The sequence below is a fragment of the Roseovarius salincola genome (genome assembly GCF_026891095.1).
GTDB lineage: Bacteria > Pseudomonadota > Alphaproteobacteria > Rhodobacterales > Rhodobacteraceae > Roseovarius > Roseovarius salincola.
Genome location: NZ_JAPTNL010000016.1, coordinates 1 through 56667, shown reverse-complemented (window position 1 = coordinate 56667; position 56667 = coordinate 1). Strand labels below are relative to the sequence as shown.

51 protein-coding genes and 1 pseudogene (1 of these 52 only partly in view) are annotated in these 56667 nt (G+C 63.6%); 29 read left to right on the top strand and 23 right to left on the bottom strand.

The genetic code is table 11. The features are described 5' to 3' along the window. A pseudogene (locus N5A93_RS15595) lies at positions 1–950 on the bottom strand (serine hydrolase domain-containing protein); it reaches 214 nt to the left of the window's first position. Positions 951–1029: 79 nt separating this feature from the next. Continuing rightward, positions 1030–1755, bottom strand: coding sequence for an aminoacyl-tRNA hydrolase (pth, locus tag N5A93_RS15590; RefSeq protein WP_268956025.1), 726 nt, complete (start codon positions 1753–1755; stop codon positions 1030–1032). A 73-nt stretch (positions 1756–1828) separates the two neighbouring features. Between pth and N5A93_RS15585 the strand changes: the two genes are divergently transcribed. Then, the gene (locus N5A93_RS15585; protein ID WP_268956024.1) at positions 1829–2509 is read left to right on the top strand and encodes an FkbM family methyltransferase; all 681 of its coding nucleotides are present in this window, start codon (positions 1829–1831) and stop codon (positions 2507–2509) included. A gap of 173 nt (positions 2510–2682) precedes the next feature. Here N5A93_RS15585 and N5A93_RS15580 read toward each other — a convergent pair whose 3' ends face one another. Further along, complete coding sequence (locus N5A93_RS15580) at positions 2683–3303, bottom strand: hypothetical protein (protein ID WP_268956023.1); 621 nt, start codon at positions 3301–3303, stop codon at positions 2683–2685. Between the two features lie 623 nt (positions 3304–3926). On the opposite strand from N5A93_RS15580, the gene N5A93_RS15575 reads away from it, so the two are divergent. Further along, entirely contained in the window at positions 3927–4547 is a 621-nt protein-coding gene (locus N5A93_RS15575; RefSeq protein ID WP_268956022.1) for a response regulator transcription factor, read from the top strand. A 204-nt stretch (positions 4548–4751) separates the two neighbouring features. Here the strand turns inward: N5A93_RS15575 and N5A93_RS15570 are convergent, their stop codons facing one another. After that, a complete protein-coding gene (locus N5A93_RS15570) occupies positions 4752–5417 on the bottom strand; it encodes a 50S ribosomal protein L25/general stress protein Ctc (RefSeq protein ID WP_268956021.1) in 666 nt (221 codons plus the stop codon). Between the two features lie 222 nt (positions 5418–5639). On the opposite strand from N5A93_RS15570, the gene N5A93_RS15565 reads away from it, so the two are divergent. After that, positions 5640–8102, top strand: a complete 2463-nt coding sequence (locus N5A93_RS15565) for a heavy metal translocating P-type ATPase (RefSeq protein ID WP_268956020.1) — start codon at positions 5640–5642, stop codon at positions 8100–8102. Beyond that, positions 8099–8485, top strand: a complete 387-nt coding sequence (gene cueR / locus N5A93_RS15560) for a Cu(I)-responsive transcriptional regulator (protein WP_268956019.1) — start codon at positions 8099–8101, stop codon at positions 8483–8485. Before N5A93_RS15565 ends, cueR begins: the two co-directional genes overlap by 4 nt. Positions 8486–8497: 12 nt before the next feature. Here cueR and N5A93_RS15555 read toward each other — a convergent pair whose 3' ends face one another. The 5 genes from N5A93_RS15555 to ectA all read right to left on the bottom strand — a co-directional run bounded on the left by N5A93_RS15555 (position 8498) and on the right by ectA (position 13559). Further along, complete coding sequence (locus tag N5A93_RS15555) at positions 8498–9691, bottom strand: cytochrome P450 (protein ID WP_268956018.1); 1194 nt, start codon at positions 9689–9691, stop codon at positions 8498–8500. 117 nt (positions 9692–9808) lie between these two features. Then, entirely contained in the window at positions 9809–11251 is a 1443-nt protein-coding gene (locus N5A93_RS15550; RefSeq protein ID WP_268956017.1) for an aspartate kinase, read from the bottom strand. A gap of 42 nt (positions 11252–11293) precedes the next feature. Next, positions 11294–11686, bottom strand: a complete 393-nt coding sequence (locus tag N5A93_RS15545; protein ID WP_268956016.1) for an ectoine synthase — start codon at positions 11684–11686, stop codon at positions 11294–11296. Positions 11687–11690: 4 nt separating this feature from the next. Then, positions 11691–12983, bottom strand: coding sequence for a diaminobutyrate--2-oxoglutarate transaminase (gene ectB / locus N5A93_RS15540; protein ID WP_268956015.1), 1293 nt, complete (start codon positions 12981–12983; stop codon positions 11691–11693). Positions 12984–13034: 51 nt separating this feature from the next. After that, positions 13035–13559, bottom strand: coding sequence for a diaminobutyrate acetyltransferase (gene ectA / locus N5A93_RS15535; RefSeq protein ID WP_268956014.1), 525 nt, complete (start codon positions 13557–13559; stop codon positions 13035–13037). Positions 13560–13792: 233 nt separating this feature from the next. On the opposite strand from ectA, the gene N5A93_RS15530 reads away from it, so the two are divergent. Further along, positions 13793–14269, top strand: coding sequence for a MarR family winged helix-turn-helix transcriptional regulator (locus N5A93_RS15530; protein ID WP_268956013.1), 477 nt, complete (start codon positions 13793–13795; stop codon positions 14267–14269). Positions 14270–14284: 15 nt separating this feature from the next. On the opposite strand, the gene N5A93_RS15525 is transcribed toward N5A93_RS15530, so the two are convergent. The 7 genes from N5A93_RS15525 to N5A93_RS15495 form a co-directional block, all read right to left on the bottom strand. After that, on the bottom strand, positions 14285–14875 hold the full coding sequence (locus N5A93_RS15525) for a hypothetical protein (RefSeq protein ID WP_268956012.1): 591 nt from the start codon (positions 14873–14875) through the stop codon (positions 14285–14287). Next, positions 14872–15717 carry a carbon-nitrogen hydrolase family protein gene (locus N5A93_RS15520; protein WP_268956011.1) on the bottom strand — a complete coding sequence of 282 codons (846 nt, stop codon included), beginning with the start codon at positions 15715–15717 and terminating at the stop codon, positions 14872–14874. The genes N5A93_RS15525 and N5A93_RS15520 overlap by 4 nt, the downstream gene beginning before the upstream one ends. A 5-nt stretch (positions 15718–15722) precedes the next feature. Then, entirely contained in the window at positions 15723–16136 is a 414-nt protein-coding gene (locus N5A93_RS15515) for a hypothetical protein (protein WP_268956010.1), read from the bottom strand. Positions 16137–16220: 84 nt separating this feature from the next. Next, complete coding sequence (locus tag N5A93_RS15510; RefSeq protein ID WP_268956009.1) at positions 16221–17585, bottom strand: FMN-binding glutamate synthase family protein; 1365 nt, start codon at positions 17583–17585, stop codon at positions 16221–16223. A gap of 48 nt (positions 17586–17633) precedes the next feature. After that, the gene (locus N5A93_RS15505; protein WP_268956008.1) at positions 17634–18503 is read right to left on the bottom strand and encodes a GltB/FmdC/FwdC-like GXGXG domain-containing protein; all 870 of its coding nucleotides are present in this window, start codon (positions 18501–18503) and stop codon (positions 17634–17636) included. Next, positions 18491–19426, bottom strand: a complete 936-nt coding sequence (locus tag N5A93_RS15500) for a class II glutamine amidotransferase domain-containing protein (RefSeq protein WP_268956007.1) — start codon at positions 19424–19426, stop codon at positions 18491–18493. The genes N5A93_RS15505 and N5A93_RS15500 overlap by 13 nt, the downstream gene beginning before the upstream one ends. A gap of 76 nt (positions 19427–19502) precedes the next feature. After that, the gene (locus N5A93_RS15495) at positions 19503–20981 is read right to left on the bottom strand and encodes a glutamine synthetase family protein (RefSeq protein WP_268956006.1); all 1479 of its coding nucleotides are present in this window, start codon (positions 20979–20981) and stop codon (positions 19503–19505) included. A gap of 460 nt (positions 20982–21441) precedes the next feature. Between N5A93_RS15495 and N5A93_RS15490 the strand changes: the two genes are divergently transcribed. From N5A93_RS15490 to N5A93_RS15465, 6 genes are all read left to right on the top strand, one after another. Further along, the gene (locus N5A93_RS15490; protein ID WP_268956005.1) at positions 21442–22131 is read left to right on the top strand and encodes a FadR/GntR family transcriptional regulator; all 690 of its coding nucleotides are present in this window, start codon (positions 21442–21444) and stop codon (positions 22129–22131) included. A 257-nt stretch (positions 22132–22388) separates the two neighbouring features. Continuing rightward, positions 22389–23048, top strand: coding sequence for an ABC transporter ATP-binding protein (locus N5A93_RS15485; protein WP_268956004.1), 660 nt, complete (start codon positions 22389–22391; stop codon positions 23046–23048). Further along, on the top strand, positions 23026–24669 hold the full coding sequence (locus tag N5A93_RS15480) for a KpsE/RkpR family capsule polysaccharide export protein (protein WP_268956003.1): 1644 nt from the start codon (positions 23026–23028) through the stop codon (positions 24667–24669). Before N5A93_RS15485 ends, N5A93_RS15480 begins: the two co-directional genes overlap by 23 nt. A gap of 2 nt (positions 24670–24671) precedes the next feature. Then, complete coding sequence (kdsA, locus tag N5A93_RS15475; RefSeq protein ID WP_268956002.1) at positions 24672–25505, top strand: 3-deoxy-8-phosphooctulonate synthase; 834 nt, start codon at positions 24672–24674, stop codon at positions 25503–25505. Positions 25506–25537: 32 nt separating this feature from the next. Continuing rightward, complete coding sequence (locus tag N5A93_RS15470) at positions 25538–27034, top strand: phosphomannomutase/phosphoglucomutase (protein WP_268956001.1); 1497 nt, start codon at positions 25538–25540, stop codon at positions 27032–27034. 103 nt (positions 27035–27137) lie between these two features. Further along, on the top strand, positions 27138–28652 hold the full coding sequence (locus N5A93_RS15465) for a YifB family Mg chelatase-like AAA ATPase (protein WP_268956000.1): 1515 nt from the start codon (positions 27138–27140) through the stop codon (positions 28650–28652). On the opposite strand, the gene N5A93_RS15460 is transcribed toward N5A93_RS15465, so the two are convergent. The 4 genes from N5A93_RS15460 to rsmI form a co-directional block, all read right to left on the bottom strand. Next, on the bottom strand, positions 28618–29529 hold the full coding sequence (locus tag N5A93_RS15460) for an alpha/beta hydrolase (RefSeq protein ID WP_268955999.1): 912 nt from the start codon (positions 29527–29529) through the stop codon (positions 28618–28620). The genes N5A93_RS15465 and N5A93_RS15460 overlap by 35 nt on opposite strands. Continuing rightward, the gene (gene gshB, locus N5A93_RS15455) at positions 29526–30461 is read right to left on the bottom strand and encodes a glutathione synthase (protein WP_268955998.1); all 936 of its coding nucleotides are present in this window, start codon (positions 30459–30461) and stop codon (positions 29526–29528) included. The genes N5A93_RS15460 and gshB overlap by 4 nt, the downstream gene beginning before the upstream one ends. 61 nt (positions 30462–30522) lie before the next feature. Next, a complete protein-coding gene (locus tag N5A93_RS15450; RefSeq protein ID WP_268955997.1) occupies positions 30523–30942 on the bottom strand; it encodes a YraN family protein in 420 nt (139 codons plus the stop codon). Next, a complete protein-coding gene (gene rsmI, locus N5A93_RS15445) occupies positions 30932–31816 on the bottom strand; it encodes a 16S rRNA (cytidine(1402)-2'-O)-methyltransferase (protein ID WP_440590578.1) in 885 nt (294 codons plus the stop codon). Before rsmI ends, N5A93_RS15450 begins: the two co-directional genes overlap by 11 nt. A gap of 90 nt (positions 31817–31906) precedes the next feature. On the opposite strand from rsmI, the gene N5A93_RS15440 reads away from it, so the two are divergent. Together N5A93_RS15440 and N5A93_RS15435 are read left to right on the top strand one after the other, a co-directional pair. After that, complete coding sequence (locus tag N5A93_RS15440) at positions 31907–33085, top strand: penicillin-binding protein activator (RefSeq protein WP_268955995.1); 1179 nt, start codon at positions 31907–31909, stop codon at positions 33083–33085. A 19-nt stretch (positions 33086–33104) separates the two neighbouring features. Then, entirely contained in the window at positions 33105–35873 is a 2769-nt protein-coding gene (locus N5A93_RS15435; RefSeq protein ID WP_268955994.1) for a [protein-PII] uridylyltransferase, read from the top strand. On the opposite strand, the gene N5A93_RS15430 is transcribed toward N5A93_RS15435, so the two are convergent. After that, positions 35874–36905: a LacI family DNA-binding transcriptional regulator gene (locus tag N5A93_RS15430; RefSeq protein WP_268955993.1), complete on the bottom strand. Its 1032-nt coding sequence runs from the start codon at positions 36903–36905 to the stop codon at positions 35874–35876. It abuts the gene before it with no gap. A 117-nt stretch (positions 36906–37022) separates the two neighbouring features. Here N5A93_RS15430 and N5A93_RS15425 point away from each other — a divergent pair, with 117 nt between their 5' ends. The 8 genes from N5A93_RS15425 (at position 37023) to murJ (ending at position 46836) form a co-directional block, all read left to right on the top strand. Then, on the top strand, positions 37023–38540 hold the full coding sequence (locus tag N5A93_RS15425; protein WP_268955992.1) for a tripartite tricarboxylate transporter permease: 1518 nt from the start codon (positions 37023–37025) through the stop codon (positions 38538–38540). Next, the gene (locus tag N5A93_RS15420) at positions 38537–38995 is read left to right on the top strand and encodes a tripartite tricarboxylate transporter TctB family protein (protein ID WP_268955991.1); all 459 of its coding nucleotides are present in this window, start codon (positions 38537–38539) and stop codon (positions 38993–38995) included. Before N5A93_RS15425 ends, N5A93_RS15420 begins: the two co-directional genes overlap by 4 nt. Positions 38996–39044: 49 nt before the next feature. Further along, complete coding sequence (locus N5A93_RS15415) at positions 39045–40001, top strand: Bug family tripartite tricarboxylate transporter substrate binding protein (RefSeq protein WP_268955990.1); 957 nt, start codon at positions 39045–39047, stop codon at positions 39999–40001. 72 nt (positions 40002–40073) lie between these two features. Beyond that, positions 40074–41483, top strand: a complete 1410-nt coding sequence (sauS, locus tag N5A93_RS15410; protein ID WP_268955989.1) for an acylating sulfoacetaldehyde dehydrogenase — start codon at positions 40074–40076, stop codon at positions 41481–41483. Continuing rightward, on the top strand, positions 41480–42976 hold the full coding sequence (locus N5A93_RS15405) for an AMP-binding protein (protein ID WP_268955988.1): 1497 nt from the start codon (positions 41480–41482) through the stop codon (positions 42974–42976). The genes sauS and N5A93_RS15405 overlap by 4 nt, the downstream gene beginning before the upstream one ends. Next, entirely contained in the window at positions 42934–44043 is a 1110-nt protein-coding gene (locus N5A93_RS15400; RefSeq protein WP_328406941.1) for a bifunctional enoyl-CoA hydratase/phosphate acetyltransferase, read from the top strand. Before N5A93_RS15405 ends, N5A93_RS15400 begins: the two co-directional genes overlap by 43 nt. Beyond that, positions 44040–45158 (top strand): acetate/propionate family kinase, encoded by a 1119-nt coding sequence (locus N5A93_RS15395; RefSeq protein ID WP_268955987.1) that lies wholly within the window; start codon positions 44040–44042, stop codon positions 45156–45158. Before N5A93_RS15400 ends, N5A93_RS15395 begins: the two co-directional genes overlap by 4 nt. Before the next feature lie 139 nt (positions 45159–45297). Next, positions 45298–46836 (top strand): murein biosynthesis integral membrane protein MurJ, encoded by a 1539-nt coding sequence (gene murJ / locus N5A93_RS15390; protein ID WP_268955986.1) that lies wholly within the window; start codon positions 45298–45300, stop codon positions 46834–46836. A gap of 15 nt (positions 46837–46851) precedes the next feature. Here the strand turns inward: murJ and N5A93_RS15385 are convergent, their stop codons facing one another. Beyond that, a complete protein-coding gene (locus N5A93_RS15385; RefSeq protein WP_268955985.1) occupies positions 46852–47541 on the bottom strand; it encodes a rhomboid family intramembrane serine protease in 690 nt (229 codons plus the stop codon). Positions 47542–47616: 75 nt separating this feature from the next. Here N5A93_RS15385 and trpS point away from each other — a divergent pair, with 75 nt between their 5' ends. After that, entirely contained in the window at positions 47617–48642 is a 1026-nt protein-coding gene (trpS, locus tag N5A93_RS15380; RefSeq protein WP_268955984.1) for a tryptophan--tRNA ligase, read from the top strand. Between the two features lie 28 nt (positions 48643–48670). Here the strand turns inward: trpS and N5A93_RS15375 are convergent, their stop codons facing one another. Next, a complete protein-coding gene (locus tag N5A93_RS15375; RefSeq protein WP_268955983.1) occupies positions 48671–49228 on the bottom strand; it encodes a L,D-transpeptidase in 558 nt (185 codons plus the stop codon). A 164-nt stretch (positions 49229–49392) separates the two neighbouring features. Between N5A93_RS15375 and N5A93_RS15370 the strand changes: the two genes are divergently transcribed. The 7 genes from N5A93_RS15370 (at position 49393) to N5A93_RS15340 (ending at position 56403) form a co-directional block, all read left to right on the top strand. Then, positions 49393–49974 (top strand): VOC family protein, encoded by a 582-nt coding sequence (locus N5A93_RS15370; RefSeq protein WP_268955982.1) that lies wholly within the window; start codon positions 49393–49395, stop codon positions 49972–49974. 113 nt (positions 49975–50087) lie between these two features. After that, complete coding sequence (locus N5A93_RS15365) at positions 50088–50573, top strand: VOC family protein (protein ID WP_268955981.1); 486 nt, start codon at positions 50088–50090, stop codon at positions 50571–50573. Between the two features lie 150 nt (positions 50574–50723). Further along, on the top strand, positions 50724–51590 hold the full coding sequence (locus N5A93_RS15360; RefSeq protein WP_268955980.1) for a branched-chain amino acid aminotransferase: 867 nt from the start codon (positions 50724–50726) through the stop codon (positions 51588–51590). A 177-nt stretch (positions 51591–51767) separates the two neighbouring features. Next, on the top strand, positions 51768–53795 hold the full coding sequence (locus N5A93_RS15355; RefSeq protein WP_268955979.1) for an NADPH-dependent 2,4-dienoyl-CoA reductase: 2028 nt from the start codon (positions 51768–51770) through the stop codon (positions 53793–53795). A 149-nt stretch (positions 53796–53944) separates the two neighbouring features. Then, the gene (locus N5A93_RS15350) at positions 53945–54850 is read left to right on the top strand and encodes a LysR family transcriptional regulator (protein ID WP_268955978.1); all 906 of its coding nucleotides are present in this window, start codon (positions 53945–53947) and stop codon (positions 54848–54850) included. Positions 54851–55011: 161 nt separating this feature from the next. Beyond that, positions 55012–55551 (top strand): NADPH-dependent FMN reductase, encoded by a 540-nt coding sequence (locus N5A93_RS15345; protein ID WP_268955977.1) that lies wholly within the window; start codon positions 55012–55014, stop codon positions 55549–55551. Positions 55552–55608: 57 nt separating this feature from the next. Beyond that, positions 55609–56403 (top strand): HTD2 family dehydratase, encoded by a 795-nt coding sequence (locus N5A93_RS15340; RefSeq protein ID WP_268955976.1) that lies wholly within the window; start codon positions 55609–55611, stop codon positions 56401–56403. Positions 56404–56667: the final 264 nt, after the last annotated feature.

Sequence of the window (56667 nt, the reverse complement as noted above, 5' to 3'; positions counted from 1 at the left end):
CGTGTCGGTGCGCTGGCGCGTGTCGATGCGGCGGCCTAGTCGCGCGGCACGACCTGTTGGCCCTGATATTCGCCCATCTGTTCGAACATGAGGCCAAAGCGCGCGTAATCGCGGCTGCGCATGTTGAGCCCGCCCAGCACGAAAGCGACGCCCTCGCCATCGCTCAGATAATATGGCGATGCCTCGAGCCCCAGCGGCGCGATCACCTTTTCCGACAAGAGCGCGGGAATATCGCGCCCGGTGGCGCCGCGCAGCACCATCCCCAGAACATGGGTGTCGATCGACACATATTTCCAGCGCGCGCCCGGTTCTGCTTCGCGTGCGCTCAGCCCGGCGGCGAAACCGTCCATCGAACCGCCCAGCGCCAGCACCCGGCCCATGCGGTTGATGTCGGAATGGTAGTCAAGATAATCCTCGTCGAAGGTCACGCCGCTGGTCATCTGCAAGACGTTGCGGATGCTGGCCCCGTCATATGCGCTGCCCGCGAGGGCGGGCGCGTACTCGGTCACCGGATCTTCCAGTGAGGCAATCGCGCCTTCCTCGACCAGAATGCCGAAAAGCGCGGAAAGATAGCTTTTCGCCATCGACCAGCTGATCCGCAGATCCTCGGGCTTGGTGCCCTGATGATAGCTTTTATGCACCACGCGCCCGTCATGCAGGACGAGAAGCGAGGTCACACTGCGCGCCTCGATCCATGCCGCCACCTCTTCGGGCAGGGTCATGGCCGCGCCTTGAGGCAGCGTCGAGACAGGCGCATCACCCCGCGCGAGGGGCACGGTCAGGAAAGCGCGGTCCATATGCGAGAAATTGGCGACGATGCGGGATTCATCGAACAGAGTGTTCACGGCCCAGAGGCGGGCGATCTCCTCGCGTTTCCAGAGTGCCAGCACCAGCGCCGCCAGAAGCGCCATCAGCCCGATGCGGATCGCCCATCCCAGGATTGTCTTCATCTGTACTTCATCCCCAGCCCTTCGCTCAGCAAAGCATCCCGCCTTCGAAACGTCCAGCGTGACGCTGCGTGGGGCTGGATCAGCGAAACCTGTCGACCAGCTTTTGCAGCGGGCTGCGCGAGTCTTCCTCGGGCGCCTTGTCGGGCGCTTTTGCCGGGGTCGCGTCGGTGGCTTTGCCGGGTTGATCAGCGGGTGGAGCTGCTCGTTCACGCGGCTTTTGCGGGGCGGCGGAACTGGCGGACGCCATGCGCTGCGCGATGGCGTTCAGAAACCGGTCCTTGCGGTCATCCGCCAGATCACCCGCACCATCGGAAATGCCGCGCATCAGGTCATCCAGCCAATCGGCGTCGGCCTTGGCGAAATCCTGCAAAACGTACTGCGACACCATCTCCTTGCGGCCCGGATGCCCGATGCCCAGGCGCACGCGGCGGTAGGTCTCGCCGATATGCTGATGAAGCGATCGCAACCCGTTGTGACCGGCATGGCCGCCGCCGGTCTTGACCCGCACCTTGCCGGGGGCAAGGTCGAGTTCGTCGTGAAATACCGTCACGTCCTCAGGCGCGAGCTTGTAGAAACGCATCGCCTCGCCCACCGACTGGCCGCTGAGGTTCATGAAGGTCATGGGCTTGAGCAGCAGCACACGTTCGCCGCCCAGCCGCCCTTCGCAGAATGCGCCCTGGAATTTTGCCTTCCAGGGGCCAAAGCCGTGATCCCCGGCGATCCGGTCCAGCGCCATGAAGCCGATATTATGCCGGTTTCCGGCGTATTTGGCGCCGGGATTCCCCAGGCCCACAAACAGTAGCATTGCCGCGGCTCCCATCTTTGGTGATGCTGGTCTAAGCCGCATGGGCGGCGGAATCAACGATCGAGGGCAGTGAATGGCCGAGTATGAGGTGAATGGGGTTCGTCTGGTGGTGCCTGAGGCCAAGCTGACCGAAAGGATCGCCGACAAACTATCGTCGGGCGCCTATGAGGCGCATGAGGCGCGCGCGGCGTTGATGCGGTTGCGGCCCCGCCACCGGGTGCTGGAACTGGGATCGGGGCTTGGCTATATCGCCACGCTTTGCGCAAACGTCACGGGGGCCGGGAACGTCGTCACCGTCGAGGCCAATCCCGACATGCTGCCGGTGATCCGCACCAATCTCGAGTTGAACGGCCAGGGCGGGGTCACTCTGTTGCATGGTGCGGTGACGCGCGCGGCGAAACCCGGCGAGACCATCGGATTCGCCCATGACAAGGCGTTCTGGGGCGCGCATATAGCGACCGAGACTTCGAAACCCGGCAATGTGGCCGAGGTGCCATGCCTGGGGATCGGCGATCTGTTGCAGGACCACCGCCCGCATCTGGTGATCATGGATATCGAAGGCGCAGAAGAACACCTGTTCGACGCGCCCTGGCCCGATTATGTGCGCATGGTGATGATGGAGCTGCATCCCGGGCGCTACCCCGACACGGTGATCAAGCGGATTGTCGACTGCCTGTCCGCATCGGGCATGACTTACGACCCCGGCCCCTCGCGCGGGCGTATTCTGGCGATGCGCAGACTGCGCGGGACATGACGGGACCAATGGCACGATCTGACCGCGGCCAGATACCGGGAGGTTATGGCCCGAAGTTGCTTTTCCGGGGTGTCCCGGAATTTCTGTATCTGGGCTGAGCCGTGCAGCTTTAAGCCGTGGTCAAGCGGCGAAGTTCTTATGCCTCATGATGGCAGGGCGGTTGCGGGTTGCAACTATCTTGAGCGTCCGTTGACTATGATGTCAGCGGCGACCTTCACGCCACGGCACAAGTCATCCAGCGTGACTGGCGACGCAAGCGATATGTCGCAATTGACCGATATGCCATCTTTGTCGCCGTTTTTTTCAATCCCCTCTCCGATTGCCAGCACGGGCACCTCTTCGTTGACCTCGCGAACGATTGTCAGGAACCTCGAGAGAACATTCTTGTCCGAGAAACTGCCGACATCGAGGAGGATCAAGTCGGTAACGCCAGCATAGCGATAGAGCCACTCGTAGTAGAAGGTCGGCTCATGGACCTGCAAGACACCTAACCCGAAGAAATCTTCGAGCATGTCGGCAAGCTTACCCGCCTCGCCGTGCGACGACGAAAAGATGATCGCGAGCTTGTTGTCAAAGAACTCTAACGAAGCCTTTGCCTGCATGGCAGTCGCATAGCGCCGGTCATACTCGTCAAAGAGGCGATCTGCCAATTGGGGTTGCCTCGATAGCTCGGCGTCGTCCTGCTCGTTGTCGAACTCGGTGTACATATCCTCGATATCAAAGTCCTCGATATCAAAAGGGTCAGACGAGCGGGAAGGAATCACACGGGACAGACTGGGAAAATTCAATGGCATTCTATGGACTCCAGGCAGGTACGAACGGCTTCATCGGAGGGCCAATGTTAACCATGGGGGCAAAGTCATGAACGGCGCATCCGACCATATGGTGGCGCGTTGGGTTCTTGGCTTGTGAAAAGGAGCGTTGCGATGAACTATTGCATATGCGGTATACTAAAGTTTCAGCGCATAGTTTTTTTACAGGCAGTTGAATCACATCCGGACCATGCGAACCGCCTGCCTGACCCTGGCGCTTCGATCGACGTGCTGCGGGGGTTCCCCTTCGGACGATCTCGCAAAGGTATCTTGATCCGTCACGAGGCCATCCACGCCACCGAACCACGCATTCATTCGGCGCTTCGTCGACAGACACCCAAGGCATCAGCCAAACATTTCAACCCCAAGCTCCGCGCTGCTTCAACCCCAAGCTCCGCGCTGCGCGCTGCGCAGATTCGACATGATCCAGATCAAGAATCGCCCTTTGAGGCGCCTTACCTCCAAAGAGCATTCTGAATACCCGAAAGATACTTGAAAAACTCCAAGCGGCACCTTGCCGCTGCAATCGTAAGGTCCATAACCTCCAAGCGCGTCACGAGTATCTTCAGAGTGAAATTGGTATCCAACTACGTCAGGAGAATACGATGAGTGAAGCTATTTCGGTTCTGGTCGTTGATGATCACCAACTGGTGTGCGATGCGGTGGTCACTGTGCTGTCAACGATTGACGGGTTTTCCGTCACCGGCTGCCACTCTCTCAAAGAAGCCGAAGAAATACTGGCTGCTTCCGGCTCATTCGATGTTGTCATGTTGGACCTTTTCATGTCGGATATGCAAGGCATGTTAAGCGTGGAACGCGTCGTCAAGTTGAACAAGGGCGGCAACGTCGTGATTTTCTCCGGGAGGTCAAGGCAGGTGGAACTGCAGGCTGCCCTCGACATCGGATGCAAAGGGATGGTTCCAAAGGACCTTCCGCTTGTCTCGCTGGAAAGCACGATACGGCTTGTCGCGTCAGGTGAGGTTTTTGTCCGCTTTGACCGTCAAGAGGCCTCGAATGGGCATACCACGAAGTGCGCAGCGCTCGATGATGTCGAACTCATCATCATCCAAATGGTCGCTGATGGCAGAACCAACAAGGAAATCGCACGGTTTCTGAAGCGTTCGGAAGTTACGGTGAAATCATACATGCGCAAGATCTGTGTGGAACTGGACGCGCGCAACAGGGCGAACGCAGTCACGCGGGCAAAAGAGTTGAATCTGATTTAAGATCCCCGCTTCCATCGCATTTCGCCAAGGCGGCGCTCTTGATTCACCGGGCCGTTCATTCGCCAGGGCGCAGGAAATGCACAGGCCGGCTTCACGCCCGCCATTGTCACGCGTCGCGCAAAGGTTCCAACTTCTGTCACGACAAAAAAAGCGAGGCGCGCATGCGGCCCCGCTTTTCTGATTTTCGATCCGGTGAGGAAGGCTTCAGCTTTCGCCGTCTTCGGAGGCTTCGTCCTCGCCGACGGTCGGAACCTCGGCTGACTCTTCGCCGTCCTCGTCCTCGTCTTCAGCAGATTTGAGGGCGGACGGGGCCGACACGTTGCAAATCATGAAATCGCGGTCGATGGTCGGCTTGGCACCCGAGGGCAGTTCCACCTGGCTGATCGTGATCGTGTCGCCGATATCGAGCCCCGACAGATCGACAGTGATCTTCTCGGGGATGTCACCGGCGGTGACGATCAGTTCGATCTCGTTGCGCACGACGGTCACGACGCCACCCTTCTTGATGCCGGGGGCCTCTTCCTCGCCGACGAACTCGACGGGGATGAAAAGATTGATCTTCGTCGTCCGGCGCAGGCGCATCAGGTCCAGATGCGTCGGCAGGTCCTTGACCACGTCGCGCTGCACGTCGCGGCAGATCACGCGCACATCGTCATGACCATCGACCTTGAGATTGAACAGGGTCGATTTGAACCGCCCGTCCTTCAGGCGCTTGATCAGGACGTTATAGGGGATCTGGATCGGAAGCGGATCGACGTCGCCGCCAAAAACGATGCCCGGAACCATATGCGCGCGACGCACTGCACGAGCGGCGCCCTTGCCTGTCCCCGTGCGTTCCTGGGCGTGAAGATCAGGAATTTCTCCAGCCATGTTGTTCTCCATAGGTTAGGGCGGGGTGCCTCCAAGGCTGTCACCCCGCGTGAAGCCGCGCGTATAGACCGTATCGGGCCTGTTGAAAAGGGCGAATCGGCATGGCGGGCAGGTGCAAAAGGCTCCCGGCGGCGACCGGGTGCGGCATGGGCAGAAATTTCGCGCCACCCCTTGACCTTCCCGTGACTGGAACCCCTATGTGAGATGCGAAAGGGGATCACCATGACATCTCGCTCACTCAACATCGAAATCGAGAACCTCTCTTGCGCGGGCTGCGCCGGGCGGGCCGAACGCGCGCTTGACCAGTTGCCCGGCGTCAGCGGGGTCTCGGTCAATTTCGCCAATGGCCAGGCGCAGATGACCGTCAATGGCACCGAGGCCGCCGAAATCGCGGCGGCCCTCAAGGCCGCGAACTACCCCGCGCGCGAGGCCAGCGCGACCCTGGAGATTTCCGGCATGAGCTGTGCCTCCTGCACCGGGCGGGTCGAGGACGCGTTGCGCGCCCAGCCCGGCGTGCTGGAGGCATCCGTCAACCTGGCGAGCCAGACTGCGCTGATCCGCTACCTGAGCGGCGCGAATGATGCGGCCGATCTGGCGCGCGCGGTCACGGATATCGGATATCCGGCGCGGCCCGCAGGGGAAACCGGCCAGGACACGCAATCGGACCGCAACGCCGCCGAGACCGACCATGCCCGCCGCCTGACGCTGATCGCGGGGGCGCTGACCCTGCCGGTTTTCATCATGGAGATGGGCGGCCATGTCATTCCGGGCTTCGGCGATCTGGTTCATGGCAGCATCGGGCGCGAGACCGCCTGGATGATCCAGTTCGCACTGACTTCACTGGTGCTGGCCTGGCCCGGGCGCGGCTTCTTCAGCCGTGGCTTTCCGGCGCTGCTGCGCGGCGCGCCCGACATGAACAGCCTTGTGGCGCTTGGCACCTCGGCGGCCTGGGTGTTTTCGACGGTCGCGCTGTTCGCCCCTGCGCTCCTGCCCGAGGGCACCCGCGCCGTCTATTACGAGGCGGCGGCGGTGATCGTGACGCTGATCCTGCTGGGCCGTTGGCTCGAGGCGCGCGCCAAGGGGCGCACCGGCGCGGCAATCCAGAAGCTGGTCGGCTTGCAGCCGCAAAGCGCACGGGTCGAGCGTAACGGCGAGATCACCGAGATATCCATCGACGCGCTTGGGGTCGGCGATGTCGTGCATGTGCGCCCCGGCGAAAAGATCGCCGTCGATGGCGAGGTGATAAGCGGCGACTCCTATGTCGATGAGAGCATGGTCTCGGGCGAGCCCGTACCGGTCGCGAAAAAGCCCGGCGATGTGGTGATCGGCGGTACGATCAACGGTGACGGCGCGCTGTCGTTCCGCGCCACCAAGGTGGGGCGCGACACGATGCTGTCGCAGATCATCGCGATGGTGGAACAGGCGCAGGGCGCCAAGCTGCCGATCCAGTCGCTGGCGGATCGTGTGGTGCGCATCTTCGTGCCCGCCGTGATCGCCACGGCGCTGGCGACCATCGCCGCCTGGCTCGTGTTCGGGCCGGACCCGGCGCTGAGCTTCGCGCTTGTGGCCGGGGTGTCGGTGCTGATCGTCGCCTGCCCTTGCGCCATGGGGCTTGCCACGCCCACCTCGATCATGGTGGGCACCGGACGCGGCGCCGAAATGGGCGTGCTGCTGCGCAAGGGCGATGCGCTGCAACGGCTGGACGAGGCGCGCGTCGTCGCCTTCGACAAGACCGGCACGCTCACCGAAGGTCGCCCGCGCCTGACCGGCGTGACCCTTGCGGGGGATTGGGACGAGGATGACATGCTGCGCCTTGTCGCCGCCGTCGAAGGACAGTCCGAACACCCCATCGCCCGCGCCATCGAGGCCGCCGCCCATGAGCGCGGCCTCGCCCTGCCCCAACCCGAAGGCTTTCGCGCGATCAGCGGCTTTGGCCTTGGCGCGCGCACTGATGGCCATGACCTTCTGATCGGCGCCAGGCGCCTGATGGAGCGCGAAGGCATCGACACCGGGGCGCTCGCCGGGCGCGCCGCCGAGATGGGCGCACGCGGCGAGACCCCGGTTTTCGCCGCCATCGACGGGCAGCTTGCGGCAATCCTCGCGGTGGCCGACCCGATCAAGAAGACCAGCCGCAAGGTGATCGACGCGCTTCACGCGCAGGGCATCGAGACCGCGATGATCACCGGCGACAGCCACGCCACCGCCAAGGCCATCGCCGGGCAACTTGGCATCGACCATGTCGAGTCCGAAGTCCTCCCCGATGGCAAGGTCGCGGCCCTTGGCGCGCTGCGTGAACGCCATGGCACCGTCGCTTTCGTGGGTGACGGCATCAACGACGCCCCTGCGCTGGCCGAGGCCGATATCGGCATTGCCGTGGGCAGCGGCACCGATGTGGCGATCGAGGCGGCGGATATCGTGCTGATCTCGGGCGACCTTGCGGGGGTGGTGAACGCGCGAGGCCTGTCACGCGCGACCATGCGCAACATCCGCCAGAACCTGTTCTGGGCCTTCGCATACAACACCGCGCTCATTCCGGTGGCCGCCGGGGTGATTTATCCGCTGACCGGCATGCTCTTGTCGCCGATGCTGGCGGCGGGGGCGATGGCGCTCAGTTCGGTCTTCGTGCTGAGCAACGCGCTGCGGCTGCGCCGGATCAAGCCGGTCATGGAAAGGGGCACGGCATGAACATTTCCGAAGTGGCGCGGCGCACCGACCTGCCGCCCAAGACGATCCGCTATTACGAAGAGATCGGCTTGATCCGCCCTGCGCGCGACGCCAATGGCTATCGCGCCTTTGCGGACAGCGACGTGCACAAGCTGGCCTTTCTGGGACGGGCGCGCGCGCTTGGCTTCTCGATCGAGGATTGCCGCACCCTTCTGGCGCTCTATGAGGATGATGCGCGCGCCAGCGCCGATGTGAAACGTGTCGCGCAAGACCATCTGGACCGGATCGAAGAAAAGCTGGCGCAGCTGCGCTCGATGCGCGACACGCTGACCCATCTGGTGCATGAATGCGCGGGCGACAACCGGCCCGATTGCCCGATCCTTCAGGATCTCGCGCGCGACTGAACGCCGGGATATTCAGCCCTTGGCTGCACGATATCGGATCGGCAGGCTGAGCGCGCCGGTATTGCCGCTATCGGGCATCCATTCGGGCGTGCCGTCATAGGCGACACGTTCAAAGGTCCGGCGCAAGGCGCGCAGCGCTGCGGCAATATCGGTGCGCGCCACGTAATGGCCGATGCAATGATGCGCCCCGCCGCCAAAGCCGAAATGCCGCCGCCGTCGCGCCGTGATGTCAAAGGCGGGATCGTCACAGACCGCCGGATCGCGCGCCGAGGCATGCACCAGCAGATGCAGCACGGTGCCCGCCTCGATAGTCATCCCGTCGATCTCGACATCCTCGACAGCCTGTCTTGTGGCCCATGTGGTCGTGGGGCGGGTGCGGATGATCTCTTCTATCGCCGCCGGGACCAGGGCGGCATCAGCGCGTAACGCCTGCCACTGCGCCGGGTTCTCGATGAACAGCGACAGCCCGAGCCCCAGCAATGCGCGGGTCGTGTCGACCCCGCCGAAGATCGAAATCACGATGGTGTTGAGCAATTCCTCATGGCTGCAATCCCCATTGGCATCGAAGGCGGCGACCATCCGCGCGACATAGCTTTCGCGGTCCTGCCCGCGCCGCACGCGCATCACAAGATCACCCGCCAGATCGAAGAGCCGCCCGCAGGCGGCATTGAACCGCGCCTCGTAGGTCTTGGCGGTGATGCCCATCGCCAGCCCCAGTTCCGAGGCGTCATGCGCCACCTGCGGCCAGTCAGCGCGCGCCATCCCCAGTAGCGTGGTGATCGCCTGTCCGGCAAAGGGTGTGCTGAAGGTCTGCTGAAACTCGCAATGGTCGCTTTCGCGAAGCTGCGCGCAAAGATCGGCGGCGATGGCATCGAAGGCGGGGATCAGGCTTTCGACATGGGTCTGGGATAAGGCGGGCACCGCCAGCGCGCGCAACCGCTTATGTGCCGCGCCCTCCTGCCCGATCATCGACTGGCGCCAGAAATCGGCGAAACGCCCTTCGATCCCCAGGGTGGCGGGCCAGTTATGACTGCCCTGTCGGAAGCGCCGGTCGCGCAGGATATGCCCCACCGCATGATAGCGCAGCACCGCCAGCCCGTAAGGGGTGGCAGCGCACCAATGCGCGGCGCGCGCGGCGCGCATTTCGGGGCCGCGCGTCGATAGTGCCGGGTCGCTCAGATCAAGATATGGCAGCGCGTCGTGCATCACCCGGTCATGATGCCAATTCCCCCCGGAAATGTCCGCGCCCAAAAAGAAACCCCGCCGGGCCAAGGGAGGGCCAGACGGGGCAAGTCACTGGTATTTCTTGATTTCAGGTCGCTCTCAGGCGGCCTTCTTTTTCGGCTTCAACTCTGCCACATCCGTGGCAGGCAGGAGTGCGCCGTGCAGCGCTCCGATTGAAGCCGCCAGCGATTCGCGTGGAATCACGAACTGAACGTCGACCGAGCGGGTCGTCTGTTGCGCGGCCAGTACCTCGACATCCGCCTCGGCCAGCGCCTTGAGCCCACGGCCCAGGGTGTTCAACCCCTTCAGATCGCGCCCGATAACCGATGCGATGGCCAGCGGCTGGATCGTCAGCTCGGCGCTTGGATAGACCTTGTTGAGGTCCGTCTCGACCTTGCGCAGCTCGCGCAGGGGGGCGTCGACGTAATGCGTGATCGTATTGGCGTTCGAGGTCTTCGACACGATCCTGATCCCGTGCCGCGTCAGCAGTTCGAGGATGCGCGCGTCGTAGCCCTTCACGCCGACCATGTCCTGCTCGAACAGCTCGAGCGCATGCACATCGAGACCGGTGACGATCTCGGCCGCCGGGGATTCGGCGGGCTGATCGTCAATCAGGGTGCCGGGGTCGTGCGGCTCGAAGGCGTTGGTGACGCGCAGGGCCACATCGGCCTGACGCAGGGTCTTGGCCGCCTTGGGGTGGATCGCCTCCATCCCCATGTTCGACAGTTGGTCGGCCACGTCGTAATTGGTGTGACCCAGCTTGCGCACCTCGCCCTTGACCAGCTTGGGATCGGCCGAGGACAGGTGGAACTCCTTGTGGATGATCGCCTCGCGCGCATGCGTCAGGGCGGCGATCCGGCTGAAGGTCACCTCGGAATACCCGCGGTCGAATTCTGCCATCAGCCCTTCGGCGCATTGCGCATAGCCGGTGACGATGGGCAGTTCCTCGGACAGGTCCACATCGTCCAGCCCGTCGCGGATACGTTCGTCAAGGGTCATCTCGCGCTCGTCGCGCCAGCCCGACAGATCCACGAAACGGGCATTGATGCCCACCCGGCGCAGCGCCAGCGTGGTCACATAGGCCGAATGGGATTCACCCAGGCCCGACAGCAATTCGCGTGTCAGCATCATATGCTGGCTCAGGCGGAAATGCCCGTAGGAACACAGCCGCTGCAAGTCGATCAGGCAGTTGCGCACACCGTCGATCCGGTCGCGCACGAAATCGTCCGCATCGCTCAGATCGGCGGCATGCTCCAAGACCCCGCGGTGCGCTTCGCGCATGCGGTCGGCGACCTTGGACAGCGCGTCCATCCAGCCGTGATCGTCCTCGTCATTGGCAAAGCAGGCATAGACGCCGGCTTCGCCGGACTTCTTGTGCTCGAGCAGCAGGTTGGTAATGCCGCCGAAAGCCGAGACAACGAAGATCCGGTCATAGATCCGCGCCTCGTCGCCGCGCTTGAACAGGGTATCCACCAGTTCGTCGAGCCGCGACATCGAGGTTCCGCCAATCTTTTCGACGGTATGGTTAGCGTGATGGGTCATCAATGTTCACTCCCGGGCTTGCGCCGAGGAGCGCCTCTGGTTTCAGGCCACGTCTTCGGGCGCCGCATAAGATCCGTCTTCCTGGTGAACTTCCCGGCCGGTGACGGGCGGGTTGAACACGCAGGCCATGACCAGTTCTTCTTCGGCGCGCAGCGTGTGGCGGTCATGTTCGTTCAGGGCATACATGGTGCCCGGCTTGATCGGGTGGGTCTCACCCGTCTTGAGATCGGTAATCGAGCCCTTGCCCTGAATGCAGTAGACGCTTTCGAAATGGTTCTTGTATTCGAACGTGTGCTCACTGCCTGCTTCAAGGAAGGTGATGTGGAACGAAAACCCCATCCCGTCATCGGCCAGGAGCATCCGCACGGATGTCCAGTTCGCGTCCGAGACCGAGTTGCCGTCCTTCACCACATTGTCGAAATCTCTTACAATCATCGTGTTACTCCGCTGCCACTTTGGTCTGCACCGTCACGTCGCGGGCGGCATCCAGCAGGATGTTCAGGCCCTTGCGCAACGTCTCTTCGGGGATTGTCAGCGGTGCAAGCACCTTGACCACCTCGTCATCCGCACCCGAGGTCTCGATGATGAGGCCCTTCTCAAAGGCGCGGGCACAGATCGCGCTGGCGGTCTCGCCGGCGCCCACATCGACACCCTGCATCATGCCGCGGCCCTTGAGGCGCGCACCCGGCACGATCTCGGCGATGGCCTGCAATCCGCTGGTGAGGATAGCAGACTTGTGCTGCACGTCGTTCTGAAAACCGTCATCGGCCCAGAACTTCTCAAGTGCGACGCGGCCCGTGACGAATGCATGGGTATTGCCGCGGAAGGTGCCGTTATGTTCGGCGGGCTTCCAGATGTCATGCTCGCGCTTGATAAGCAGCGCCGCAAAGGGCAGGCCGAAGCCAGACAGCGATTTCGCCTGGGTGATCATGTCGGGCACGATGCCCGCCGACTCGAAAGAAAAATATGTGCCGGTGCGTCCGCAGCCCGACTGGATGTCGTCGACGATCAGCAGCGCGCCATGCTTCTTGGCGATGCGGGCAACGCCGCGCATCCACTCATCCGACGCGGCATTCAGGCCACCCTCGCCCTGCACGGGTTCAAAGATGAACGCGGCAGGAGCGTCGATGCCGGACGATGAATTGTCGAGCATCATCTCGAGATAGGCCAGCGTATCGGTATCGTCGCCAAAGGCGCCCTCGAACGGCATATGGGTCACGTCCGACAGCGAACCGCCGCCAGCGCCGCCACGCTTGCCGGTATTGCCGGTCAGCGACAGCGCGCCCATGGTCATGCCATGAAAGCCGTTGGTGAAGGCCACGATATTGCGGCGGCCCGTGACCTTGCGGGCCAGCTTCATCGCCGCCTCGACGGCGTTGGTGCCGGTGGGTCCGGTCATCATGACCTTGTGGTCCATCCCGCGCGGCTTGAGGATATTGTCCTCATAGGCCTTCAGAAAGCGGACCTTTTCTTGCGTATACATATCAAGACCGTGGGCAATGCCGTCATCGGCGATATGCGCGATCAGAGCCTCTTTCATGTCGGGGTCGTTGTGTCCGTAGTTGAGCGACGAACACCCGGCCAGGAAGTCGATATAGGTCTTGCCGTCGGCGCCGGTCATTTCCGCGCCGCTGGCTTTGGTGAACACCGTCTCGAAGCTGCGGCAATAGCTGCGCGCTTCCGATTCACGGCGATTGAAGATTTCAAGTTCGGCTGACATGTCAGTCGACATACTGTTTCCTTTGTCTGGGAGAGTTGAAGGCTGGCGCGCTTTCGCAGGCGATCAGGCGGCGCGCCTCAGCACTTCGGCGAATTCGATGGTGACCATGTGCTCGGTCGCGTGGCGGCCGTCGAAATGGTCGTCCCGCTTGAAATAGGGCTGGCTTTTCAGCTTGCCGCCGATCGCCTTCGAGAACCGTCCGAACAGCGCCCAGGATGCATCATTGTCGATGGTGATCGTGGTCTGCAGGCGGCGCACGCCCTCGCATTCCTCGCGCTTGGCCAGTTCCTTGAGCATCTTCGAACCAAGTCCGCGCCCGCGGGCCTTTTCAGATACGGCGACCTGCCAGACGAAAAGCGTCTCTTCGTCATCGGGCAGAACATAGGCCGAAATCCAGCCCACCGTCTCTCCGTCGATCTCGGCGAGAATGCAGGTATCGCGGAAGTGATCGCACTGGATCAGGTTGCAATACATCGAGTTCTCGTCAAGCGGGTGACAGGACGAAATCAGGTCCCAAATCGCAGAGCCATCTTCGCGAGCGGGCTTGCGAAAGGTGATCTTCGGTTTTGATCCTTCAATAGAGTGCACGGCTTCTGGTCCCTTGTTGTTTGATGAACTAAGTATATTCGTTCGCGCGTCGATTTCAACTACCTAAGCACTATTTCGCGCTATATGCGTCATTTCGCGCCTATTTTAATTTTTTTCCTTAGCATTATATAAGGATCATGAAACAGATAGTTAGTAAAGACAAGCAAACTACTTCACGGATTGCGGATTTCCACAAAACCGCTAGATTGGATCGGTCTGGAACGGAGTTCGATGTGGACCGCACGGATATCAGCCTGATTGCCCTGCGCCGTATCCTGCGCGCGACGGAAATGTATTCGCGCAACCTGGCGCGCGAGGCGGGACTGACGGCGGTGCAGCTGCGGGTGCTTCAGATCGTGGCCGAAAAGGGCCATGCCACCCCGACCGAGCTTTCACAGCGCATGGGCGTCACCCAGGCGACCATTTCGGCGCTGATAAAGAAGCTCGAGGCCAAGGGCCTTCTGACCCGCCGCCAGTCCCAGCAGGACCGCCGCCAGACCCGGCTTGAGATCACGCCCGAGGGCGTTGCCAAGGTTCACGCCGCCCCCGACGCGCTGCAACAGCGCTACGTCAAGCAGTTCGAATCGCTCGATGACTGGGAACAGGCGATGATCGTCGCGGTGCTGGAGCGGGTCTCGACCATGCTTGACGCCGAGGAGATCGACGCCTCCCCAGTGCTGGCCGTGGGCGAGATCGACCGCTCGCACTGATCGCGTGATCCGCGCCTAGCGGATTTCGGGGTCGGCGCGGCTCCGGTCCCAGTCCGGCTCGAATCCCAGAACCACCGTATCGGGCGGCATCTGCGGATTGAACAGCCCGTTATGGGCCATCGTGGCCTGATGCAGCAGGTTATGCGGCGCCAGTCGCCAGACCTTGCAGGTCAGATCGAAGCGCTGCGCATAGGCCTCGAACAGCAGGCGGCATTCGCCGCTGTCGTGAATCTGCGCGGCACCGGGCGAGGCGGGCGGAAAAGTGGCGGTCAGGATGTCGGAAAATTCCTCGGCCTTCTGGTAATAGGCCGATGAAAGAAACCGGATCGCCTGATCGCGGATCTGCGCAGGGTCGTTGGTCTTGGCCGCCATGTGCTGCAATTCGGGCGTGACCGAATAGCCCGGCGCCTTGTTCATCACCGTGATGACATGGCCCAGCGGGTCCGCCTGCCCCGGCAGCAGGACCGCCGGCATGATCGCATCGTCGGGCCGCCCCTCGTTCTCGCGCATCGCCATCTGGCGCACGCGGCACTGCCATTTCATGAACGCCTTGCGCAGCGGATGATCCGAGAAGCTCTGCCCGAACTGGGTCGCCAATGAACTCATGCGACGCTCCTTTTCGGTTGGGTCAGGGTAAATGGGCGGTCGGCCCGCAGGCTGGGCACCCGCGCTTGGGCGCGCGTGACGTCGTCAAGCTCGATGCGGGCCTGCACCAGCCCCGGCAGGGTGCCGCCATCGCTGATCACCTCGCCCCATGGGCTGACGACAAGCGAATGACCATAGGTCTCGCCACCCCCCGGCACCGGCCCGATGGCACAGGCCGAAACCATGAAACGTGTGCACTCGATCGCGCGGGCGCGGTTCAGCACATGCCAATGCGCCTCCCCGGTGCGTTTGGTGAAGGCGGCAGGGCAAAGCAGGATTTCCGCGCCGCCCTGAGCCAGGCTGCGGAAGAGGTCAGGAAACCGCAGGTCGTAACAGATCGTATGGCCGATCCGGCAGAATGGCGTATCATGGATGACCGCACGGTTGCCGGGCGAGACATGGGCGCTTTCGCGATAGGTTTCGGTCGGGGAAAGCTGGATGTCGAACAGGTGGATCTTGTCATAGCGCCCCCTGATCCTGCCGCGATCATCCAGCATCAGGCCCCGGTTGATGATGCGCCCGTCCGGGCCGTCGACCGCGATCGAGCCGATATTGACCCATATCTTTCTCTGCGCCGCAAAATCCCGCATCCGCATCAGGAACGGATGGCTCGCCTCGGGGGCCGAGGGCGGCACCAGCGCGCCGTTGTCGCTGCGCAGCCCGCCGCAATATTCCGGCAAGAACAGGATATCCGCGCCCGCCTTGACCGCCGCTTCGGCCAGGGGCAACGCCTCGTCCAGGGCCGATGCGAAATCGGGCATCGGCCGTGTCTGGAGGCAAGCGATATCAAGCGGGCGCGCCATGTCGTTCAGAATTTCATATAGGCCTTGCGCAATGCAACCAGCGGGTGGCGGTCCGACATCTGAAACTTGATCAGAAGCTCGCGCGCGATCATGTCCCGGTCCTGCTGGTTGTCGGGCAACTCGATACTGTCGGGCACCCGCACCCAGCCGTTGTTGTTGCGGTCGAACACCGCCGGGGAGCCCTCTTCATAGCCCATATGCACGTCTTCCAGCCAATTCAGGTCGTCCCAGCCCATGACCTCCATATATTGCTTGAGGAACGGCGTGATCCGCTCGTAGTCGGGCACCAGGTTCACATCGTAGCGATAGCCGATATGCTGCCCGATCTCCTTTTCGCGCTCGGATTCCAGCCCTGCGGAATCCTTCAGAAACTGGTCGACATCCTTGATTTCGGAGCCGCGATATTGTGTTCCAGCCATTGTCTTTCTCCTGTCCTCATGCCGTGCCGTGGCCCGGCCTGCGGGGTTGGTCATCGGCAGGGCGGGGTTGCCCCCGCCGCGCCATTAGAAGTGGTGGTAATCCTCGACGCCGACGGTGTGGTTGGTGCCCGCCAGCGGCACACCCGCCATGGCCGAGGCTTCCATCGTCAGCGCGGCCAGATCCTCGGGTTCCAGTGAGTGGATATAGGTCTTGCCGCAGGCGCGTGCGAAAAGCTGCGCCTCGATGGTCAGCGTGTGCAGGAAGTTGTAGACACGCTCGGCGGCCGCATCCGGGTCCAGGCGTTCGCGCAGCTTGGGGTCCTGCGTCGCCACGCCCACCGGGCAGCGGCCCGTATGGCAATGGTAGCAATAACCCGGCTCGACGCCCATTTCCTCCTGGTAATTGGCCTCGGGGATGTCCTTGTTGCAGTTGAGCGCCATCATCGCCGAATGGCCGATGGCGATGGCATCCGCGCCCAGTGCGATCGCCTTGGCCACGTCGGCGCCATTGCGGATACCCCCGGCATAGACCAGGCTGATCTCGCCGCGCTTGCCCAGGTCGTCGATCGCCTTGCGGGCCTGCCGGATCGCGGCCATCCCCGGCACGCCGGTATCTTCGGTGGCAAGGTGCGGACCCGCACCGGTGCCGCCTTCCATGCCGTCGATATAGATCGTGTCGGGGTCGCATTTCACCGCCATGCGCACATCGTCATAGACCCGCGCCGCGCCCAGTTTCAGCTGGATCGGGATCTGCCAGTCGGTCGCCTCGCGGATCTCCTGGATCTTCAGCGCCAGGTCGTCCGGCCCAAGCCAGTCGGGGTGACGCGCCGGCGAGCGCTGGTCGATGCCCGCAGGCAGGCTGCGCATCTCGGCCACCTGGTCAGTGACCTTCTGGCCCATCAGGTGCCCGCCAAGACCGACCTTGCAGCCCTGGCCGATGAAGAACTCGCAGCCATCCGCCAGCACCAGGTGATGCGGGTTGAAGCCATAGCGCGACTGGATGCACTGGTAGAACCATTTGGAACTGTAGCGCCGCTCGTCCGGGATCATGCCGCCCTCGCCCGAGCAGGTCGCGGTGCCCGCCATCGTGGCGCCGCGCGCCAGTGCCGTCTTGGCCTCGTAACTCAGCGCGCCAAAGCTCATGCCGGTGATATAGACCGGGATATCCAGCTCCAGCGGGCGCTTGGCACGCGGGCCCAGGATCGTCTTGGTCTCGCATTTCTCGCGGTAGCCTTCGATCACGAACCGTGTCAGCGTGCCGGGCAGGAAGGTCAGGTCATCCCAATGCGGGATCTTCTTGAACAGCGAGAACCCCCGCATCCGGTAGCGGCCAAGCTCGGCCTTGATATGGATGTCGTCCATGACGCGCGGCGGGAAGATGAATGAATCACCCAGCCGGTAGGTGTCGCGCTCAAGGGGCTTTTTCTTGGGCAGGTCGCCATCAGCCATGTGTCTGTTCCTTTTTCCTTGCAAGGGAAGGCGCGGTGCGCCGTTCCGCTACAGAATGAGTTTCTTTTCGGACGGTTCGAGGTTGTCGTAGTTCCACAGCTGCTTGCCTGCGACGACCTTGGTGAAATGATCCACGCCCTTGTCGGGCATCAGCCCGTATTGGGTCAGCTTGCGGGTCAGCCACTGCCGGTCCAGATCGGTCAGTTCGGCTTCGATCGCATCGACCCCGAGCGAGCGGATCTCGCCGCCTACGAAGATCGTGCCGTCATACATCGAGTCGCCGAGGTTCTTGCCGGCATTGCCGCAGACGACCATGCGCCCGCGCTGCATCATGAACCCGCTCAGCGCGCCGGTGTCGCCACCGACGATGATCGTGCCGCCCTTCTGGTCGATGCCGGTGCGCGACCCGACCGAGCCGCGGCAGACAAGATCGCCGCCGCGCATCGCCGCGCCGAAGGTCGAACCCGCGTTCTTTTCGATGACGACGGTGCCCGCCATCATGTTCTCGCCGCAGGACCAGCCCACGCGCCCGGTGATACGCACGTTCGGCCCGTCGATCAGCCCGACGCCGAAATACCCGCAGGACCCTTCGACGATGAGGTTCAGCTTGTTCAGGATTCCCACGCCAAGGCTGTGCTTGCCGCGCGGATTCTTCAGAACGATGGTGCCATAGCCCTCTTTCATCCTGTCCCGGATCGCGCTGTTCATCTCGGTCGTGCTCAATGTGTCGGTGTCGATCTCGGTGCGCTTGTTGAAATCGACATCATGGGACCAGGGATAGGTATAGCGCTCGCTCGCCTCTGGGTCGAACTCGATATAGAGCGACTTGCCCGTCAGTTGTTCGGTGGTCATTCCAAGCGCCTTGGCGCGCTCGTCCTGGCTCATCTGTTTCAGGTCGTCGTCGGTCATGCTTGCCATACCCGAACCTCCTCGTCGTAAGGGTCAGTGGTGTCGATCTCTTCGGGAAGAATGGCGCGGATCGCCACCTCTTCCGAGGCCATCGCGATCAGGTCGTCGGATTCGTAAAGAACCAGCGGTTTCGCGGCCATCGTGTCCTTGGCCATGCCCAGCTGGTCCTTGGTGGCGACCAGATAGGTGAACACGCCGTCGATCTCGTCGATGGATTGCCGCAGGCTGTCCTCGAGCGAGATGCCGTTGGACAGGTTATGCGCCGTGTAGACCGCCAGCAGCTCGCTGTCGCAATTCGACATGAAGCGATGACCCTTGCGCTCCATCTCGCGGCGCATGATCCAGTAATTGGTGATCTGGCCGTTATGGACGACGCTGACGTCATTATAGGGGAAGGCCCAGTAAGGGTGCGCCGACTTGATATCGACATCGGATTCCGTGGCCATCCGGGTATGGCCGATGCCATGGGTGCCCTTGAAATCCATGAGCCCGTACATTTCCGAGACGACCGTCGCGTCGCCCAGATCCTTGATCAGTTCCAGCCCGTTGCCCATCGACAGGATCTCGACGCCGTCGACCTCCTCGATGGATTTGGCCATGTCGCCGGTGTTGCCCTCGTGGGTCAGCACATAGCGCAGGGCGTATTCGGTGACCGCCTCGCGCGACTTCACCTTGGCGCCGGCCTCTTCCATAATCTCCTCGACATCCGCGATGCGGGTCTCGATCAGCTTGTGGACACCGCGGCCCCTGCCCATATCCTCGGCCTCGGCCACCTTCAGGCGCATCACGTAATCGCCTTCGGTGGGTTCGCCGTAAACGGCATAACCGGTGCTGTCAGGCCCCCGGTGTTTCAGGGCCTGGAGCATCGCGGTCATCTCGGACCCGACATTCGCGCTCTTGCCCTTGTGGATCAATCCAGCAATTCCGCACATCTTGAATGCGCCTCCTCAGTTTAACGGTCTAGGGAGGCGGCAGGCATGATGCGCCTGCCGCCAGGACAGGAATGCCTCAGGGCAGGCATTCCATGTACATTTCGTTGTCCCATTCGGTGACGGTGGACATGAACCGCGCGAACTCGTCACGCTTGTATTCCTCGTAAAGGCGATACATCTCGCCGGGCATGCCACGCTTGACGACCTCATCCTCGGCAAGCTTGTCCAGCGCCTCGCCCAGCGACATCGGCAGTTTCTTCACGTCCTTGCCGTCGGCCATCGCCTCGTAGATGTTGCGCTCTTCGGGCTTGCCGGGGTCGAGGCTGTTCTCCAGCCCGTCATCCATCGCCGCCAGCAGGGTCGCGCCCATCAGATAGGGGTTCACCATCGAGTCGACCGAGCGGTATTCGAACCGCCCCGGCGCCGAGACGCGCAGGCCCGTCGTGCGGTTCTGGAAACCCCAGTCGCTGAAGACCGGCGCCCAGAAACCCGTATCCCACAACCGGCGATAGGAATTCACCGTCGAGCAGCCGATCGCGGTCAGCGCCTGAAGGTGATGCACCACGCCGCCGATCGCCTTCAGCCCCTCCTTGCCGGGCATCTGCGGATCGTCCGTGTCGGGCATGAACGTGTTCTCGCCGCCCTTCACATACATGTAATTGTCGGCCATGCCCGGCAGGTTGTCGGGATCGTTGCCGCATTTGACGAATTCGTCCTCGCCGCCATGCCACAGGCTCATGTTGTGGTGACAGCCCGATGCCGACACCCCCATGAAGGGCTTGGTCATGAAACAGGCGAAGATGCCTTGCTCGCGCGCCACCTGCGCACAGATCTGGCGATAGGTGGTCAGACGGTCGGCATTGCGCAGCACGTCGTCGAACATCCAGTTCAGCTCAAGCTGACCCGGCGCGTCCTCGTGATCGCCCTGGATCATGTCCAGACCCATCTTGCGGGCGTAGCGGATCACCTGCAGCGACACCGGGCGCAGGCTTTCGAACTGGTCGATATGATAGCAATAGGGCTTTGAGAAGCCGTCCTTGGGCTTGCCGTTCTCGTCGAATTTCAGCCACATCATTTCGGGCTCGGTGCCGATGCGCAGCTTGGTGCCGTGCTTCTTGGTGAATTCCTCATGCAGGCGGCGCAGGTTCCCGCGGCTGTCGGCGGTCAGGTAACCACCGGGGTTTTCCTTTTCCTCGCGGTTGCGGAACAGCGTGCAATAGAAGCGGCCGATCTCGGGGGCCCAGGGCAGTTGCATGAAGGTCTCGGGCTCGGGAATGCCGATCAGTTCGGCGGCCTCGGGGCCATAGCCCAGGTAATCCCCCGCCCGGTTCAGGAACAGGTTCATCGTCGCGCCATAGACCAGCTGAAAGCCCTTCTTGGCGACTTGCTCCCAATGGTCGGCGGGAATGCCCTTGCCCATGATCTTGCCGGTCACCGACACGAACTGAAGATACAGATACTCGATCCCCAGCTCGTCGATCTTCTTGCGGACTTCCTTGATCTTCTCGTCGCGCCCAGGCGCTTCCACGAATTTCTCGAGATCTGTCTCAGCCACTTTTAACTCTCCCTGATGATTGTGCCGCCCGCCGGGTCTTGTGCCCGTCTTTGCGGCTGAATGGCGTTCAGCTCCACACAGTCGGGCAGTCCGGCGCGGGGTGGAGCGCCCCCGTTCCGATCCCGTCAAAACACGCCGGCCACGGCGGGGCGGTGTTTTCACCCGGTGCAAATTTGGGTCTTTCACGCTCTTGGGACGCGCGCGCCGGGCAGCGCCCGCCAATCCGGGCCGTCAGGGCCGTGAACTGTTGTTTTCCTGCATCATGAAACGTCATGTCGCATCTGTCCCAGTCTTTGCCTGCCGCCGGGAACACACTATGTGTCACGCCGGTTGGTGGAGCGCTGTTGACCCGAGTTTCCGATGATCGGCCCAAAAGTCAACCACTTTTGATCCAATGCTGCGTAATTTGGTGGATTAAGGCATCAAATGGTATATAATTGGTCCATAAAAGAGGTGAATGATGAACGTTTCCGCAGACCAGAAGCTCGGTGCGGCTGACATCGCAGCGTTGATCCGGCGCGAGATTTCCAAGGGAGGTCTGCAATTGCATGATCGCCTCCCGCCGGAACGGGTGTTGTCCGACAGTTACGGTGCGGCCCGCGGAACCGTGCGCAAGGCCCTGATGCGCCTTGAAAAAGAGGGGTTTGTAGAAACCCGGCCCGGCAGTGGCACATATGTGGTTCACCAACCTGACGACAATTCGGCCAGCGCCATCGAACACGCCACCCCGCTGGAGCTGATGGATGCGCGATTCGCGCTCGAGCCCCATATCTGCCGGCTTGCGGTACTGCATGGCCGCCAGGCCGATTTCGACCGGATGGAGGAACTCTGCAACCGTATGGAAGAGTGCACAGACGATCCGGTCGCCTTTTCCGATGCCGATACCGATTTCCACCGCGCGCTGGTGGAATGCACGCGCAACGGGCTGCTGATCTGGATCATCGACCAGATCGCCACGGTGCGCAGCGAAGACGACTGGACGCGGATGCGCCACCTGACGCTGGATCGGCGCACCATCGCCACCTACAACACCCAGCACCGCCAGATCCTCAACGCGATCCGCACCCGCGAACCCGAACGCGCCGCCAATATCATGAAGGAACATCTGGAAACCGCACGCCTGTCGCTGACCCGCGCCTCGGATACGTGATCCCGCGCAGTCCCTGCCTGCACGGAGCTCACGATGAGTGGCGCGCCTCTTGCAGGTGCCTTCGGCAGGTGGTCGCCTGAACTGCCTCATGACCCGCACGATTTGGCTCGAAAATATTCCGGATCCGGCTTAAAAAAGCCCTGTTTCGCTGTAACAAGACAGCACGATCCGGCATAATGCCATGAACGTATTGAGTGACGCCTCGCAAAGGTCCCCATATAAGAGGATGAGGCCAGAGCAGCATCGGAGCGACCTGGATGCTCGAATTCGACAATGTGAGCAAGTCCTTCTGGACGGGCACGCAGCGGAAGGTGATCCTTGACCGCGTGTCGTTTCGTGTCGAACTGGGCAAGTCGCTTGGCATCCTCGCCCCCAACGGCACCGGCAAGACGACCCTGGTCAACATGATGGCGGGGCTCGAGAAACCCGACGAGGGTGAAATCCGCCGCCATTGCCGCATCAGCTTTCCGCTGGGTTTCATGGGCGGCGTCATCTCGAAGATATCGGCGATGGAAAACGCCCGCTACATCGCGCGGCTCTACGGTCTCGACCCCGACTATATCGAGGCCTATTGCCGCTGGATGTGCAACCTGGGCGAATATTTCGACCAGCCGCTTGGCACCTATTCATCCGGGATGCGCGCGCGCTTCACATTCGCGCTCATGCTGGCGCTCGATTTCGACATCTACCTGATCGACGAGGGCATGCCCAGTTCGACCGATGTCGAGTTCAACCGCAAGGCCGGCGAAATCCTGCGCGAAAGGCTGCGCACTACCACCGTCGTGATCGTTTCGCACAAACCCGAAGTACTTGAGAAGTTCGCGCAATCCGCGGCTGTCCTGATGGGCGGAAAGCTGTATATGTTTGATACCTTGGAAGAGGCAAAGCAACTCTATGACTACGAAACCCAAGGCTAGGAAGTTCCGTATCCGCCGCAACCCGAATGCGCCGCAGGATCCCGCACCCACCCAGGCCGGCAATACCGTTGCCGCGCCCGAAACCGTTGCCACGCCAGAACCCTTGCGCGAAGGCCAGGTCAGTTCGGCGCGCGAAACCGCCGCATCGCAGAGTATCGAGGACATCCGCAAGGAAGGTCTGACCGGGCGCGAGCTGCGCATGGCGCGGCGCATGGCGCAAAAGCACGGGCTGGCGCCGACCTCGGATTTCGACGCGGTCCGCCTTTTGCGCGCCAAGGGTATTGATCCGTTCCAGCGTGGCAGCATGCTGGAGCTTGTAGCGGGCGAAGGCGGTCGGGGCGGGTCGGGCGGATCGGGCGACAACGCCCTGACGACGACGTCCCAGCCCGACGAGCCGAAACGCGTGCAACTTCCCCAGACCGTGCCGACCGGCCAGCAGACCCTGCCATCGACCGACCTCAGCCCGGCCGACCGGCGCGCCGATGAAATCACCCGCATCCAGCGCGACATCGCCAAGCGGCGGCGGCGCAAGCTGATCCTGCTGTTCTCGCGCCTGACGGCTTTCGTGTTCCTGCCGACGCTGATCGCGGGTTACTATTATTACGCCATCGCGACGCCGATGTATTCCACCAAGTCCGAATTCCTGATCCTGACCGCCGATGGCTCAGGCGGCTCGGCGGGCGGGCTTGGCGGGCTGCTTCCCAGCCAGTTCGCCACCGGGCAGGATTCCATCGCGACGCAATCCTACCTGCAATCCAAGGACGCGATGCTGCGCCTTGATCAAGACGTCGGATTTCGTGAACATTTCAGTCAGGACTGGATCGATCCGATCCAGCGGCTCTCGCCCGATGCCTCGAACGAGGATGCCTACAAGCTCTACAAGAAATACGTGAAGCTGGGCTATGATCCCACCGAGGGCGTCATCAGGATGGAACTCTCCACCGCCGATCCGGCGGTCGCGGCGCAATTCTCGGAAAAGCTTATCGACTATGCCGAAGAACGCGTCGATGAACTCAGCTCCGAAAAGCGCAGCGATGCAGTCCGCACAGCGGCGCAAAGCCTTGAACAGGCCAAGGCCGAACGCAGTGACGCCCAGCGCCAGCTTGTCGAACTGCAGGAAGGATCGATTCTCGATCCCGAAGGCGAGGTCGCCAATATCCGCTCGCTGATCGGCTCGGCCGAACTTCAGCTTCAGGAAAAGCAATTGGCCCTGAACACGCAGCTCAGCAATTCGCGCCCCAACCAGGCGCGGGTGGAAGCCCTGCGCGGCGAGGTCGCGGGGCTCGAGGCCGAACTGCGCAAGCAGAATGCGCGCCTGACCGAGGCGAGCGAGGGAACCTCCTCGCTGGCCGCTCAGGCCGCGGCGATCCAGATCGCACAGGCCGACCTGGCGACTGCCGACATGGTGCTGCAATCCGCGCTGGAGGCCAAACGGCAATCCGAAATCGAAGCCAACAAGCAGGTCCGATACCTGACCGTCAGCGTGAAACCGGTACCTTCGCAGGATGCCTCCTATCCGCGGTCCTTTGAAAACACTGTGCTTGCGTTCCTGATCTTCGCCGGTATCTACATGATGATATCGCTTACCGCGTCCATCCTTCGTGAACAGGTCTCGTCTTGACCATGACCCATGTCGATCTTTCGGGGCTCAGCGTCGGCAACGACCAGCCCCTGACCCTTATCGCCGGTCCCTGCCAGCTTGAATCGGCGGATCACGCGCAGATGATCGCGGGCAGCCTCAAGGAAAGCTGCGCGGCACTTGGGATCGGGCTGATCTTCAAGGGCAGCTTCGACAAGGCCAACCGCACTTCGCTTTCCGGCAAGCGCGGGCTGGGCATGGATGAGGGGCTCAAGGTGCTGCAATCGGTCAAGGACAGCCTCGGGCTGCCGGTGCTGACCGACATCCACCTGCCCGATCAATGCGCCCCCGTGGCCGAAGTGGCCGACGTGCTGCAAATACCGGCGTTTCTTTGCCGTCAGACCGATCTGCTGATCGCCGCCGGTGAAACCGGCGCGGCGATCAACGTCAAGAAAGGGCAGTTCCTGGCGCCTTGGGACATGCCCAACGTGATCTCCAAGATCGAAAGCACCGGCAATCGCCGCGTGCTTCTGACCGAACGCGGCACATCCTTCGGCTACAACACCCTTGTCGCCGACATGCGCGCCCTGCCGCAGATGGCCGCCACCGGCTATCCCGTGGTGATGGATGCCACCCACAGCGTGCAACAACCGGGCGGCCAGGGCGGCAGCACCGGCGGCCAGCGTGAATTCGCCCCGGTCATGGCCCGTGCCGCCGTGGCGCTCGGCGTGGCGGCCGTGTTCATCGAAACCCACGAAACCCCCGACACTGCGCCCTCTGACGGGCCCAACATGATCCCGCTCAATGAGATGCGCGCGCTGCTCGGTGTGCTCAAGGCGCTTGACGATGTCGCCAAGGCCCATCCGGTCGCCCTCTGACCCTTCCCCATTCCCGATAACGAGCCTTCATTATGACCAAACCCCTGCCCACCTGCACGCCCAATACCTGGGAATTCCTGCGCGATGCGATGATCGCGTCCACGGGCTTTCGCGAATATGACGCGCGCTGGAAATACCCTGACGAGATCAACCTGCCCGGCATGACCGCCCTTGGCCTTGGCCTCGGCACGCAGATGCAGCGCCGTGGCATCCGCCCCGAGATCGCCGTCGGCAACGATTACCGCGACTATTCGCTGGCGATCAAACACGCGCTCATCATCGGGTTGATGCAGGCTGGCATCCGGGTGCGCGATATCGGCCCGGCCCTGTCGCCCATGGCCTATTTCGCCCAGTTCCATCTTGATGCCCCCGCCGTGGCGATGGTCACCGCCAGCCATAATCCCAATGGCTGGACCGGGGTCAAGATGGGCTTTGAACGCCCGCTGACTCATGGCCCCGACGAAATGGCCGAACTGCGTGACATCGTGCTGAACGGCGACGGAGAGCCGCGCGCAGGTGGCTCTTATGAATTCGTGCCCGGCGTGCGCGAGGCTTACCTTGACGATCTCGTCGGTGATTTCAAAATGTCGCGCAAGTTGCGCGTCGTCTGCGCCACCGGCAATGGCACCGCCGCAGCCTTCGCGCCTGAACTGTTCGAACGTATCGGCGTCGAGGTGATCCCCTCGCATAACGAGCTCGATTACACCTTTCCCCACTACAATCCCAACCCCGAAGCCATGGAAATGCTGCATGACATGGCCGATTCCGTGCGCGCCACGGGGGCGGATTTCGCACTTGGCTTCGATGGCGACGGCGACCGCTGCGGGGTGGTCGATGACGAGGGCGAGGAAATCTTCGCCGACAAGGTCGGTGTGATCATGGCCCGCGACCTTTCCAAGATCTACCCGAATTCCACATTCGTCGCGGATGTGAAATCGACCGGCCTTTTCGCCTCGGACCCTGAATTGATAAAGAACGGCGTGACTGCCGATTACTGGAAAACCGGCCACTCCCACATGAAACGCCGGGTCAAGGAAATCGGCGCGCTGGCGGGGTTCGAGAAATCGGGCCACTACTTCCTGGCTGAACCGGTTGGCCGTGGCTATGATTGCGGGATGCGCGTAGCGGTGGAAATCTGCAAGCTGATGGATCGCAATCCCGATGCGTCGATGTCCGACCTGCGCCGCGCCCTGCCGCAGACCTGGTCCACCCCCACCATGTCGCCCTGGTGCGCCGATACCGAAAAATACGACGTGCTCGACCGCATCGTCGCGCGGCTGGTCGCCAAGGCCGAGGCCGGCGAATTGGTCGCGGGCCGCCCGGTGAAAGAGGTGGTCACCGTCAACGGCGCCCGCGTGATCCTCGATAACGGCTCATGGGGGCTGGTGCGTGCCAGCTCGAACACCCCCAACCTGGTGGTGGTCTGCGAAAGCAGCGAGAGCGAGGCCGAGATGCGTGCAATCTTCGCCGATCTTGATGCGGTGATCCGCACCGAGCCCTCGGTGGGCGATTACGACCAGCAGATCTGAGTCCGGGCGGTACGGCGACGAAATCACAGTCGCGTTAACCCTTCTTAAACCGCCGGCGCGTAAGCCTTGGTTAACCGACCTTAACCAGACAGGGAACATGCCGATGGTCGCGCGCGCCTACACGGTGGCCTTCGAGGGAATCCGCGCAAGGCAGGTCGAAGTGCAATGCGCGATCAGCCCCGGCCTGCCCGCCTTTTCGCTTGTCGGCCTGCCCGACAAGGCCGTTTCCGAGGCGCGCGACCGGGTGCGCTCCGCGCTCAGTTCCATGGCCATCGCCCTGCCCTCCAAACGGATCACCATCAATCTCAGCCCCGCCGACCTTCCCAAGGAAGGCAGCCGTTTCGACCTGCCCATCGCGCTGGCGCTTCTGTCCGCGCTTGAAATCATTCCCGCCGACGCGGCCGAGGGCACCTGTTCGCTGGGGGAACTCTCGCTCGATGGCACGCTGATCCCGGTGATCGGCGCCCTGCCCGCCGCGATGGCCGCCGCCGAGGACGAACGCACCCTGCTTTGCCCAAGGGCCTCGGGTGCCGAGGCGGCATGGGTCGGCGCCGCCGAAGTGATCGGCGCCGCCAGCCTTGCCGACGTGGTGCGCCACTACACCGGCCAGTCGCCGCTTGCCCCCGCCGAACCCGGCGAGGTCACAACCGATGCCAGCGGGCGCGATCTTCTGGATGTGAAGGGCCAGGAGCGCGCCAAGCGGGCGCTGGAAATCGCCGCCGCCGGACGCCATCACCTGATGATGGTGGGCACACCGGGGTCCGGCAAATCCATGTTGGCCGCCCGCCTGCCGGGCATCCTGCCGCCCCTGACCGCACCCGAGGCGCTGGAAACCTCGATGATCCATTCGCTGGCGGGGCTTCTGGATGAAGGCGGGATCAATCGCACGCGACCTTTTCGGGAACCGCATCACACCGCCTCGATGGCCGCCATCGTCGGCGGCGGGCGTCGTGCCGGGCCGGGGGAAATCAGCCTCGCCCATAATGGCGTTCTGTTCATGGACGAGTTCCCCGAATTCGCCCGCACCGTGCTGGAAACCCTGCGCCAGCCGATCGAGACCGGAGAGGTCATGGTCGCACGCGCCAATGCGCATGTGAAATACCCCTGCCGCTTCATGCTGGTCGCCGCCGCCAATCCCTGCAAATGCGGCTACCTGCCGGACCCGGCGCGCGCCTGCAGCCGTGCGCCTCAATGCGGCGAGGATTACATGGGCCGCATTTCCGGGCCGCTGATGGACCGTTTCGATCTGCGCGTCGAGGTCCCGCCCGTGGCCTTCACCGATCTCGATCTGCCCGCCTCGGGCGACAGCTCCTCGACCGTTGCCGGTTGCGTTGCCGAGGCGCGCGCGCTTCAGGCCCGCCGCTTTGCCGATGCGGGGCGCACATGGCTCAATGCCGATGCCGAGGGCGAGATGCTGGAACAGGTGGCCACGCCGGACACCGAGGGGCGCGACCTGATCAACCGCGTGGCGGAACGTTTCGGCCTGTCGGCGCGCGGCTATCACCGGGTGTTGCGCGTGGCGCGCACCATCGCCGATCTCGACCATTCCGACAGCGTCCGCCGCCCCCATATCGCCGAAGCCGTCAGCTATCGCCTTGCGGCCGCGAAAGAGAGCTGATCCACTTCGCCACATCTTCGAGCGTGCGGCACGCCTCGGGCAGCAGCGGCCCGAAGATCGGCCAGACATGGGGCAGGTCGTGCGCGATTACCTCCGTGACCCGCACCCTGTCCGCACGCAACCGCGCCGCCATCCGGCGCGTGTCATCCAGCAGGATCTCTGTATCGCCCGCGGTGATCCAGACCGGCGGCGCGCCGCGAAGCGAGGCGAGAAGCGGCGACGCGCGCGGATCGCGCGCGCTGCTGCCCTGCAAATACATTTCCGCCAGTTCGCCCGCGCGGGCCACCGGCAACAGCACGTCCGCATCCGCGTTCGACGCCATGCTGTCGCCCGAAAAGGTCATGTCGGTCAGCGGCGAAAAGCAGAACACACCGCGCGGGGGGCGCAGCCCGTGCCGCAGAATCTCGCCCAGCAGCGCCAGCGCGAGGCCACCCCCTGCACTGTCACCGCCGATGATCACCTCGCGCTCGGCACTCAGCTCGATATAGACTGCAAGCGCATCCTCCAGCGCTGCCGGAAAGGCATGCTCGGGGGCAAGGCGGTAATCCGGCAGGCAGGCGGCAACCCCGCTCAGCCCTGACAGGCGCGCCAGCATCGCGCGATGGGTGCGCGACGAACCGAACACGTAGCCGCCCCCGTGCAGATACAGGATCACAGCAGCGGCCTTGCGCGCAGGCACATCCTTGCCCAGCGCCCAGCAGACAGGCACCCCGTCGATCACCTCGCTTGAAAAATGACTGCCGCGCGGCGGGCGAAACCAGAACCGCGCCTTTCGTTCGAACATCGCGCGCAGCGCCACCGGATCACCGGCCCGCGCCAGAAGCGGCTTCTCCACCAGCCGCAGGCTGTGATTCAGGATATGTCTGCGCAGGCTCACACGCGTTTCGCCTCGATCGCCTCCCAGATCATCGCGGCCACATTGATCCCGTCGAATCGTTCCAGTTCCTGGATGCCGGTGGGCGAGGTCACGTTGATCTCGGTCAGGTAGTCGCCGATCACGTCGATGCCGACGAAAACCTGCCCCTTGTCACGCAAAAGCGGCCCGATCGCGGCGCAGATTTCGCGGTCGCGGTCATTGAGCGCGACCTTTTCGGGACGCCCGCCGACATGCATGTTGGAGCGGGTTTCACCCTGTGCCGGAATGCGGTTGATCGCGCCCACGGCTTCGCCATCGACAAGGATCACGCGCTTGTCGCCATTCTTGATCTCGGGAAGGTATTTCTGCACGATCAGCGGCTCGCGGCTGAAGCCGGTGAAAAGTTCGTGAAGCGAGCTGAGATTGCGGTCCGATTCCGACAGGTGAAAGACCCCGGCGCCGCCATTGCCGTAAAGCGGCTTCAGGATCACATCCCCATGACGATCCTTGAAGGCGCGGATCGTCGCCAGGTCGCGCGCGATGGCGGTCGGCGGCATCAACTGGGGGAAATCCAGCACCAGCAGCTTTTCGGGGAAATTGCGCACCCAGAACGGATCGTTCACCACCAGCGTGCCGGGCATGACGCGCTGCAACAGATGCGTCGTGGTGATATAATGCATGTCGAAGGGCGGATCCTGGCGCAGCCAGACCACGTCGAATTCGCCCAGATCCGCCACGCGCGCGTCGCCAAGGGTGAAATGGTCGCCTTTCACCCGCCGCACCTCCAGCGGGTAACCCCGCGCCGTCACCCGCCCTTCGACATAGGCCAGCGCATCGGGCGTGTAATAGAATAGCTCGTGGCCGCGCGCCTGCGCCTCTTCGGCGATGCGAAAGGTGCTGTCGGCGTCGATATCGACCGGCGCGATCGGGTCCATCTGAAAGGCGATCTTCATGGGGCTCCCCCGGCGTGTTTGCTTCCCGCCCTAAATGGGCCAAGCCGCCGTCAATCGCAAATCAGAAATGACCGAAAGCATTCTCGATGATCTGCGCGGCGCCGGACTGGTCCACCACCGCAAGGTCGAATCGCACCTCGGCCAACTGGCCCGCAGGCACGTGGCCCAGATATTCCGCCGCCGCCGCATGAATCCGCCGCACCTGCGCCGGGCGCAGTCGCGCGATCGCCGCATCGAAACTGCGCGCCGCCTTGACTTCGCAGAACACGATCACCGCGCCCTCGCGCAGGATCAGGTCGATCTCGCCGCCTTCTCCGCGCCAGCGGGTTTCCATGAGATCCGCGCCGCGACGGTCATAGCTTGTCGCCACGCGGCGTTCCGCCGCCATCCCGGCCTGCCAGGCCCGCAGCCCGCGATCGGCGCGCTGCGCGCGGCACGACGATCCGGCATCCGCCTGCTGTAGATTCCCGTCAATCGTCATGATCATGATCTCCTGTCGATTCCTGCGAAAGCTGCAAAGCGCGCTGATAGACCTGCCGCCGCTTCAGCCCCAGTTCCGCCGAGACCGCATCCGCGGCATCGCGCACCGAATGCACCTTCAATGCCTCAACCAACCGCATTTCTAAATCCGATTCGCGAATATTCGGTAAACGGCCGCGATCCACCAGCACCACGATCTCGCCTTTCAGGCTGCGCGCGGCGCAGGCATCAGCCAGTTCTTCCAGCGTGCCGCGCATGACCTCTTCGAATTTCTTGGTCAGCTCCCGGCAGACCGCCGCCTGTCGCCCGCCCCCGAGAACCTGCGCCGCATCGCGCAGCATCGCCGCCACCCGCTTGGGCGATTCGTAGAAAATCAACGTCCCCGGCACGGCCTCCAGCGCCTTGAGCGCGGTTTTCCGCCGCCCCGAGGCGTTGGGCAGGAAGCCCGCGAAGAAGAAATGATCCGTCGGCAACCCCGCCACAGTCAGCGCCGCGATCACCGCCGACGGGCCAGGCGCCGAGATCAGCGCATGGCCCCCAGCCACCGCCGCGCGCGCCAGGTCATAGCCGGGATCGGCCACCATCGGCGTGCCGGCCTCGGAGGCGTAGACCACCGATTTCCCCTCTGCCAGCGCCGCCAGCAGGCGCGGGCGCATCTTTTCGCCATTGTGATCGTGATAAGCTAGGACGGGCCTGTCGCCCGGCGAAATCCCGTGGATATCCATCAGCTTGCGCAGGCTGCGGGTATCCTCGGCGGCGATCACGTCCGCCGCGCCCAGGATATCGAGCGTGCGCAGCGTGATGTCGCGCGCCGTGCCGATCGGCGTCGCCACCAGGTATAGCCCCGGCGCCAGGCTCTGCTGTTTCGGATTCACCACTGGACCCGCCTCTCATGACGTTTATTATCGGAGCTGAACATCGCAACGGGGCAGGCCCCGCCGCAAAACCAGGGAGTGACATAATCCATGTTCGCCGTTTTGTCTTCCGCCCGCAAGGCGCCGGGCCGCATCGCCATCCTTATGGCCGCACTCTGGCTCAGCGCGTGCCAGCCGGTCGCCACCACGGGCGGCGGCGGTCAACCGATCAGTCCCTCCAAACCGATCGCCGTTGCCCTTCTGTTGCCGCATGGCTCCGGTGTGCCGCAGGAACAGCGCCTCGCCCGTGATCTCGAGAATGCCGCGCGCATGGCCGCCTCGGACATGAGCGGCGTGCAGATCGACCTGCGCGTCTACGGCACCGCCGGTCAGGCCGAGCAGGCCCGGACCGCCGCGCTCAATGCGGTTCAGGATGGCGCCAGGATCATCATCGGCCCGCTGCACGCCGAATCGGCCAATGCCGTGGCCGTCGCCGTCGCTGATCGCGACATCAACGTGCTGACTTTCTCGAACAATGCGACCATCGCGGGCGGCAACCTCTTCGTGCTGGGCCAGACCTTCGAGAACACCGCCAACCGGCTGGTCAGCTATGCCGCGCGCAGCGGCAAGAGCCGTATTCTGACGGTCTATTCCGACAACCTCGCCGGGCGACTGGGCCGCCAGGCCATCGAACAGGCCGCCACACGCCACGGCGCCACGTTGGCCGGCAGCGTGAGCTACACGTTCTCCCAGGATGGCGTCGTCTCGGCAGTGCCCCAGATTCGCGAGACGGCCCGTCAGAACGATGCCGACGCTCTCTTCCTCACCGCCAACACAGCGGGCGCACTGCCGCTCTTTTCGCAGATGCTGCCCGAGGCCGGGCTGAGCACCGACTCCATCCAGTACATGGGTCTCAGCCGCTGGGACACGCCGCCCCAGACGATGGAACTGCCCGGCGTTCAGGGCGGATGGTTCGCCCTGCCCGACCCGCAACGCAGCGCCCAGTTCAAAAGCCGCTTCCAGGCCGCATACGGCAACGCGCCGCATGAACTGGCGGGGCTGTCCTACGACGGTATCGCCGCTGTCGGCGCCCTTGCCAAGTCCGGCGACCGCAACGCGCTCAGCCGCGGGTCGCTGACCCAGAGCGCCGGGTTCCAGGGGGTCAATGGCGTCTTTCGCTTCCGCCCCGATGGCACCAACGAGCGGGGCCTCGCGGTGGCGACGATCCGCGACCAGCAGGTCGAGGTGATCGACCCGGCGCCAAGGGGCTTTGGCGGCGCGGGCTTCTAGGGCCGCGCGAAAGGATCGAATGAAAGACGCGATCTCAAGCCCGGACGACCTGATCCGCCCGGCCGAGGACATCTTCGACAACGCCGCTGTCGAGGCGCGCCTCGCCGAGGCGATGGCGGCGGCCGATGGCGATACCATGGCGCTGCGCCGCGCCGCGGTCTCGGTGCTGTCCGAAGCTCTGGCACAGGGGCGCGAGACCATCGCCGCGGGCTTCGCCGAACATCCCTTCGCCGCCCGCGCCACCGTGCGCGCCTATAGCTGGCTGACCGATTGCATCCTCCTCAATGCGCTTGACGTGGCCCAACGCCATCTGCACCCGGTGGCCACGCCCACCAGTTCCGAAAGCATCGCGATGTTCGCGGTCGGCGGCTACGGGCGCGGTGAAATGGCCCCGCAATCGGATGTCGACCTGCTGTTCCTGACCCCCTACAAGATCACCCCCTGGGCCGAGAGCGTCATCGAATCGATGCTCTACATGCTGTGGGATCTCAAGATTAAGGTCGGTCATGCCAGCCGCACCATCCGCGACTGCCTGCGCCTCGGGGGCGAGGATTTCACCATCCGCACATCGCTCCTCGAGCACCGTTTCCTGGCCGGGGACCGCCATCTTGCCGACCACTTCAAAAAGCGGCTCTGGCACGAACTGTTCGAGGGCTCGGAGCGCGAATTCATCGAGGCCAAGCTGGAAGAGCGCGACACCCGCCATGAAAAACAGGGCGGCCAGCGCTACATGGTCGAACCCAATGTCAAAGAGGGCAAGGGCGGGCTGCGCGACCTGCAATCACTGTTCTGGATCGCCAAATACCTGCACCGCGTCGACAGCGCCGCGGATCTGGTGGATGTCGGCATGTTCACCGAGGACGAGTTCGACACCTTCGCCACCGCCGAGAATTTCCTATGGGCGGTGCGCTGCCATGTCCACCTGCTCACCAACCGGCCCACCGATCAGCTGACCTTCGACCTTCAGGTCGAGGTGGCCGAGCGCATGGGATACAGCGATACCGCCGGCCGGCGCGCGGTCGAGGTCTTCATGCAGGAATATTTCCGCCACGCCACCGCCGTGGGCGATCTGACGCGGATTTTCCTCACCAAGCTGGAAGCGGCGCATGTGAAATCCGAACCACTCCTGCAACGGATCTTCCGGCGCAAACGCAAGCTCAAGGACGGCTACGAAGAGGTCCACGGCCGTCTTGCCATCGTGGACGAGGACGCCTTTCTCTCGGACCCGCTCAATATTCTGCGCCTCTTCGAGGAAGGCTTGCGCACCGGGCTTCTGATCCATCCGGACGCCATGCGCCTTGTCACCGCCCATCTCGAGCTGATCGACGACGATTTTCGCAACGACCCCAAGGCGCGCAAGCTGTTCCTCGACCTGCTCCTGAAACACGGCAACCCCGAACGCGCGCTCAGGCGGATGAACGAACTGGGGGTGCTTTCGGCAATCATCCCCGAATTCGAACCCATCGTCGCGCTGATGCAGTTCAACATGTATCACAGCTACACGGTGGACGAGCACACCATCCAATGCATTTCGAACCTGGCGCAGATCGAGCGCGGCGAGCTCGTTGAAAACCTGCCGCTCTCTTCCTCGATCCTTGAGGAAGGCGTGAACCGGCGCGTGCTTTACGTGGCACTGCTGCTGCATGACATCGGCAAGGGGCGCGACGAGGACCATTCCATCGTCGGCGCCCGGATCGCGCGCAAGGTCGCGCCCCGCCTCGGTCTGCGTCCCAAGGAGGTGGATACCGTCGAATGGCTGGTGCGCTATCACCTGCTGATGTCCGACATGGCGCAGAAACGCGATATCGCCGACCCGCGCACAGTGCGCGACTTCGCCAAGGCGGTGCAGACCAAGGGGCGGCTCGACCTGCTCTGCGTGCTGACCGTCTGCGATATCCGCGGTGTCGGTCCAAACACCTGGAACAACTGGAAAGCCTCGCTTCTGCGCGCGCTCTATCGCCAGACCCGGCGCGCCATGGAAGGCGGGCTCGAGGATCTCAACCGCGAACAGCGCGGCTCGGACGCCAAGCGCAATCTGCGCGAGGCGCTCAAGGACTGGCCCGCGCGCGATCTCAAGAACGAGACCGCCCGCCATTACCCGCCCTATTGGCAGGGTCTGCATGTCACGGCGCATGTGGTCTTTGCGCGGCTGCTGCGTGACCTCTCCGAGGACGATATCGCCATCGACCTCTCGATCGACGAGGACCGCGACGCCACCCGCGCCTGTTTCGCGCTGGCTGATCATCCGGGTATCTTCTCGCGGCTGGCCGGGGCGCTGGCGCTGGTCGGGGCCAATGTGGTGGACGCGCGCACCTACACGTCCAAGGACGGGTTCGCCACCGCCGCCTTCTGGATCCAGGACGCCGATGGTCACCCCTACGAAGCCGAGCGCCTGCCGCGCCTGCGCGACATGATCCGCAAGACCCTCAAGGGCGAGGTGGTCGCGGCACAGGCGATCCGCTCGCGCGACAAGATCAAGAAGCGCGAGCGCGCCTTCAAGGTGCCCACCCACATCACCTTCGACAACGAAGGGTCGGAAATCTACACCATCATCGAGGTCGATACCCGCGACCGTCCCGGCCTGCTTTACGATCTGACCCGGACGCTGGCGGACAGCAATGTCTATATCAACTCGGCGGTGATCGCGACCTACGGCGAACAGGTGGTCGATACCTTCTATGTAAAGGACATGTTCGGTCTCAAGTTCCACTCCGAACCCAAGCGCCGGGCGCTGGAAAGCAAACTGCGCCGCGCCATCGCCGAAGGGGCCGAACGCGCCGTGACCTGATCACGCCTGACGCAAGTTGCGCGTCGTGCCCCGCGCGATGCATTCCAGCTCGCAGCAATATCGGAAAATTTCCTGCGCCTCCGCCGCGATCAGCGCCGTCAGGCGCTCGCCCGCGATCTTGCCGATATCCTCGGCGGGGATGCGCACCGTGCTCAGCCCCGGCTCCATGTCATGCGAACCGTTGAAATCACCGATCCCCATGACCGACATGTCGCCGGGAACATCCAGACCGATGCTCTGCACCCCGTAAATCGCCCCATGCGCGATCACGTCATTGCCACACAGAAGCGCCGTCGGGCGCGCCCCGCTCTCCAGCAGGTCATGCACCGCCTGTTTCGCCAGGGTCGTGCTGTAAGGCGATTCCATGCGCCATTCGTCGCGCACCGGCACGCCGCGCGCCTGGATCTCCTCCATCGCGCCCTCAAGCCGCTGACGCGCACGGTCATTACCCTCGACCCGCGGAAAGACCAGCCCGATATCGCGATGCCCCAGTTCCAGCAGATGCCGCGCCGCCATGCGCCCCGCCTCGCGATTGTCGGGGCCGACACAGGACATGGGCGCGTCTGCCGAATAGTTCCAGATCGCGATGCAGGGCGTCTCCTGACGCGCGAGCAGGCGGAAACTGGCCTCCGAATGCTCCAGCCCGACAAGGGCGATCCCATCCACACGATGTTCCATCAGCTTGCGGATCGTGTCGTATTCGCGCTCAAGCTCATAGCCGTGCGACGCGATGAGCAGGGTAAAACCCGCCCGGTCGATCGCATCCGAAAAGGACTGGATCACCTCGGCAAAGATCGCGTGATTGATCGTCGGCACGATCAACCCGATCGTGGCATTGCGTCGGCCATGGATCGCCTGCGCCGCGCGATTGCGGATATAGCCCAGCTTCTCGACGGCGCGGTTGATTCTCTTGCGGGTCGCCGGGTTCACCAGATCGGGATGATTGAAGGCGCGCGACACTGTCGAAGGCGAGACTTTCGCTGCCTTTGCAACAGCCACAATATCCGAGCTTTTCTTTTTATTTCCAGACACTTGAAGCAATCTTTCCAGGGGGTTAATGAAAACATTTGCAATACTATTTTCATGCCTTAGCCTGAACTGTCAATCGTCATGCATAATGACGGGAAGAGCCATAGGGAGGGGCGCTTCTTGGAATTCATAGGCTATTTCGGCGAGGTCTTTCAGCCGATGTCGTTCATGCTTTTGCTGATCGGCACCATCGGCGGGCTGATTCTGGGGGCGACGCCCGGTCTGTCGCCTACGATGGCGGTGGCGCTGCTGATTCCGTTCACCTTTCAGCTGCCCCCGGCCCAAGGGCTGATCCTGCTGGGCGCTGCCTACACATCGACCGTGGCAGGCGGCGCTGTCAGTGCGATCCTGCTCAAGATTCCAGGCGCGCCCGCCAATATCGCCACCACGCTCGACGGTCACACCATGGCCACGCAGGGGCGCGGCGCCGAGGCGCTGCAACTCTCGTTCATATCTTCCGCCATCGGGGGGGTGTTCGGCGTGCTGTTGCTGATCTTCCTCACACCGCTGCTGGCGCAATGGGCACTGGCCTTCGGACCGTCGCACCTGTTCTGGCTCGCGATCCTCGGGGTCACGGTGATCGGCACGCTCGACAGCAATTCGGTCGTGAAGGGGCTGTTGTCGGGCTGTATCGGCATGTGGCTCGCGACCATCGGCTTTGACGACATCATGGGCGCGCAGCGTTTCATCTTCCACCCCGAGCTGTCGGGCGGGATCAACATCATCCCGGCACTGATCGGTCTCTTTGCCATTCCGCAGGTGCTGACCATGTTCGCCCGTGGCCGCGTGCCATCGGGCGCCGAGGTGATCGCCGTGCGCAAGCATCCCATCGGCGCGGCCATCCGCGAAACCCTGCGCCGCTGGCGCTCGCTCTCCATCGGCACCGCCATCGGTTCAACCATCGGGCTCATCCCCGGCGTGGGTGGCCAGATCGCGGGGCTCGTCGCCTATGATCAGGCGCGCAAGTTCAGCCCCGAGCGCAAGAAGTTCGGCACCGGTCATTCCGAAGGCGTGATCGCCGCCGAGAGCGCCAACAACGCCATGGTCGGCCCCTCGCTGGTGCCGCTGCTCACGCTCTCCGTGCCCGGCAGCCCCACCGCCGCGGTACTTCTGGGCGGGCTGCTGATCCACGGGATCTTTCCGGGCTCGGACCTCTTTGACAATCACCCGGACGTGGCCTGGACCTTCATCAACTCGATGCTGATCGGCCAGATCCTGATGTGTATCTTCGGCCTCTACGTCGCGGGCTTCGCCGCACGGGTGGCACAGGTGCCGCAATCGGTGATGGCGGCGCTGGTGCTGGGGCTTGCCGTGTTCGGCTCCTATTCGGTGCAGAACTCAATGGGCGATGTCTATGTGATGGCGGCGCTTGGCGTGGGCATGTATTTTCTCGAACGCTTCGGCTTTGCCGCCGCGCCGCTGGTGCTGGGCCTCATCCTTGGCCCCATCGCCGAGGCCAACTTCATCCAGGGCGCGATGATCGCCGATGCCTCGGTCGGTCGCACGTCCTATTTCTTCACCGGCATCCTGAACCTCACGCTGATCGCCATCGTGCTGGCCTCCATCGCCTATTCGGTCTGGATGGAGCTGCGCCAGCGCCGGATCGACAAACAGGAAAAGAACGAGGCTGCGGCATGAGACAATGGCAACATATCTTTCCGTCGGGATTCATCGCCGCTGTCGGCATCTGGATCTGCTGGGTCAGCTACACGCGCGAACCGGCACAGGCCTTCCTGTTCCCGCGCCTCATCTCGACGGTGTTCGTGGTGCTGGCGCTCTGGACCTTCGGCAAGGCCGCGCTTGGCAAGTCGCGGGTCGGCGACGGAATCGGACGGCGCATGGTGATCAACATCGCGCCGGGTCTGATCGTGATGATGATCTACGTATTCTGGGCCGCGCGCGGGCTTGGCTTCTACACGGCCAGCACCATCGCCTTTTTCGCGCTGCTCTCGATCTACGATCCCGCCCCGCACAATGCGGCGCGCAGCTGGATCATGCGTGTCCTGATCACACTGGGATTCCTTGGCGTCATGTATGGCCTTTTCGCCGGAATCCTCAACGTATTCACACCCAGAGAGGTGTTGTTCCAATAAACCGGAACCAACCGGTCAACCGTAGAAACCAAGGGAGGAGAACCCAATGATGAAATCAATTCTAGCCGGGCTGGCGACAGCCCTCATGATCGCAGGACCCAGCGCGGCGCAGGATTATCCCGACCGTCCGCTGATGCTGATGGTCAGTTATGGCGCGGGCGGCGCAACGGATTTTCAGGCCCGGATCGTCACCATGACCTCGGGCAACGAGGATGCCCTGGGACAGCCCATCGCCATCGTCAACAAGCCCGGTGCGGGCGGGCGCGTCGGCTGGAACTGGCTGGCGACACAGGCCGATTCCGACGGCTACACGCTGGGGGCCTACAACGTGCCCCACTTCATCGCCCAGTCGATCGAGGGCGGCGTGGAATACGGCGCCGACAGCTTTGAACCGATCGCCAACTGGGGCGCTGACCCGGCGGTGTTCGTCGTCGGCGCCGACAGCGAGTTCGACACGATGGAGGACGTGGTGAACTGGGCCAAGGAAAACCCCGGCAAGATGACCTTCTCGGGTGCCGGGCTGTTCGTGGGCCACCATATCGCCGCGCTTCAGCTTGAAAACGCCGCAGGCGTCAAGCTGGCCTATATCCCCAACAACCAGGGGGGTGCCGGCGCCATGAAAGCCGTCATCGCCGGCGAGGTGATGGGCGGGGTCAACAACCTCTCCGATGCTTTCCGCGCCGCCGATGCGGGCAACGTGAAGATCCTCGGCGTGTTCGACACCGAGCGCAGCGAGTTCCTGCCCGACGTGCCGACAATGCAGGAACAGGGCTATGACATCGACAATGCCAGCGTGAACTATCGCGGCGTCATGGTCCCCAAGGGCACCCCGCAGGAGGTCATCGACAAACTGGCCGAAACCGTGCCCGCGATGTTCCGGAACGACCGCGTCAAGAAGCAGATGAAGGCCGGCGGCTCGCCCATGAAGGTGATGACCCGCGACGAGGTGCTCGAGATGTGGAACCAGCGCCAGGAAACACTCGAAAAACTGCTGGCCGGTCTCTGAACCGCACCCGCTTAACTCAACCCCGGACAGGGCGGATGCCCGCCCTGTCCACCCACCGCGAAGGACTTTCAGATGAACGCCCCCGACGATCTTACCGCCATCGACAGCATCATGGCCCGCGCCCTCGTTGCGCAGCAGGCTTTCGAGGACGGCGCCACGCAAGAGCGCTACGACCGCGCAGCACAAGCCGCCGCATGGGCGATCATGGAACCCTCGCGCAACCGCGCCCTGGCCGAGCTTTCGGTCGAAACCACCGGGCTTGGCAACGTGCCCGACAAGATCACCAAGAACCACCGCAAGACATTGGGCCTGATGCGCGACATCGCCGGGGCGAAAACCCACGGCGTGATCCGCGACGACCGGGCCACAGGCATCACCGAGATCGCCCGCCCCATCGGGGTGATCGGCGCCGTGGTGCCTTCGACCAACCCGGCGGCGACGCCCGCCAACAATATCATCAACGCGCTGAAATGCGGCAATGCCATCGTGCTCTCGCCCTCGCCCAAGGGCGTGCCGGCCTGCGATATGCTGCTGCGTTTCATCCACGCCGAATTCGACAAGATCGGCCTCGATCATGACCTCGTTCAGATGGTCCCCGCCCCCGGTTCAAAGGCCAAGACCCAGCGGATGCTCGAAACCTCCGATCTGGTGGTCGTCACCGGCAGTCAGGACAATGTGCGCCGCGCCTATACCTGCGGCACGCCCGCCATCGGGGTGGGTGCAGGCAACGTCACCGTGATCGTCGACGAAACCGCCGATCTCGACGCCGCCGCCGAAAAGATCGCCGCCTCCAAGACCTTCGACAACGCCACGTCCTGTTCCTCGGAAAACGCCCTCGTGGTGGTCGATGCGGTCTATGACGCCTTCGTCGCGGCCCTTGCGCGCCAAGGCGGCGCGCTGGTGCATGCCGCCGAGTCCGACCGGATCGTCCAGCGCCTCTGGCCCGATGGCACGCTCAACCGCTCGATCCTCGCGCAGGACGCCGATGTCACCGTCGAGGCGCTCGGCCTGACCGGGCAGGTGCCCGACTCCACCCGCTTCGTCGCTGTCGAAACCCAAGGCATCGGCCCCGACTACCCGCTTTCGGGCGAAAAACTCAGCCGCGTGGTCGCGCTCTATCGCGCCGCCGATTTCTCGGCTGCCACCAACACCGCGCGCCGCATCCTCGAACATCAAGGGGCCGGGCATTCCATCGGGCTGCATACCGGCGATGACAGCCGCGCCATGCATCTGGGCGAGATCATTCCGACCTGCCGCGTGATCGTCAATCAGGCCCATTGCTTCGCCACCGGCGGCGCCTTCACCAACGGGCTGCCCTTTTCCCTGTCGATGGGCTGCGGCAGCTGGGGCGGCAACTCGATCGACGAGAACCTGCACTGGCGCCACTTCGTCCAGACCACCAAGGTCGTGCGCGAAATCCCCGCCGATGAACCCGAACTCGAGGCGATCTTCTCCGCATACTGGGATGTGGCCGGGCAATGAAACTGGAACGCGACGCACCGCCCCAAGGCACCCTGCGCGACTGGATCGAATCCCGCGCAGATGACGGCGGCACCGCCTTCGTCTTTCCCGAAACCGGCGAGACGCTCGATTGGCCCGCCCTGCGCGACAACGCCCGCCGCATCGCCGGGTCTCTGGCCGGGCAAGGCGCGCAAAAGGGCGAAAGCGTCGCCATCGTGATGCCCAACGGGCGCGCCGCCATCGAGGCGCTTTACGGCACGCTTTACGGCGGCTTCCGCGTGACAATGATCAACCTCGCCGCCGGGCTTGATGCCATCGCCTATGCGCTTGGCCACAGCGAGGCGCGCTTCGCATTCGTCGACGACAGCGTGCGCGATATCTTCGACGAGGCCACGCGCGACAATCCGGTGAAACGGCTTGACCCCGACGCCATCAACGGCCCCATGGGCGACCTTGCGCCGCTCTCGCCCGAGGATCACGCGCTATTGATGTATACCTCCGGCACCACCGGGCGGCCCAAGGGCGTGGTCCACAGCCATTCCAGCCTGCTGGCGGGGGGATGGACCACCTCGGTCGCGCATGAACTTTCACCGGATGACCGCGGGCTTTGCGTGCTGCCGGTCTACCATATCAACGGGCTTTGCGTCTCGGTCATCGGCTCTCTGGTCTCGGGCGGTTCGCTCGCGCTCTGCCCGCGCTTTTCGGCCAGCCGCTTCTGGGATCAGGCCGCCAGCAGCGAGGCGACGTGGTTCTCGGTCGTGCCCACGATCATCTCGCACCTTCTTCACGGTGACAGCGACCCCACGGACGAGGTGAAGGCGCGGCTGCGCTTCGGCCGCTCGGCCTCCTCGCCGCTGGCGCCGGATGTCCAGACGGCCTTCGAAACCCGCTTCGGCGTGCCGATCATCGAAACCATGGGCCTCACCGAAACCGCTGCGCAGATCCTCTCGAATCCGCTGCCGCCGGGCACGCGCAAGATTGGCTCGCCCGGCATTCCCTTCGGCAACGAGGCGGCGATCCTTGATGGAAACCTCGCCCCCATGCCCCACGGGCAAGAGGGCGAAATCGCGGTGCGCGGCCCCAACGTGATGCGCGAATACCTTCGCAACCCCGACGCCACGCGTGAGACCTTCAGCCCCGATGGCTGGCTGCGCACCGGCGATCTGGGCCGACAGGACGCGGATGGCTATTTCTTCGTGACAGGGCGCCTCAAGGAGCTGATCATCAAGGGCGGCGAGAACATCGCCCCCCGCGAAGTGGACGAGGCGCTTTATTCCCACCCCGACATCATCGAGGCCGCCGCCTTCGCCCGCCCCTGCACGCGCTATGGCGAACGGGTCGAGGCCGCCGTGGCGATCCGCCCCGGCTCGGCCTTGAACGAAGACGAGCTGATCGCCCTCTGCGCGCGCAAGCTCGGCGCTTTCAAATGCCCGGATCGTGTGCATTTCCTCGATGAACTGCCCAAAGGTCCATCGGGCAAAATCCAGCGCCGCAAGCTGGGCGAGATTCTTTAGGCGCTTCGGGCGCTTGCCGAAATCTGCTCCCTTGCGGCGCGTGTCACGCGCATGTCATCCTGCCTTGCGAAACGTCGGCCCGGTCCCGCCATGCGGCGACCCGCGACCACGCAGCCCAAGGAGCCGCGCGCATGAACCAGATGGACCAGAATTACGACGAGCTGATGGCGCGATGCGATCCCCTGCCCGCCTTGCCCACGGCCGTGGTTCATCCGGTGCAGGCCACCGTTTTCGAAGCTGTCAACGATGCCGCCGCCGCCGGGCTGATCGCGCCCGTTCTGATCGGTCCCGCCGCCCGGATCGCCGCCGCCCTCACCGAAACCGGCCAGTCACCCGACGCCTACCCGGTCATCGACACCGAACACAGCCATGCCGCCGCCGACAAGGCGGCCGAGCTGGCCGCGACCGGGCAGGTGCGCGCCATCATGAAGGGCTCGCTTCACTCCGATGAACTGCTCGGCGCGATCATTTCGCCCGCCGCCGGACTCAGGACCGAGCGCCGCATCAGCCACGCCTTCGTGATGCTGACCAATGACTACCCCCGGCCCTTCATCATCACCGATGCCGCCGTCAACGTGCAGCCGGACCTTCTGGAAAAGGCCGATATCGCGCAAAACGCCATCGGTCTCTGGCATGCGCTGTTCGGGCCGCAGAAACCGCATCTCGCCATCCTTGCGGCGGTCGAGACGGTGCATCCCCGGATGCCTGCCACGATCGACGCCGCCGCGCTGTGCAAGATGGCCGATCGCGGGCAGATCACCGGCGCGCTGCTTGACGGGCCTTTGGCCTTCGACAACGCGATCAGCGTGGACGCGGCGCGCGAGAAGGGCATTGACTCGGTGGTCGCGGGTCGCGCCGATATCCTGCTCGTGCCCGACATCGAGGCCGGCAACATCCTGGCCAAGCAACTGATTTTCATGGGCCATGCCGAAGGCGCGGGGATCGTCCTGGGCGCGCGTGTGCCGGTGATCCTGACCAGCCGCGCCGACAGCGTGCGCGCACGGCTTCTGTCCTGCGCGCTCGCGGTGCTGCTGGCCGATGCGCGCGACAAGGGGCAAGTCAAATGACCGAAACGATCCTCACACTCAATGCCGGGTCCTCCAGCCTGAAGTTCCGGGTTTTCGCGCGCGACGGGCTCAGCGAACTGGCCGGCGGAAAGGCCACGCGCATCGGCGGCGCGGCGGAGTTCAACGCCTATATCACCGACGGCCCGACCACGCAGACCACGCTGGCGCGCGGCGCCGATCACCACGCCGCGCTGGAATCCGTGATAGCGTTCCTGAAGGCCCATGCCAGCGAATGGCAAAGCGTCGCCATCGCGCACCGGGTGGTCCATGGCGGCACGCGCTATACCGGGCCGGTGCGGGTCACGCCGCAGGTTATTGCCGATCTCGAAGCGCTCAATCCGCTCGCGCCGCTGCATCAGCCCCACAACCTTGCCGCAATCGCCGCCTCGGGGCGGGTCGAGGCGGATGTGCCCGATATCGCCTGTTTCGACACCGCCTTTCATGCCGGTCACGGGCCGATGACGACCCGTTTCGCGATCCCGGCGGAGTTTCATGAGGCGGGCGTGCGCCGCTACGGGTTTCACGGCCTCTCCTATGCATGGGTCGCCGAAAAGCTGCGCCGCGATCACCCCGCGCTTCACGCGGGCCGCGTGATCGCCGCGCATCTTGGCAACGGCTCCAGCCTGTGCGCGATGGAACAGGGCCAGAGCCGCGACACCACCATGAGCATGAGCACCCTTGACGGCGTGCCCATGGGCACCCGCTCGGGCGCGATCGACCCCGGCGCCGTGATGCACCTCATGCGCGTGCATGGCATGTCGGCTCAGGAGGTCGAAACGATGCTTTATGACCGTTCGGGCCTGCTCGGTCTTTCGGGTGTCTCGAACGATGTGGCGACCCTTCTGGATGACGGCTCGGACGCGGCGCGCTTCGCGCTCGACTATTTCGCGCGACGCTGCGCGCAGGCGGCGGCATCGCTGGCGGTGGTGCTTGGCGGGATCGACGCCATGGTGTTCACCGGCGGCATCGGCGAGCACGCCCGATCGGTGCGCGAGCGGATCATCGCCCAACTCGCGCCGCTCGGCGATTTCCAGACGCTGGTGATCCCCGCCAATGAAGAACGGATGATGGCGCTCGAAGCGCTCTCGGTTCTTCGCGCCGAACAGGCCGCGTGATCGCGCGCAGCCGGTTTGGTACGAAACGGCGGGTTGTTTCGTGCGTTTTGTACCATCCTTCCTGCGCTGCTGATGCCTCTTTCGCCTGCGACCCCGATCCGCTAAGCCTGCCGGAACCAGCGCAATCAAAGGCCCGTACATGAGACCCGTCCGCCTGCTTTCCGGTGTCCTGACTGTCAGCGGATGGACCTTGCTCAGCCGAATACTGGGGTTTGTGCGCGATGTTCTGATCGCCAATTTTCTTGGCCCAGGTGCCTTGATGGATGCCTATGTGGCCGCCTTCCGCCTGCCCAACATGTTTCGCCGCTTCTTTGCCGAAGGCGCCTTCAACGCGGCATTTGTGCCAATGTTTTCAAAGAAATACGAGGGCGATGAGGATCACGTCAAATTCGCCTCCCAAGCCATGTCCGGGCTGGCGCTGGTGCTTTTGGCGCTCACCGGTCTTGCGATGCTGTTCATGCCCGCTCTGGTCTGGGCCACCGCCGAAGGCTTTGCCGGGGACGAGCGGTTCGATCTGACGGTCGCCTTCGGGCGCATCGCCTTTCCCTATATCCTGTTCATCTCGCTCGCGGCGCTCTTTTCGGGCGTGCTCAACGCCACGGGCCGTTTCGCCGCCGCAGCCGCAGCCCCTGTCCTGCTCAATGTCATGCTCATCGCCGCCATGACCTTCGCCGCCATGACAAAGGGTCCGGTGGCGGATGCGCTTGTCTGGACGATCCCTTTCGCCGGCGCGGCCCAGCTTGCGCTGGTCTGGATCGCCGCCGCGCGCGCCGGGTTCCACATCCGGGCCGAGCGCCCACGCTGGACCCCGGACATGGCGCGCCTTGTGCGCATCGCGATTCCCGCCGCGCTGGCAGGCGGGGTCATGCAGGTCAATCTGCTGGTCGGGCAGCAGGTCGCCTCGAATTACGACAAGGCCGTAAGCTGGCTTTATTCGGCGGATCGCCTTTACCAGTTGCCACTTGGCGTGGTGGGCATCGCCGTCGGCATCGTGCTGCTGCCCGATCTTTCGCGCCGTCTCAAGATCGACGATCACAAGGGCGCGCGCGCGGCCTATTCCCGCGCCGTCGAGATATCGCTGGCGCTGACCGTGCCCTGCGCCGTGGCGCTGGTGGCGGTGCCGCTGCCACTTGTCTCGGTCCTGTTCGAGCGCGGCGCCTTCGGCACCGACGACACCGCCGCCACGGCGCTTGCGGTCGCAGTGTATGGGTTGGGCCTCCCGGCCTTTGTTCTTCAGAAGATCCTGCAACCCCTGTTCTTCGCACGCGAGGACACCAAAAGCCCGTTCCGCTATGCGGTGGTGGCGATGATCGTCAATGCCGCCGTGGCGATCGGGCTGGCCTATGTGATCGGCTGGATCGCCGCCGCCATCGCCACCACCGTCGCGGGCTGGGTGATGCTCTGGCTGCTTGTCCGCGGCGCGCGCAGCTATGGCGAGGTCGCCCGCTTTGACGATCGCTGTCGTTACCGTGTCTGGCGCATCCTTGTTGCCTCGGCGCTGATGGGGGTCATCATCTGGGGGGCAAGCGTGCTTCTGGTGCCGTTCTTCGGCATTGCGGGCCTGCGCTGGCTGGCGCTTCTGGCGCTGATCGGAACGGGGATGGTCAGCTATTTCGGGATCGGCCACCTGATCGGCGCGTTCCACCTGTCAGAGTTCCGCGCCACGCTGCGCCGCTGAGGGCGGCGGTGTCGCTCAACGGTGCCGGATCTTGGCGCGGATCCGCGCCCATCCCCCCGGCGCCAGGAAAAACGACAGGATGAACCCGGCGGCGAACCCGGTCACATCCGCCAGCCACATCCGGTTCGCCCCGAAGATCAGGCCAAAGACCAGTTGCAACCCCATCAGCACCCCGATCAGGGTAAAGGCCCGGAACTGCTGTGCGCCCATCTGCCCCAGCTTGAGCCACATGAGGTAAGTGAACCCCCCGATCAGCCCGTAGACGCCGGGAAACGCGCCGACCAGCCAGCTTTGCTGCTCGGGCGTCGCCAGTCCGAACACCACTGCGCCCACCACCGCCGACACCACGAACAGCACCAGCACCGCCCATTGCGCAAAGACCTCGCCGACGAACTTGCCCAATGCCAGCAGCATCACACCCGCAAACAGCGCATGAGTGAACGAACCATGCAGGAACATATAGGTCACGAACCGCTTCAAATGCGCGACCGGCCAGAGATTGTTCTGCACCATCCAGCCGAAAATATCGCTGTTGAACCCGTAATCCTGGATAGCACCCTGCCGCCACCCGACGGCCTCGGGGCCGCCGATCAGCCCCCGCGTTCCCAGGTTGAACACCGCCTCGATGCCGATGATGACCAGAAACAACGCGACCACGACGGGGGGCAACGGGTTGACCGGATGGTCTGAACGGGGACTGCTCATGCGGGGCTCTCCTTGACGGGGCTTTGACCCATGGGTAAGCGAGGCTGGCACGGAAATCCACCACGGAGATGAGCCATGACCGAGCCGGTCTTCACGCCCCGCGTCTTTTCGGGGATCCAGCCTTCGGGCAACCTGACGCTCGGCAACTACCTCGGCGCGCTCAAGCGCTTCGCCAACAGCCAGAACGCAGGGGTCGAGTCGATCTTCTGCATGGTCGACCTGCATGCGATCACCGTCTGGCAGGAACCCGGGAAACTGCGCCGCGCCACCCGCGAACTGGCCGCCGGTTTCATCGCCTCGGGGATCGACCCGCAGAAATCGATCCTGTTCAATCAAAGCCAGGTGCCCGAACACACGCAACTGGCCTGGGTGTTCAACTGCGTCGCGCGCATGGGCTGGATGAAGCGCATGACCCAGTTCAAGGACAAGGCCGGCAAGAACGCCGAACAGGCCAGCCTGGGGCTCTTCGGCTACCCGGCGCTGATGGCTGCCGATATCCTTGTCTATCACGCCACCCACGTGCCCGTCGGCGAAGACCAGAAACAGCATCTCGAACTGACCCGCGACATCGCGATCAAGTTCAACAACGATTACGGCGTCGATTTCTTCCCGATCACCGAACCGGTGATCGAAGGCGCCGCCACGCGGGTCATGAGCCTGCGCGACGGCACCAAGAAGATGTCGAAATCCGACCCTTCGGACATGAGCCGCATCAACCTCACCGACGATTCCGACACCATCGCCAAGAAGATCCGAAAGGCCAAGACCGACCCCGAGCCGCTCCCCCTTGATGCCACCGGCCTCGAGAACCGCCCCGAGGCGCGCAACCTCGTCAATATCTACGCGGCCCTCTCGGATCAGAGCGTGGATCAGGTGATGCGCGATGCGGGCGGCAAATCCTTCTCGGAATTCAAGCCGATGCTCGCCGATCTCGCAGTCGACAAGCTGTCGCCGATCTCAACCGAAATGGGCCGCCTCATGCAGGATGTCTGCGAGATCGACCGCATCCTCGCCGAGGGCGCGGAACGTGCCCGCGCGATCGCAACGCCGATCCTGCAAAAGACCTACGAGATCGCGGGCATGGTCGGCGCCCGGGTGTGACCCGGGCCACCGCGATCCGCCCCGCCCCTCAGATCAGCCGCACCTGCGTGCCGATCTCGGTCAGCTCATAAAGCTCGGCGATCTTCTCGTTGTAAAGGCCGATGCATCCATCAGATGATTTTCGCCCGATCTTGCGCGTGTCATGGGTGCCGTGGATGCGATAATACTGCCACGACAGATGCAGCGCATGGGTGCCCATCGGGTTCTCGGGGCCGGGTGGCACCGTCGCGGGCAGTGACGGGTCGCGTTCGCGCATGGATGGCGTCGGAGTCCAGGAGGGGCCGTCGACCTTCTTGACGATCCGCGTCAGACCCAGCTTCGTCAGTTCCGGGCTGCGCGGCACCGATGTCGGGAACAGCCGATAGACGCTTTCATCCGCCGACCAGAAATGCAGCGCGCGCGAGCGCGTGTCCGCCACGATCGCACCATGCTCCAGCGTGTCGAAATGATCACGCCAATCAAGCAGCTCGAAACCCGATGCGTTGCGCCGCACCCCGCTTGAGGGTTCCGCCCAGACGGCCGGCGCCGCCAACAGCGACGCGCCCCCGGCAATCATCGCACGCCGGTTGATCGCTCGTGTTGCCATCCCATGTCTCCTTTATCCTGCTCGTGCCTGTTTCCTGGTACGTAAACGCAAAATCGGCGCTCACATGCAAATCACGAAATGGTTTATGCGCAGCGCCCCGCCCCCTCATCGCCTTGCGAAACGGGGCGGCGCCGACCTAGTCTTGCAAAAAGGAGTTCACGGCCATGCGCAAACTGCAAACCCAAGGCGTGCATCACATCACCCTCACCGGCGCCGACCGCCAGACCAGTATCGACTTCTGGGAAGGGGTGCTCGGCATGCCGTTCATTTTCGACCAACCCAATCTCGATGACCCCGACGAGGGCCATCTCTATTTCGATCCCGGCGACGGGCGGCTGATCACCATCTTCACCAACGAGACCCGCACAGCCGTCCAAAAACGCACCCCGACCGATCCGGGCTGCGTGCATCACCTGGCCTTCAATGTCAGCCACGCAAGTTTCTCGCAGGCGGTCGAACGCCTCGATGAGCGTGGCATCGCCCATTCCGGCCCCAAGGACCGCGGCTTCATGGATTCGATCTATTTCAAGGACCCGATGGGCCTCCTGATCGAACTCGCCTGCTACCGGTTCGAACCCCCGTACGGGTGCAGCCATGCCGATGTCATGATCGAGGCCCACCGCATCCGCGTCGCGCGCGGCGATCACCATATCGCCGAAATCCACCTCGCCGACGCGATCGAACACCTCGTGGCCACACGCCAGCAAAGCCTGTCTTCGGATCGCGGGCCAAAACACCCCTACTGATCGCGCCATCTGTGCGTTCTGGCACAGGAAATGCCAGATTCTGCGTAATTGCGCGCACAGCGATAAATGCCCATCTCTTTTTTCATCAGTCGCACAGATGCAAAGGTCGCGCCATGACCACGGAAATTCACCCCCAGGCCCGGATCGGCCATGTCCATCTCAAGGTCGCCGATCTCGACCGCGCCATCGGCTTTTACGCGGGCGTGCTCGGCTTTCGCATCCAGCAACGCTGGGGCGCCAGCGCCGTTTTCCTCGGCGCGGGCGGCTATCACCATCATATCGCCCTCAACACCTGGGACTCGCTCGGCGGAACGCCCGCACCGAAGGGCCACACCGGCCTTTACCACGCGGCGATCCTCTATCCCGACCGCGCGCAGCTCGCCGATGCGCTGCGCCGCGTTCTCGCCGGCGGCCTCACCCTCGACGGCGCCGCCGACCATGGCGTCAGCGAAGCCATCTACCTGCGCGACCCCGATGGCAACGGGGTCGAACTTTACCGCGACCGACCGCCAAAGGACTGGCCGCGCGATCCCGATGGCCAGCTTGCGATGACCAACAGCCCGCTCGATCTCGACGCGCTCCTCGCCGAGGCACCCTGACCCCTTCTTCTGTTTGAAAATATCCCGGGGAGCGCGAGGGGCTGGCCCCTCGCTTTCGCGCGCGCCACAGGCGCGCCATCCCTCGCTCAACGCCTCTGGACCCTCCCGCGCAACCGGCCTAGGCTGCGCGCGCTGAACAGGAGGACGAAGATGGCAGTCGGCACCGATATCCGCACCTATTTCGATGGCGCATGGCATGATGGCGACCTTGCGGTGATGCGCGCGGCGGATCACGGCTCTTGGCTTGGCACGACCGTGTTCGACGGCGCGCGCTATGCGCATGGGCTGACCCCCGATCTCGACCTGCATTGCGCGCGGGTGAACGCCTCCGCCGAAGCGCTGATGATCAAGCCGACCGTCACGCCCGAAGACATGGTGCAGATCATCCACGAGGGGCTTGCCGCCTATGATTCCCGAGCGGCGGTCTATATCCGTCCGATGTATTGGTCGATCAGCGGCGGCCCGCTCGGCGTGATGCCGGACCGCGACGGCGGCACCGGCTTCGCCATCTGCCTCGAGGCCACGCCGATGGCGCCGCCGGGCAGCTCGACCACGCTTACCCGCACCCGCTTTCGCCGTCCCGTCCTCGAGGACGCCGTGGTCAACGCCAAGGCGGGCTGCCTCTATCCCAACAACGCCCGGATGATCGCCGAGGCGCAGGCACGCGGATTCGGCAACGCGCTGGTTGCCGACGCGCTTGGCAATGTCGCCGAGACCGCCACCGCCAATGTCTTCGCGGTCAAGGATGGCGCCGTGTTCACACCGATCCCGAACGGCACGTTCCTGTCGGGGATCACCCGCGCACGCCATATCCGGAACTTGCGCGCCGACGGGGTCGAGGTGCATGAGACCGTGATGAGCTTTCAGGATTTCCACGACGCCGACGAGGTGTTCCTCTCGGGCAACATGATGAAGGTCACGCCGGTCACTGCCTTTGACGACACCCGGTATCAGGTCGGCCCGCTGACCCGGCGTGTGCAGGAGATGTATTGGGACTGGGCCGCCTCGGCGCGCTGAATCCGGCCGCGCGCAATACCGACGTGATACCGACGTCAGACCAACGCGATACCGAACCGCTGCCGGGACCGTTGCGGGCCGGGCGCCGCAAATGACGGGCCGCCCGCTTAACGCAGCGTTCCTGGTGACAATCGCCGCCCGCCCGGCCATCCTGCCCGGCAAATACCGGAGGCCGCCATGACCGACTACAGCCACCTTCTCGCCCCGCTCGACCTGGGCCATGTCACACTCAGGAACCGCGTGCTCATGGGCTCCATGCATACCGGGCTCGAGGAAACGAAAGACTGGAACCGCGTCGCCGAATTCTACGCCACCCGCGCGCGCGGCGGCGTCGGCCTGATGGTCACGGGCGGCATGGCTCCCAATCCAGAGGGCGGGGTTTTTCCAGGTGCCGCAGGACTTTACACCGATCAGGACATCGCCAATCATCGCCATGTCACCAACCGTGTGCATGACGCCGGCGGGCGCATCGCCATGCAGATCCTGCATGCCGGCCGCTACGCCTACAGCCCCGATTGCGTCGCTCCCTCCCCCGTCAAGTCGCCCATATCCCCTTTCCCGCCAAGGGAGCTGGACGAGGCAGGCATCGAGAAACAGATCGCCGATATCGTCACCGCCGCAACCCGCGCCCGCGAGGCCGGTTACGACGGGGTCGAGATCATGGGCAGCGAGGGCTATTTCCTCAACCAGTTCCTCGTCACCCACACCAACAAACGCACCGACCGCTGGGGCGGCGCTTACGAGAACCGCATGCGCCTCCCCGTCGAAGTGGTGCGCCGCGCCCGCGAGGCCGTTGGCGGCGATTTCATCGTGATCTACCGGCTGTCGATGATCGACCTCGTGCCCGAGGGATCGACCTTCGACGAGGTGGTCCAACTGGCCCAGGCCGTGGAAGACGCCGGGGCGAGCATCATCAATACAGGGATCGGCTGGCATGAGGCGCGCATTCCCACCATCGCCACATCCGTCCCGCGCGCAGCCTTCACATGGGTCACCCGCAAGCTGATGGGCAAGGTCGGGATCCCGGTCATCACCTCGAACCGAATCAACACACCCGAGGTGGCAGAACATGTTCTATCCGATGGCTGTGCCGACATGGTATCGATGGCACGCCCCTTCCTGGCCGACCCGGATTTCGTGAAGAAGGCCGCCGACGGGCGGGCTGACACGATCGCGCCCTGCATCGCCTGTAATCAGGCCTGCCTTGACCACACTTTCAGCGGCAAGATCTCAACCTGCCTGGTCAATCCCCGCGCCTGCTATGAAACCGAACTGGCGGTCACGCCGACCGATCGCCCGAAATCCATTGGTGTCGTCGGCGCGGGGCCCGCCGGCCTCTCCGCGGCGATGACCGCCGCCGCGCGTGGCCATACGGTGACGCTGTTTGATCAGGCCGACCGCATCGGCGGGCAGCTGAACATGGCGCGTGAGATCCCCGGCAAGGAAGAATTCCACGGGCTGGTCGCATGGTACGACACCATGATGCGCGAGCTCGACATCACGCTGAAACTGGGGTGCCGCGCCAGCGCGGATGATCTAGCGGGCTTTGACGAGGTGATCATCGCCACCGGCGTTCTGCCGCGCGATCCGGGCATACCGGGTCAGGACGGGGCCAATGTGCTCTCCTATGTGGACGTCCTGCGCGACAAGGCGCCGGTGGGTCGGCGCGTGGCCATCGTGGGCGCAGGCGGTATCGGCTTCGACGTGGCGGAATACCTGGTCCAGGAAGGTTCCAGCCCCACCGAGGATCTGGCCGAATGGAAAGAGGAATGGGGTGTCGGCGATCCTGCCGAGGTGCGCGGCGGCCTGGCCCCCGAAGGCCCGCGCCCCGAGCCCCCCGCAAGACAGGTCACGCTGCTGCAACGCAAGGACGAACGCCCCGGCAAGCGCCTTGGCAAGACCACAGGCTGGATTCATCGCGCTACCTTGCGCATGAAGCAGGTGAAGATGATGAGCGGCGTGAATTATGAACGCATCGATTCCGACGGGCTGCACATCAGTCACGGCGCGACGCATGCCTCTTGCGCCCTGATCGAGGCCGACACCATCGTCCTGTGCGCGGGACAACTGCCCGAACGACGTCTTGCCGATACACTGGAAGCGCGGGGGATCACGGTGCATGTGATCGGCGGGGCGGACGTGGCGGCCGAGCTTGACGCCAAGCGGGCCATCGATCAGGGCACCCGGCTGGCGGCGGCGCTCTGACCTTGGTCGCTCAAACGGAAACGTTTGTTCTCTTGTTTCCGTGCCACGAACGATCCTGAACAAAACCCAGATATTGTCGGCCCGATGCCGCAGTTGTGCCCGAATTTCCGCTGATAACGGTCCTTGTCAAACGAATAGAGGTATCGAGTATGGATCGCCTTACCGAAATGGAGGCCTTCGCGACCGTCGTGGATCAAGGAGGATTCACCGACGCTGCGCGCAAGATGGGAATCTCGAAATCGGCTGTCTCCAAGCATGTTTCGTCCCTGGAGGCGCGTCTTGGGGCGCGCCTGTTGAACCGGACTACACGACGGGTCAGCCCGACCGAGATCGGCCTGGCCTATTACGACCGCGCGTTGCGGGTGCTCAACGATGCGGGCGAGGCGGATGCGCTGGTCAGTTCGATGCAATCTGCGCCCTCGGGCCTGCTGCGTATCTCTGTCGCCACGGATTTCGGCGTCAATCACCTCAGCCCGGTTCTGGGCACGTTTCTTGAGGAATTCCCGGATATCTCGGTCAACATGGTGCTCAACAACCGCTATGTGGAGCTGATTTCGGAAGGTTTCGACATGGCGGTGCGCATCGGCGAGCTGGAGGACAGCACGTTGCGGGCACGCAAGCTGACCGACACCACCAAACGCATGATCGCCAGCCCCGCTTACCTGGAGCGCTATGGCCGGCCCAAGAAGATTGATGACCTCAACGAGCACAAGCTGCTGCATTACTCCAGCCAGACCAACGGGTCGGTGTGGAAGCTGACAGCGCCATCGGGCGAAAAGCGGCAGGTGCGTACGGCTGGCGGGCTTTCCGTCAATGACGGGCAATCGCTGCTCAATGCGGCGATATCGGGCCTCGGGATCGCCTATCTGCCCAGTTTCCTTTACGCCACGGCGATGCAGGAAGGGCTTGTCGAGGATGTCATTCCCGATCTTCCAGTCGAAACGCAGGGTATTTACGCGGTCTATCCGCCGGGCCGCTTCACCCAGCCCAAGGTGCGCGCCTTCATCGACTTCCTCGTGCATGCCTTTTCCGAGAAGGGCCCGAACGACTGGTAAATCGTTCATAACGCGTAACAAAACCGCAAACCCCGGATGCCGCCGCGTCCGGGGGTTGTGCTTTGATCGGCGGCGAACAGGGCGTGTGCGGCGAGAGCGGTTGTCTTGGCGGGTGATTGTGCCAGATTCATCGGGACATTCCGACGACGAAAGGACATTCCATGGCGAACCCCACGCTGCTGACGATCTCCGGCTCACTGCGCAAAGGCTCTTACAACCGCATGCTTCTGGCCGAGGCGGCGACCGTTTTCGGGCCTGCGACAATCGACACGGGCGAGCTGAACCTGCCGCTCTACGACGGCGACCTGGAGGCCGAAAAGGGCGTTCCGGAATCTGTTCAAACCCTTGCAAAACAAGTAAAAAACGCTGACGCAATCGTCATTTCCTCGCCTGAATACAACAAGGGTATCAGCGGGGTTCTGAAGAATGCCTTCGACTGGATCAGCCGGGTCGAGGGGATGCCGTTCAAGGGCAGGCCGACGGTGGTGATGTCGGCGAATGCCGGGCGTACCGGGGGCGAAACCGGGCAGTTCATGGTACTGAGCTGCCTTGTGCCGTTGCAGGCGCGTGTTCTGCATGGGCCGATGCTTTGCGTGGCGGCGGCGGGGAATGAGTTCGACGCCGAAGGCAAGCTGACCAATGATCATTACCGCAAGGTTCTGACCGGCAAAATGGAGGCGCTGCGCGCCGAAACCGGTTGACGCCGCGCCGCTGGGCCGTCATTTACGGGAACAAAATCAATAACTTGGCGAAGACGAATGAATAATCCGATCCAGACCATTCCCGACATGATCGACCCGGCGCGGGCGCGGGCGATGCAGGCGAGCCTGGGGCAGACTCCGGGCCTCGAGGCGGGGGATGCGTTGCCGCCGTTTTTTCATCAATTGTATTTCTGGGACCCGCAAACCCCTGAAATGCTTGGCAGAGATGGGCATCCGAAGGTGGGCGGGGTGATCCCGGACATGGGCTTGCCGCGCAGGATGTGGGCCGGGGGGCGGTTGGAATTTCACGCGCCGCTGCGCGCCGGAGAACCGGCCAAGCGATTGACTTACAAGGAGAAATCCGAACGAAAGACGGGGCGTAGCGGGCCGTTGGGCTTTGTCGCGCTGCGTCATGAGATCCGGCAGGGGGACAGGCTCTGCGTGACCGACTGGCAGGACCTTGTTTACCGCGAGGACCCGGACCCGAATGCGCCGCCAAGCACGCCGAAAATGGCACGGACGGACGAGGATATCTGCGAGACGCGCCGCTTCGACACGACCCTGCTCTTTCGCTATTCGGCGCTGACAGTCAACGGGCACCGTATCCACTATGACATTGATTATGCGAAGGAAATCGAGGGTTACGCCGGGCTTGTGGTGCATGGCCCGCTGCTGGCACAACTGCTGATGCTGCTGGCCGAACGCGAACTTGGGGCGCTCAAGACCTTCGCCTTCCGGGCGACCGCGCCGCTGATGCATTTCGAGGCGGCCGAGCTCTGTTGGAAGGGCGATGGCAGCGCCTGGGTGCGCGGCCCTGACGGGCGCCAATGCATGGAGGCCAAGGCCGGTTGAGAGCGTACAAAACGTCCGTTTTGTACGCCGGTTTTGTACCAAAATCGGGGCCTTCGCGGAACGTTTTGTACAGATCGGGGAATCCGGGGCGAATCCGGTGCTTGGGGCGCGGAGTCTGGCGGCGATTTTTGGGCTGCATCTGGTGCGCCCCCGGTGGTTCGGTGGAGGGGTAATCCCCCCGAAAATCAGTGGTGTTCAAAAGTAGAATTTTCTCGGCAAGATATCTGAGGAGATTTACGATGAAGAACGGACGATACAGCGATG

What these genes read in the sequence shown, in the direction of transcription:
- N5A93_RS15350 (WP_268955978.1), top strand. Translation starts at nt 53,945, where the DNA reads ATGGATCGCCTTACCGAAATGGAGGCCTTCGCGACCGTCGTGGATCAA.
- N5A93_RS15515 (WP_268956010.1), bottom strand. Translation starts at nt 16,136, where the DNA reads ATGGCTGGAACACAATATCGCGGCTCCGAAATCAAGGATGTCGACCAG.
- N5A93_RS15525 (WP_268956012.1), bottom strand. Translation starts at nt 14,875, where the DNA reads ATGAGTTCATTGGCGACCCAGTTCGGGCAGAGCTTCTCGGATCATCCG.
- kdsA (WP_268956002.1), top strand. Translation starts at nt 24,672, where the DNA reads ATGACCCATGTCGATCTTTCGGGGCTCAGCGTCGGCAACGACCAGCCC.
- N5A93_RS15405 (WP_268955988.1), top strand. Translation starts at nt 41,480, where the DNA reads ATGAAACTGGAACGCGACGCACCGCCCCAAGGCACCCTGCGCGACTGG.
- N5A93_RS15435 (WP_268955994.1), top strand. Translation starts at nt 33,105, where the DNA reads ATGAAAGACGCGATCTCAAGCCCGGACGACCTGATCCGCCCGGCCGAG.
- N5A93_RS15395 (WP_268955987.1), top strand. Translation starts at nt 44,040, where the DNA reads ATGACCGAAACGATCCTCACACTCAATGCCGGGTCCTCCAGCCTGAAG.
- N5A93_RS15345 (WP_268955977.1), top strand. Translation starts at nt 55,012, where the DNA reads ATGGCGAACCCCACGCTGCTGACGATCTCCGGCTCACTGCGCAAAGGC.
- N5A93_RS15545 (WP_268956016.1), bottom strand. Translation starts at nt 11,686, where the DNA reads ATGATTGTAAGAGATTTCGACAATGTGGTGAAGGACGGCAACTCGGTC.
- N5A93_RS15555 (WP_268956018.1), bottom strand. Translation starts at nt 9,691, where the DNA reads ATGCACGACGCGCTGCCATATCTTGATCTGAGCGACCCGGCACTATCG.
- N5A93_RS15485 (WP_268956004.1), top strand. Translation starts at nt 22,389, where the DNA reads ATGCTCGAATTCGACAATGTGAGCAAGTCCTTCTGGACGGGCACGCAG.
- N5A93_RS15440 (WP_268955995.1), top strand. Translation starts at nt 31,907, where the DNA reads ATGTTCGCCGTTTTGTCTTCCGCCCGCAAGGCGCCGGGCCGCATCGCC.
- N5A93_RS15585 (WP_268956024.1), top strand. Translation starts at nt 1,829, where the DNA reads ATGGCCGAGTATGAGGTGAATGGGGTTCGTCTGGTGGTGCCTGAGGCC.
- N5A93_RS15520 (WP_268956011.1), bottom strand. Translation starts at nt 15,717, where the DNA reads ATGGCGCGCCCGCTTGATATCGCTTGCCTCCAGACACGGCCGATGCCC.
- N5A93_RS15340 (WP_268955976.1), top strand. Translation starts at nt 55,609, where the DNA reads ATGAATAATCCGATCCAGACCATTCCCGACATGATCGACCCGGCGCGG.
- N5A93_RS15420 (WP_268955991.1), top strand. Translation starts at nt 38,537, where the DNA reads ATGAGACAATGGCAACATATCTTTCCGTCGGGATTCATCGCCGCTGTC.
- N5A93_RS15550 (WP_268956017.1), bottom strand. Translation starts at nt 11,251, where the DNA reads ATGACCCATCACGCTAACCATACCGTCGAAAAGATTGGCGGAACCTCG.
- sauS (WP_268955989.1), top strand. Translation starts at nt 40,074, where the DNA reads ATGAACGCCCCCGACGATCTTACCGCCATCGACAGCATCATGGCCCGC.
- N5A93_RS15360 (WP_268955980.1), top strand. Translation starts at nt 50,724, where the DNA reads ATGGCAGTCGGCACCGATATCCGCACCTATTTCGATGGCGCATGGCAT.
- gshB (WP_268955998.1), bottom strand. Translation starts at nt 30,461, where the DNA reads ATGAAGATCGCCTTTCAGATGGACCCGATCGCGCCGGTCGATATCGAC.
- N5A93_RS15510 (WP_268956009.1), bottom strand. Translation starts at nt 17,585, where the DNA reads ATGGCTGATGGCGACCTGCCCAAGAAAAAGCCCCTTGAGCGCGACACC.
- N5A93_RS15565 (WP_268956020.1), top strand. Translation starts at nt 5,640, where the DNA reads ATGACATCTCGCTCACTCAACATCGAAATCGAGAACCTCTCTTGCGCG.
- N5A93_RS15570 (WP_268956021.1), bottom strand. Translation starts at nt 5,417, where the DNA reads ATGGCTGGAGAAATTCCTGATCTTCACGCCCAGGAACGCACGGGGACA.
- N5A93_RS15580 (WP_268956023.1), bottom strand. Translation starts at nt 3,303, where the DNA reads ATGCCATTGAATTTTCCCAGTCTGTCCCGTGTGATTCCTTCCCGCTCG.
- murJ (WP_268955986.1), top strand. Translation starts at nt 45,298, where the DNA reads ATGAGACCCGTCCGCCTGCTTTCCGGTGTCCTGACTGTCAGCGGATGG.
- N5A93_RS15500 (WP_268956007.1), bottom strand. Translation starts at nt 19,426, where the DNA reads ATGTGCGGAATTGCTGGATTGATCCACAAGGGCAAGAGCGCGAATGTC.
- N5A93_RS15370 (WP_268955982.1), top strand. Translation starts at nt 49,393, where the DNA reads ATGCGCAAACTGCAAACCCAAGGCGTGCATCACATCACCCTCACCGGC.
- N5A93_RS15450 (WP_268955997.1), bottom strand. Translation starts at nt 30,942, where the DNA reads ATGACGATTGACGGGAATCTACAGCAGGCGGATGCCGGATCGTCGTGC.
- N5A93_RS15415 (WP_268955990.1), top strand. Translation starts at nt 39,045, where the DNA reads ATGAAATCAATTCTAGCCGGGCTGGCGACAGCCCTCATGATCGCAGGA.
- N5A93_RS15375 (WP_268955983.1), bottom strand. Translation starts at nt 49,228, where the DNA reads ATGGCAACACGAGCGATCAACCGGCGTGCGATGATTGCCGGGGGCGCG.
- N5A93_RS15355 (WP_268955979.1), top strand. Translation starts at nt 51,768, where the DNA reads ATGACCGACTACAGCCACCTTCTCGCCCCGCTCGACCTGGGCCATGTC.
- N5A93_RS15365 (WP_268955981.1), top strand. Translation starts at nt 50,088, where the DNA reads ATGACCACGGAAATTCACCCCCAGGCCCGGATCGGCCATGTCCATCTC.
- N5A93_RS15470 (WP_268956001.1), top strand. Translation starts at nt 25,538, where the DNA reads ATGACCAAACCCCTGCCCACCTGCACGCCCAATACCTGGGAATTCCTG.
- trpS (WP_268955984.1), top strand. Translation starts at nt 47,617, where the DNA reads ATGACCGAGCCGGTCTTCACGCCCCGCGTCTTTTCGGGGATCCAGCCT.
- ectB (WP_268956015.1), bottom strand. Translation starts at nt 12,983, where the DNA reads ATGTCGACTGACATGTCAGCCGAACTTGAAATCTTCAATCGCCGTGAA.
- pth (WP_268956025.1), bottom strand. Translation starts at nt 1,755, where the DNA reads ATGCTACTGTTTGTGGGCCTGGGGAATCCCGGCGCCAAATACGCCGGA.
- N5A93_RS15575 (WP_268956022.1), top strand. Translation starts at nt 3,927, where the DNA reads ATGAGTGAAGCTATTTCGGTTCTGGTCGTTGATGATCACCAACTGGTG.
- N5A93_RS15385 (WP_268955985.1), bottom strand. Translation starts at nt 47,541, where the DNA reads ATGAGCAGTCCCCGTTCAGACCATCCGGTCAACCCGTTGCCCCCCGTC.
- N5A93_RS15480 (WP_268956003.1), top strand. Translation starts at nt 23,026, where the DNA reads ATGACTACGAAACCCAAGGCTAGGAAGTTCCGTATCCGCCGCAACCCG.
- N5A93_RS15490 (WP_268956005.1), top strand. Translation starts at nt 21,442, where the DNA reads ATGAACGTTTCCGCAGACCAGAAGCTCGGTGCGGCTGACATCGCAGCG.
- cueR (WP_268956019.1), top strand. Translation starts at nt 8,099, where the DNA reads ATGAACATTTCCGAAGTGGCGCGGCGCACCGACCTGCCGCCCAAGACG.
- N5A93_RS15505 (WP_268956008.1), bottom strand. Translation starts at nt 18,503, where the DNA reads ATGGCAAGCATGACCGACGACGACCTGAAACAGATGAGCCAGGACGAG.
- N5A93_RS15465 (WP_268956000.1), top strand. Translation starts at nt 27,138, where the DNA reads ATGGTCGCGCGCGCCTACACGGTGGCCTTCGAGGGAATCCGCGCAAGG.